52 protein-coding genes and 1 CRISPR repeat array (2 of these 53 only partly in view) are annotated in these 56,442 nt (G+C 64.3%); of the genes, 35 read left to right on the top strand and 17 right to left on the bottom strand.

The window, feature by feature from the left end; translation table 11 throughout:
- A protein-coding gene (gene pyc, locus RRU_RS11990; protein ID WP_011390070.1) for a pyruvate carboxylase crosses the window boundary here: on the bottom strand, positions 1–2,374 show its 5' portion. It extends 1,067 nt beyond the left edge of the window; the window shows 2,374 of its 3,441 coding nt (coding positions 1–2,374); the start codon lies at positions 2,372–2,374; the stop codon falls past the left edge of the window.
- Between the two features lie 299 nt (positions 2,375–2,673).
- On the opposite strand from pyc, the gene RRU_RS11985 reads away from it, so the two are divergent.
- A complete protein-coding gene (locus RRU_RS11985; RefSeq protein ID WP_011390069.1) occupies positions 2,674–4,098 on the top strand; it encodes a short-chain fatty acyl-CoA regulator family protein in 1,425 nt (474 codons plus the stop codon).
- 77 nt (positions 4,099–4,175) lie between these two features.
- On the opposite strand, the gene RRU_RS11980 is transcribed toward RRU_RS11985, so the two are convergent.
- The 4 genes from RRU_RS11980 to RRU_RS11965 form a co-directional block, all read right to left on the bottom strand.
- Positions 4,176–5,843 (bottom strand): PepSY-associated TM helix domain-containing protein, encoded by a 1,668-nt coding sequence (locus RRU_RS11980; RefSeq protein WP_011390068.1) that lies wholly within the window; start codon positions 5,841–5,843, stop codon positions 4,176–4,178.
- A gap of 19 nt (positions 5,844–5,862) precedes the next feature.
- A complete protein-coding gene (locus RRU_RS11975; RefSeq protein ID WP_011390067.1) occupies positions 5,863–6,153 on the bottom strand; it encodes a hypothetical protein in 291 nt (96 codons plus the stop codon).
- Positions 6,140–6,475 carry a hypothetical protein gene (locus RRU_RS11970; protein ID WP_011390066.1) on the bottom strand — a complete coding sequence of 112 codons (336 nt, stop codon included), beginning with the start codon at positions 6,473–6,475 and terminating at the stop codon, positions 6,140–6,142. Before RRU_RS11970 ends, RRU_RS11975 begins: the two co-directional genes overlap by 14 nt.
- Positions 6,476–6,588: 113 nt before the next feature.
- A complete protein-coding gene (locus RRU_RS11965; RefSeq protein WP_011390065.1) occupies positions 6,589–8,748 on the bottom strand; it encodes a TonB-dependent receptor in 2,160 nt (719 codons plus the stop codon).
- A 256-nt stretch (positions 8,749–9,004) separates the two neighbouring features.
- Between RRU_RS11965 and RRU_RS11960 the strand changes: the two genes are divergently transcribed.
- Complete coding sequence (locus RRU_RS11960; RefSeq protein WP_011390064.1) at positions 9,005–9,793, top strand: IclR family transcriptional regulator; 789 nt, start codon at positions 9,005–9,007, stop codon at positions 9,791–9,793.
- A gap of 48 nt (positions 9,794–9,841) precedes the next feature.
- On the opposite strand, the gene RRU_RS11955 is transcribed toward RRU_RS11960, so the two are convergent.
- On the bottom strand, positions 9,842–10,420 hold the full coding sequence (locus RRU_RS11955) for a Tll0287-like domain-containing protein (RefSeq protein WP_011390063.1): 579 nt from the start codon (positions 10,418–10,420) through the stop codon (positions 9,842–9,844).
- A gap of 85 nt (positions 10,421–10,505) precedes the next feature.
- The gene (locus RRU_RS11950) at positions 10,506–12,161 is read right to left on the bottom strand and encodes an FAD-dependent oxidoreductase (RefSeq protein WP_014626350.1); all 1,656 of its coding nucleotides are present in this window, start codon (positions 12,159–12,161) and stop codon (positions 10,506–10,508) included.
- A gap of 121 nt (positions 12,162–12,282) precedes the next feature.
- Between RRU_RS11950 and RRU_RS11945 the strand changes: the two genes are divergently transcribed.
- From RRU_RS11945 to RRU_RS11935, 3 genes are all read left to right on the top strand, one after another.
- Positions 12,283–12,615, top strand: coding sequence for an ArsR/SmtB family transcription factor (locus RRU_RS11945; protein WP_011390061.1), 333 nt, complete (start codon positions 12,283–12,285; stop codon positions 12,613–12,615).
- Positions 12,616–12,795: 180 nt separating this feature from the next.
- Entirely contained in the window at positions 12,796–14,133 is a 1,338-nt protein-coding gene (locus RRU_RS11940) for an NAD(P)/FAD-dependent oxidoreductase (RefSeq protein WP_162470620.1), read from the top strand.
- Positions 14,134–14,150: 17 nt separating this feature from the next.
- Positions 14,151–14,501 (top strand): DUF5368 domain-containing protein, encoded by a 351-nt coding sequence (locus RRU_RS11935; RefSeq protein ID WP_011390059.1) that lies wholly within the window; start codon positions 14,151–14,153, stop codon positions 14,499–14,501.
- Between the two features lie 204 nt (positions 14,502–14,705).
- Positions 14,706–16,250: direct repeats of the CRISPR family, unit length 37 nt; unit sequence GTTTCAGTCCCCTCGGTGGCGGGGCATAGGCTGCGAG.
- Between the two features lie 354 nt (positions 16,251–16,604).
- Here the strand turns inward: RRU_RS11935 and RRU_RS11930 are convergent.
- Positions 16,605–17,312 (bottom strand): HAD family hydrolase, encoded by a 708-nt coding sequence (locus RRU_RS11930; protein ID WP_014626347.1) that lies wholly within the window; start codon positions 17,310–17,312, stop codon positions 16,605–16,607.
- A gap of 170 nt (positions 17,313–17,482) precedes the next feature.
- The gene (locus RRU_RS11925) at positions 17,483–18,253 is read right to left on the bottom strand and encodes a DeoR family transcriptional regulator (RefSeq protein WP_201216352.1); all 771 of its coding nucleotides are present in this window, start codon (positions 18,251–18,253) and stop codon (positions 17,483–17,485) included.
- Between the two features lie 311 nt (positions 18,254–18,564).
- Here RRU_RS11925 and deoC point away from each other — a divergent pair, with 311 nt between their 5' ends.
- From deoC to rbsK, 7 genes are all read left to right on the top strand, one after another.
- Entirely contained in the window at positions 18,565–19,281 is a 717-nt protein-coding gene (deoC, locus tag RRU_RS11920) for a deoxyribose-phosphate aldolase (protein WP_011389958.1), read from the top strand.
- A 144-nt stretch (positions 19,282–19,425) separates the two neighbouring features.
- Positions 19,426–20,475, top strand: coding sequence for an autoinducer 2 ABC transporter substrate-binding protein (locus RRU_RS11915; protein WP_011389957.1), 1,050 nt, complete (start codon positions 19,426–19,428; stop codon positions 20,473–20,475).
- 116 nt (positions 20,476–20,591) lie between these two features.
- Entirely contained in the window at positions 20,592–22,088 is a 1,497-nt protein-coding gene (locus tag RRU_RS11910; protein ID WP_014626345.1) for a sugar ABC transporter ATP-binding protein, read from the top strand.
- A 12-nt stretch (positions 22,089–22,100) separates the two neighbouring features.
- Positions 22,101–23,078, top strand: a complete 978-nt coding sequence (locus RRU_RS11905) for an ABC transporter permease (RefSeq protein ID WP_011389955.1) — start codon at positions 22,101–22,103, stop codon at positions 23,076–23,078.
- Positions 23,079–23,092: 14 nt separating this feature from the next.
- Positions 23,093–24,100, top strand: a complete 1,008-nt coding sequence (locus RRU_RS11900) for an ABC transporter permease (protein WP_011389954.1) — start codon at positions 23,093–23,095, stop codon at positions 24,098–24,100.
- 29 nt (positions 24,101–24,129) lie between these two features.
- Positions 24,130–25,230 carry an aldose 1-epimerase family protein gene (locus RRU_RS11895; protein ID WP_011389953.1) on the top strand — a complete coding sequence of 367 codons (1,101 nt, stop codon included), beginning with the start codon at positions 24,130–24,132 and terminating at the stop codon, positions 25,228–25,230.
- Between the two features lie 3 nt (positions 25,231–25,233).
- A complete protein-coding gene (rbsK, locus tag RRU_RS11890; RefSeq protein WP_011389952.1) occupies positions 25,234–26,163 on the top strand; it encodes a ribokinase in 930 nt (309 codons plus the stop codon).
- A gap of 54 nt (positions 26,164–26,217) precedes the next feature.
- On the opposite strand, the gene RRU_RS11885 is transcribed toward rbsK, so the two are convergent.
- The 3 genes from RRU_RS11885 to RRU_RS11875 form a co-directional block, all read right to left on the bottom strand.
- Positions 26,218–26,763: a queuosine precursor transporter gene (locus RRU_RS11885; RefSeq protein ID WP_011389951.1), complete on the bottom strand. Its 546-nt coding sequence runs from the start codon at positions 26,761–26,763 to the stop codon at positions 26,218–26,220.
- A gap of 114 nt (positions 26,764–26,877) precedes the next feature.
- Positions 26,878–28,896: a malto-oligosyltrehalose trehalohydrolase gene (treZ, locus tag RRU_RS11880; protein ID WP_011389950.1), complete on the bottom strand. Its 2,019-nt coding sequence runs from the start codon at positions 28,894–28,896 to the stop codon at positions 26,878–26,880.
- A gap of 15 nt (positions 28,897–28,911) precedes the next feature.
- On the bottom strand, positions 28,912–30,540 hold the full coding sequence (locus tag RRU_RS11875) for an alpha-amylase family glycosyl hydrolase (protein WP_011389949.1): 1,629 nt from the start codon (positions 30,538–30,540) through the stop codon (positions 28,912–28,914).
- Positions 30,541–30,938: 398 nt separating this feature from the next.
- On the opposite strand from RRU_RS11875, the gene RRU_RS11870 reads away from it, so the two are divergent.
- Together RRU_RS11870 and RRU_RS11865 are read left to right on the top strand one after the other, a co-directional pair.
- Positions 30,939–31,592: a hypothetical protein gene (locus RRU_RS11870; RefSeq protein WP_011389948.1), complete on the top strand. Its 654-nt coding sequence runs from the start codon at positions 30,939–30,941 to the stop codon at positions 31,590–31,592.
- Positions 31,589–31,984: a hypothetical protein gene (locus RRU_RS11865; protein WP_011389947.1), complete on the top strand. Its 396-nt coding sequence runs from the start codon at positions 31,589–31,591 to the stop codon at positions 31,982–31,984. The genes RRU_RS11870 and RRU_RS11865 overlap by 4 nt, the downstream gene beginning before the upstream one ends.
- Before the next feature lie 25 nt (positions 31,985–32,009).
- On the opposite strand, the gene RRU_RS11860 is transcribed toward RRU_RS11865, so the two are convergent.
- The 3 genes from RRU_RS11860 to cysD form a co-directional block, all read right to left on the bottom strand.
- Complete coding sequence (locus RRU_RS11860) at positions 32,010–34,175, bottom strand: DNA/RNA non-specific endonuclease (protein ID WP_011389946.1); 2,166 nt, start codon at positions 34,173–34,175, stop codon at positions 32,010–32,012.
- Between the two features lie 124 nt (positions 34,176–34,299).
- Positions 34,300–36,225, bottom strand: coding sequence for a sulfate adenylyltransferase subunit CysN (gene cysN, locus RRU_RS11855; protein WP_011389945.1), 1,926 nt, complete (start codon positions 36,223–36,225; stop codon positions 34,300–34,302).
- Positions 36,225–37,115, bottom strand: a complete 891-nt coding sequence (cysD, locus tag RRU_RS11850) for a sulfate adenylyltransferase subunit CysD (protein WP_011389944.1) — start codon at positions 37,113–37,115, stop codon at positions 36,225–36,227. The genes cysN and cysD overlap by 1 nt, the downstream gene beginning before the upstream one ends.
- A gap of 308 nt (positions 37,116–37,423) precedes the next feature.
- On the opposite strand from cysD, the gene RRU_RS11845 reads away from it, so the two are divergent.
- The 11 genes from RRU_RS11845 (at position 37,424) to RRU_RS11795 (ending at position 45,343) form a co-directional block, all read left to right on the top strand.
- A complete protein-coding gene (locus RRU_RS11845) occupies positions 37,424–37,714 on the top strand; it encodes a nucleotidyltransferase family protein (RefSeq protein WP_011389943.1) in 291 nt (96 codons plus the stop codon).
- Positions 37,711–38,082: a HepT-like ribonuclease domain-containing protein gene (locus RRU_RS11840; RefSeq protein ID WP_014626344.1), complete on the top strand. Its 372-nt coding sequence runs from the start codon at positions 37,711–37,713 to the stop codon at positions 38,080–38,082. The genes RRU_RS11845 and RRU_RS11840 overlap by 4 nt, the downstream gene beginning before the upstream one ends.
- 219 nt (positions 38,083–38,301) lie before the next feature.
- The gene (gene nifE, locus RRU_RS11835; RefSeq protein WP_011389941.1) at positions 38,302–39,750 is read left to right on the top strand and encodes a nitrogenase iron-molybdenum cofactor biosynthesis protein NifE; all 1,449 of its coding nucleotides are present in this window, start codon (positions 38,302–38,304) and stop codon (positions 39,748–39,750) included.
- A complete protein-coding gene (gene nifN, locus RRU_RS11830; RefSeq protein ID WP_011389940.1) occupies positions 39,747–41,144 on the top strand; it encodes a nitrogenase iron-molybdenum cofactor biosynthesis protein NifN in 1,398 nt (465 codons plus the stop codon). The genes nifE and nifN overlap by 4 nt, the downstream gene beginning before the upstream one ends.
- A gap of 37 nt (positions 41,145–41,181) precedes the next feature.
- Positions 41,182–41,625, top strand: a complete 444-nt coding sequence (gene nifX / locus RRU_RS11825) for a nitrogen fixation protein NifX (protein ID WP_014626343.1) — start codon at positions 41,182–41,184, stop codon at positions 41,623–41,625.
- Positions 41,625–42,098, top strand: a complete 474-nt coding sequence (locus RRU_RS11820) for a NifX-associated nitrogen fixation protein (protein ID WP_011389938.1) — start codon at positions 41,625–41,627, stop codon at positions 42,096–42,098. Before nifX ends, RRU_RS11820 begins: the two co-directional genes overlap by 1 nt.
- 72 nt (positions 42,099–42,170) lie before the next feature.
- A complete protein-coding gene (gene fdxB, locus RRU_RS11815) occupies positions 42,171–42,476 on the top strand; it encodes a ferredoxin III, nif-specific (protein ID WP_011389937.1) in 306 nt (101 codons plus the stop codon).
- A 61-nt stretch (positions 42,477–42,537) separates the two neighbouring features.
- On the top strand, positions 42,538–43,206 hold the full coding sequence (locus RRU_RS11810) for a nitrogen fixation protein NifQ (RefSeq protein ID WP_011389936.1): 669 nt from the start codon (positions 42,538–42,540) through the stop codon (positions 43,204–43,206).
- A gap of 659 nt (positions 43,207–43,865) precedes the next feature.
- Entirely contained in the window at positions 43,866–44,093 is a 228-nt protein-coding gene (locus RRU_RS11805; protein ID WP_011389935.1) for a hypothetical protein, read from the top strand.
- A 63-nt stretch (positions 44,094–44,156) separates the two neighbouring features.
- Entirely contained in the window at positions 44,157–45,050 is an 894-nt protein-coding gene (locus tag RRU_RS11800; protein WP_042440139.1) for an ATP-binding protein, read from the top strand.
- Positions 45,044–45,343: an STAS-like domain-containing protein gene (locus tag RRU_RS11795; RefSeq protein WP_081467699.1), complete on the top strand. Its 300-nt coding sequence runs from the start codon at positions 45,044–45,046 to the stop codon at positions 45,341–45,343. The genes RRU_RS11800 and RRU_RS11795 overlap by 7 nt, the downstream gene beginning before the upstream one ends.
- Positions 45,344–45,379: 36 nt before the next feature.
- Here RRU_RS11795 and RRU_RS11790 read toward each other — a convergent pair whose 3' ends face one another.
- Entirely contained in the window at positions 45,380–46,729 is a 1,350-nt protein-coding gene (locus RRU_RS11790; RefSeq protein ID WP_011389933.1) for an IS66-like element ISRhru2 family transposase, read from the bottom strand.
- Between the two features lie 472 nt (positions 46,730–47,201).
- Here RRU_RS11790 and nikA point away from each other — a divergent pair, with 472 nt between their 5' ends.
- Genes nikA through nikE form a run of 5 tightly spaced genes read left to right on the top strand, consistent with a single transcriptional unit; the run spans position 47,202 to position 52,243 of the window.
- Positions 47,202–48,785 (top strand): nickel ABC transporter substrate-binding protein, encoded by a 1,584-nt coding sequence (gene nikA, locus RRU_RS11785; RefSeq protein ID WP_237703760.1) that lies wholly within the window; start codon positions 47,202–47,204, stop codon positions 48,783–48,785.
- A 5-nt stretch (positions 48,786–48,790) separates the two neighbouring features.
- Positions 48,791–49,735: a nickel ABC transporter permease subunit NikB gene (nikB, locus tag RRU_RS11780; protein WP_011389931.1), complete on the top strand. Its 945-nt coding sequence runs from the start codon at positions 48,791–48,793 to the stop codon at positions 49,733–49,735.
- Complete coding sequence (gene nikC, locus RRU_RS11775) at positions 49,732–50,631, top strand: nickel ABC transporter permease subunit NikC (protein ID WP_011389930.1); 900 nt, start codon at positions 49,732–49,734, stop codon at positions 50,629–50,631. Before nikB ends, nikC begins: the two co-directional genes overlap by 4 nt.
- Entirely contained in the window at positions 50,628–51,413 is a 786-nt protein-coding gene (locus RRU_RS11770; protein WP_011389929.1) for a nickel import ATP-binding protein NikD, read from the top strand. The genes nikC and RRU_RS11770 overlap by 4 nt, the downstream gene beginning before the upstream one ends.
- Complete coding sequence (nikE, locus tag RRU_RS11765) at positions 51,410–52,243, top strand: nickel import ATP-binding protein NikE (RefSeq protein WP_011389928.1); 834 nt, start codon at positions 51,410–51,412, stop codon at positions 52,241–52,243. The genes RRU_RS11770 and nikE overlap by 4 nt, the downstream gene beginning before the upstream one ends.
- A gap of 57 nt (positions 52,244–52,300) precedes the next feature.
- Here the strand turns inward: nikE and RRU_RS11760 are convergent, their stop codons facing one another.
- Positions 52,301–52,801 carry a TspO/MBR family protein gene (locus tag RRU_RS11760; RefSeq protein WP_014626340.1) on the bottom strand — a complete coding sequence of 167 codons (501 nt, stop codon included), beginning with the start codon at positions 52,799–52,801 and terminating at the stop codon, positions 52,301–52,303.
- A 577-nt stretch (positions 52,802–53,378) separates the two neighbouring features.
- Here RRU_RS11760 and RRU_RS11755 point away from each other — a divergent pair.
- The 5 genes from RRU_RS11755 to RRU_RS11735 all read left to right on the top strand — a co-directional run.
- Positions 53,379–53,711, top strand: coding sequence for a HesB/IscA family protein (locus RRU_RS11755; RefSeq protein ID WP_011389926.1), 333 nt, complete (start codon positions 53,379–53,381; stop codon positions 53,709–53,711).
- A gap of 48 nt (positions 53,712–53,759) precedes the next feature.
- Positions 53,760–54,059, top strand: coding sequence for a NifU family protein (locus RRU_RS11750; protein WP_011389925.1), 300 nt, complete (start codon positions 53,760–53,762; stop codon positions 54,057–54,059).
- 26 nt (positions 54,060–54,085) lie between these two features.
- Positions 54,086–55,264 carry a homocitrate synthase gene (gene nifV / locus RRU_RS11745; protein ID WP_011389924.1) on the top strand — a complete coding sequence of 393 codons (1,179 nt, stop codon included), beginning with the start codon at positions 54,086–54,088 and terminating at the stop codon, positions 55,262–55,264.
- A gap of 23 nt (positions 55,265–55,287) precedes the next feature.
- The gene (gene nifW, locus RRU_RS11740; RefSeq protein ID WP_011389923.1) at positions 55,288–55,650 is read left to right on the top strand and encodes a nitrogenase-stabilizing/protective protein NifW; all 363 of its coding nucleotides are present in this window, start codon (positions 55,288–55,290) and stop codon (positions 55,648–55,650) included.
- Between the two features lie 197 nt (positions 55,651–55,847).
- Positions 55,848–56,442, top strand: partial view of an electron transfer flavoprotein subunit beta/FixA family protein gene (locus tag RRU_RS11735; RefSeq protein ID WP_011389922.1) — the 5' portion only. The gene runs 257 nt beyond the window's last position; 595 of the gene's 852 nt are visible here — the first part of the coding sequence; its start codon is at positions 55,848–55,850; the stop codon falls past the right edge of the window.

The raw sequence follows: 56,442 nt of genomic DNA, 5'->3' as shown, positions 1-56,442 counted from the left end.
CGCTTTTGCCGATCGCCGCGACCACGGAGCCGAGACAGGGTTGGGAGGTGGTGCCCGACAGGGCGTCCATGGCCAGATCGACGGCGTCGACCCCGGCGTCGATGGCGGCGATGAGGGTCGCGGCGGCGGTGCCCGAGGTGTCGTGGGTATGGAGGTGAAGGGGGCGGTCGGTGACGTTGCGCAGAACCCTTACCAGGACTTTCGCCGCTTTCGGGCTCAAAAGCCCGGCCATATCCTTGATGGCGATCACATGGCAGCCGGCGGCATCGAGCTGCTGGGCGAGATCGACGTAATAGCGCAGCGAATATTTGGCCCGGTCGGGGTCGAGGATGTCGCCGGTATAGCAGATGGCGCCTTCGGCGATCTTGCCGGCCTCGCACACGGCGTCGATGGCGACGCGCATGTTGTCGATCCAGTTGAGGCAGTCGAAGATACGAAAAAGATCGATCCCCCCCTCCGCCGCCCGGGCGACGAAAAAGCGGACGACGTTATCGGGATAATTCGTGTAGCCCACGCCATTCGCGCCGCGCAGCAGCATCTGAAGCAGGATATTGGGCACGCGCTCCCGGATCGCCGCCAGCCGTTCCCAGGGATCTTCGGAAAGGAAGCGCAGGGCGACATCGAAGGTGGCGCCGCCCCAGCATTCCAGCGACAGCAAGTCGGGCAAGCCGGTGGCGTAAGCCTCGGCCGCCCGCACGATGTCGTAACTGCGCAAGCGGGTGGCCAGCAGAGACTGATGGGCGTCGCGCAGGGTGGTATCGGTGATGAGAACCCGATCCTGCGCGCGCATCCAGCGGGCGAAGCCGTCCGCTCCCAGCCGATCGAGGCCTTGTTTCGTCCCCTCCCGCCGCGTCGTTCCCAAACGGGGCGGTTCGGGGATCCGCGCCACGGCGCGGGGCGGCCGCCCGGCCATCTCCGGATGGCCATTGACCGTGATATCGGCGATATAGGTCAGAAGCTTGGTGGCGCGATCGCGGCGTCGCGGGCTGTTGAACAACGCCGGCGTTTCGTCGATGAAGCGCGTGGTGTAGCGCGTTGCCCGGAAGTCGGGATGGGCCAAGATCGCTTCCAGGAAGGGCAGATTGGTGGCGATGCCGCGAATGCGGTATTCCCGCAGAACCCGTTCCATCCGGGCGATGACCTCATCGGGCGTCGGGGCCCAGGCCGTCACCTTTTCCAGCATGGCGTCGTAGAACGGTGTGACCACGGCGCCCGAATAGGCCGTTCCGCCATCCACCCGGATGCCGAAGCCGGAGGCGCCGCGATAGGCGGAGATCCGGCCGTAGTCGGGAACGAAGCCACGCTCGGGATCTTCCGTGGTGATCCGGCATTGCATGGCGTGGCCATTGAGGCAAATCGCCTCTTGCGCCGGAATTCCCGTTTCGGCGGTTTGGCCGATATGCCCGCCCTCGGCGATGCGGATCTGGGCTTTCACCAGATCGAGGCCGGTCACGACCTCGGTCACGGTATGCTCGACCTGAATGCGGGGATTGACCTCGATGAAGAAGAAGTCGTTGGTCGCCACGTCCATCAGGAACTCGACGGTTCCGGCCCCGACATAGCCGGTGGCGCGGCCGATCTTTAACGCCGCGTCGGTCAGCCGCCTCCGGGTCTCGCTATCCAGATAGGGGGCGGGGGCGCGCTCGATGACCTTCTGATGGCGGCGTTGGATGGAACAGTCGCGTTCAAACAGGTGAACAAGCGTGCCATGGCTGTCGCCGAGCAGTTGCACCTCGACATGGCGGGCGGCGCGGACGAGCTTTTCAAGATAGACCTCATCCTTTCCGAAGGCCGCCGCCGCCTCGCGCCGGGATGTGGTGACCGCGTCAAGCAGGTGCTCCTCGCTGTCGATCGGGCGCATGCCCCGGCCGCCACCGCCCCAGGAGGCCTTCAGCATCACCGGATAGCCGATATCCTTGGCGAGACGGTGGATCACCCCCGGATCCGTGGGCAGGGGACCCGTCGCCGGCATCACCGGCACGCCGAGCGATCGGGCCAAATTGCGGGCCGCGACCTTGTTGCCGAGTTGGCGCAGGGTTTCGGGCGTCGGGCCGATGAACCGAATGCCCGCCGCGGCGCAGGCTTCGGCGAAGGCCGGGTCTTCCGACAAAAAACCGTATCCGGGATGGATGGCGTCGATCTTTTCGCGCGTGGCGATGTCGATGATGTCATCGATCGCCAGATAAGCCTGAAGCGGCCCTTTGCCGGCCCCCACGCGGTAAGCCTCGTCCGCCTTGAAACGGTGCAGCGACAGCCGGTCCTCTTCGGCATAGAGGGCGACGGTTCGGATCCCGAGTTCCGCCGCCGCCCGAAAAACGCGGATCGCGATCTCCGAACGATTGGCGACCATCAGCCGCTTGATCTTTTGCCCCATTTTTTCCCGCCGCCTCAGTTTGAACAATCCGACCGGCACTATCGGCGGCGCCCCGGGCAGGGGAAATGGCTGAACGTGCAAAGGTTTGCGGAGGCTTTGCGGTGAAGTCGCGAAGGGTATGGAGAGCGGGACGGAGAAGGGGGGCGGGGTGAGCCGGACTCCGCCCGCCTTTTCCGGGCTTGCCGTCTCTGGTTGTAATTTGCAAATATGCTCAGGGCAGCCTTTATCTTAACGCAATGAATATGTTGAGTTTTGTGAAGGCTTAATAGGTATTTTGCGAAGTTTGCGAAGGAGGGGGCATGCGGAAGGCGTTTATGGGGATGCGGTTGCAGCGCCTGCGCGAGGAGCGCGGTCTCACTCAGGCGGCCCTGGCCAGGACGCTTGAGATTTCCCCCAGTTATCTCAATCAGATGGAGCGCAACCAACGGCCCCTCACCGTGCCGGTGCTGCTGCGGATCAACGCCGCCTTCGGCGTCGATGTGCAGTTGTTCTCGGAAGACGAGGAAGCGCGCCTGATCGCCGATCTGCGCGAGACCCTAAGCGAGTCGGGAACGGGCGATACCATTACGCTGTCTGAAATCAAGGGCTTGGCCGCCGATATGCCGATGATCGGCCATGCCTTGATAACCCTGCATCGGCGGGCCCGGGGCGCCACCGAGCGCCTGGAGGCCATGGCCGCCAGCTTGGGGGTTCCCGCCGAGAGTCTGGGGGTGGCGCCGCCCCCCATGCCCTATGAGGAGGTCCGCGACTTCTTTTACGACCGCCATAACCACGTGGCCGAACTCGACGAGGCCGCCGAGCGGCTTTTTCTCGATGCCGACCTCGGTATCGGCGCCATGGACATCAGCCTGGAACGTCTTTTGCGCGATCGTCACGGCATCCGCGTCGTCATCCAGGGCCGCGATGACATGGCGGGCAACGAGCATCGTCGCTTTGATGGCGATCAACGGGTGCTCTATCTGTCGCGCGCCTTGGAAGCCGGCCAAAGGGCGTTTCAGATGGCGACCCAACTGGCCTTTCTCGATCACTCCGCCCTATTGGACGCCCTGGTCGGCTCGCCCCGTCTGGCCAGCGCCGAGGCCCGCGCCCTGGCGCGGATCGGTCTTGCCAATTACTACGCGGGCGCCCTGATCTTGCCCTATGGCGAATTCCTGAGCGCCGCCGAACGCTTGCGCTATGACGTCGATTTGTTGGGCGAAATGTTCGGGGTCGGCGTCGAGACCATCTGCCACCGGCTCTCGACCCTGCAACGCTCCGGGGCGCGCGGCGTCCCGTTCTTCTTTATCCGCGTCGACCGGGCCGGCAATATCTCCAAGCGGCAATCGGCCACGGATTTTCATTTCTCCCGCGTCGGGGGAACCTGCCCCTTGTGGAATGTCTACGCCGCCTTCGCCAGCCCCGGCCGCGTCTTGACCCAGATCGCCCAGATGCCCGACGGGCGCACCTATCTGTGGGTGGCGCGCACCGTCTGCCACAATCGGGGCGGCTTTGGCGTTCCGGGCAAGACCTTCGCCATCGGCTTGGGGTGCGATCTCCGCCACGCCGATCGGCTGGTCTATGCCCGAGGGTTGAATCTCAGCGACGCCAGCACCGCCACGCCGATCGGCGCCGGCTGCAAGGTCTGCGAACGTCCGGCTTGCCCGCAAAGAGCCTTCCCGCCGCTGGGGAAAGGCCTGATCGTCGATGAGCGGCGAAGCCTGTTCGAGCCCTATCGGGCGACTTAGGCAAAGTGCTTTGATCTCAAGACTCTCCGGCGGCGAGCGGAGAACCGATCGCCGGGCTCTCCGCGTCCTCCCGGATGTTACGGCCGCAAGGGCTTGATCGGGCTTGCGGTCCCGCCGCTCTCGCCGTCTTGGATCACCCATAGGCTGTCGGCTTGGCCCGACCGCAGGCGCCGGCTTGTGGCGCGCGCCATCAGGGCGAAGCAGAGGGCGCCCAGGCCGGCCGTCGCGTCCACGCCTAAACTGGCGGCGCTCGTATGGCCCCAAAGCGGCAAGGGGGGGATCAGCCAGGACAGTCCGCTCGTCAACGGAATGGCCGCCGTCGCCAGGGTCGCCAGCCAGAGCAGATCGACGGAGGCCCTGGCCGCTCCGCGCAAGAAAGCCCAGCCGATGCTGGCGAAGAAGACGGCGTAATAGACGAGTTGGTGCCAAGTGGTGAGATCGCTGACCACCCCATGAAGCCATTTTCCGGCGACGATGGTCAGCGACAGGCCCGAGAGGCAGCCCAGGCACACGCCAACGCTGAGCGCCGCCATCACCGTGGTGTCGCGGCGCTGCCGGGGCGGGGTGGCCTCTCCCCGCCGCTGGGTCTTGCGACGGCTTTCGATCCACAGCAGGTTGCCGCTGTAGAACAGCCAGGCGCCGGCAAGCCCCAGCAGAAAATACATCCATTTCACCGGAAGGCCGCCATAGGTGGCGAAATGCAGGGCGAAAAAGCTGCCGATGGTGGTCAGGGCCGGGCTTTGGTGGCCGGGCAGATAGTCGGCATTGACGATCCGGCCGCTATAGGGATCGATCGCGACGAACCCGCCGGCCGGCCGCGACACCAGGGCCGTGGCGTCCTGACCCCAGACGCGCACCATGGCGCGCGGGCCGGTCGCCTGGGTGTAGTGCAGGCGGATCGGCGTGAAGGTCGGCGAGAGGGCGCGGACGCGGGCCAGCAGATCGGCCGGGGGCAGCAGGGCGCCCGGATCGCGCGCCTCCCCCGGCTGCGGCGGAGCGGGGGAGGGCGCTTGCCAGACGGAGGCCAACCGCCCGTCGTGGATCACGGTGTCTTGCAGGCTGTAAAGATCGTCATGGAAGGCGAAAACGGTCGCGGTCAGGGCCATGACAAGGTGAAAGGGCAGGCTGAAAAGCCCGACGACGTTATGGGCGTCGCGCCACAGGCGCTTCAGATTGCGCCCCGGACGCAGGGCGAAAAGATCTTTGACCAGGGTCGGCACCAGCAAAACCACCCCCGACACCAGGGCCAGGGCATAGAGGCAGGCGATCACGCCCATGATCCAGCGGGCGGTATCGCTATCGAAGGGCAGTCCGACCACCCGGTGCAGAACATCGATGAATTCCGCCAGCTTCGAGGGGGCGACCGCCTCGATCCGCGCCGCGCCGTCCTCCCCCGGATGGGCGACGAAATGCTCCATCCCCAGGGTATCGTGGCGGTGACTCTCTGCCCCCTCGGCCGGGCTTTGCCACTCCAACCGCCCCGGCAGGTGCTCGGCCTCTCTCAGATGCAGCGAAAACTCCCGGGCCGCTTCCGGCGAGGCCCGCAAGGTGCTGATAATCAAAGGAAGCGCGTCGTCCAGGGACGGGGCGACGGGCGTCGTCATCGGCGGGGAAGCCCAGCGGGCGAGCGGTTCCTTGAAGACCGTGATCGCGCCGGCATAAAAGGCGATGAACAACGCCATGCCCGTCAGGATGCCGGTCCAGGTGTGAACGGTCTTGTAGATGCGCAGGATGTCGGGGGGCATCAGGCAATATCCTTGTCGATCACGAAAGGCGGGCCACGACCAGCAGGTCAAGAACCAGGGCGGTGGCCCCGCCCAGCCACAGCCAGGCGCGCCGGCCGTCGCGGAAGGCGAAGCAGCCGCTGAGCACTCCCAGCCACAGCGGCATGACCACCCACATGGCCAATTGGGCTTTGACGGGCAGGGGAAGCTGGGGCAGCGCCAGCACCAGCAGGCCGCTGCATCCCAGCGCCAGGGTGAATCCAAGAAGCGTGCCCGCCAGGATTTTCGACAGCCAGTCGCGCCGGATGGGGGGATGCTTAGGCGATGTCATGGCGCAGCTCCGTGTCAGCCTTGTCACCCTCACCCGGGCTCCGGTCCGCAGCCGGCCGGGGGGAGGAGGCGACGAGCAGGCCGAGGTAGGGCAGCGCCACGAAGCACAGCATGATCCAACTGCCCAGGGTGAAGACGGCCGCCACCATCTGCATGGTCTGCCCAAGAACGATCAGGCCAAGGCCCAGCAGCAGGCCGCCGGCCGCCCGCAGGGGCCGGGCGGGACAGGGGCGCGCGGTCAAGCGTTGGTGGGGGGATGTCAGATAAAGGCTTAAACACCCCGCCAGAGCGAGCGTCAAACCAAGCGCCATCGTCACGGCCATGGTGGTGGGTCCTTGCGACTGGAGTAAATCTTCGGCGCCACCGGTCGCGCCGGCCTGGGGCCGACGGCGACCGGTTTTGGCCTCGGCGCGATGGCCAAGGGCTTGGCGAGGGCTTAGAAGGTGCCCTTGACGCCGATGCCGACCGTGCGGGGCTCGATCATATTGGCGACGATGCCGCCGGCGGAGCGGTCATCATAAAGATAGGCCGGCGCCCGCTTGTCGAAGATGTTGTTGGCGAAAACATACACCTCCAGGTATTCCCGGGGCGCGTAGCCGATACGGGCATTGGCGACCGTGTAGTTTTCGACCGCATAGGCGGAGATGTTCTCGTCGGTGGAATAATAGCCATCGGTGTGTTTGACCTCGCCAGACAGCCGGACTTTGGGCGTGATATCCCAGTCCATGCCCAGGCTTAGCGTGTAGCTTGGGGCGCGGCCGAATTCATTTCCCTCATAGCTGGTTCCCTCGGCATTGGAGAAAGAGCCGATCCGGGTTTTCAGCAAGCCCGCCCCGGCCCGGACCCGCAGATCGTCGCGCATCTTGTAATCGACGGCGAGTTCCAGACCATAGGATTGGGCCTTGTCGGCATTGACCACGACGCTGCCGTATTGCACGCCATTGAGATAATCGGGAAGCAGCCGCTGGGAGTCCGAATGCCGGCTGTAAAACAGGTTGCCCGTCAGGATCAGGCGATCGTCGAGCAGCTTGGCCCGGCTGAACACTTCGTAATTCCACACCGTCTCGGGCTCGAAGGTGACGTATTTGGAACTCGCGAAGCTGAGATTGACGCCGCCCGGATTATAGCCGCGGTTGACCAGGGCGCCGACCGTGACCTCGGGGGTTACGTCATAGGCGAGCGAGACCTTGGGCAGCCAGGCATCGAAGCTCTCGTCGTAATCAAGCGCGGTGCGGGCGTAGCTCGAGGTGCCGCTGCGCAGGATGTGATCGCGCTGGTAGCGCAGGCCGCCCGTCAGCGTCCAGCGATCGGTCAGCCGATAGGCCATCTCGGAAAACAGCCCGGCATGTTGTTTTTCGTCGTCGAAGCGGGACAGGCCGCGAATGTGCAAGGTGTCTTTCGAACGGGTACGGGCCAGATAAAGCCCGGTCATGCCGCTAAGGGTGGACTCGGTGTCGCCCAGGGTCAGGCGCAGTTCGTTCGACACGGTGTTCTGGTCGATGACGGCCGAACCATTGTTGGCGGGTTCGGTCACCCGGTCGACGTGGGTGTCGGAATACTGGGTCTGGTTGAACAGCGTGATATCATTGGCGAAAGCATAGGACAGGTCGGCGATGCCGGTATGGGTCCGCTGTTCCCAACTCGGCATGGAGAGCGTCGCGTTGTCGAGCTCGTCATAGGGCCTGGAGGCGCTTTCCCAGGTGGGACGGTTGGCCGATCCGAAGGCATAGGTCAGCTTGGCCGTCAGATCGGGCAGCGCCTCGGGCTCCCACAACAGCTTGCCCCGCGCGGTCAGCGAGCGAAAATCGAGGTCGGCGTCGCCTGTGTCGAAGTTCGAATTGACATACTCGACGAAGGTGTCGCGCCCCGAATAATCGATCGCCATGCGCGCGGCCAATTGATCCGCGATGATCGGCCCCGACAGCGCCAGGGCGGTTCGCCGCCGGGAATAGGAGCCGATTTCCGCCAGATAGGAGGCTTCGGGCTCGAAAGTCGGATCCTTGGTATTGACGATGATGGCGCCGGCGATGGCGTTGGCGCCCTGCGAGGTGGTCTGCGGGCCCCGGAAGACCTCGACGCTTTCGACATCCCAGATCGATGTCGTTCCGAAAACATATTCGTAATAATTCTGATAATGGCCGTCGAGATTGACGGTGGCGCGCGGGATGGTGCCGCCGAAAAAGGCGGTGGAGCCGAAGTTGGGACCTTGGGTGTCCTGGCCCCGGATGATGGGGGCGCCCACGGTTCCGGTATAAAGAACGTTGGGCACGTCGGCGATGGCGTCGGCCACGCTCGCGGCGCCGCTTTTGTCTTCCAGATCCTCGGCCGGGAGGATGGCGACGGAACTCGCCGTATCCTCCAACGGGCGTTCGATCTTTTCCCCGCTCACCACCATTTGCGGAAGAACAATCGACCTCTGCGTCGGATCGGCCGCGCCCTGCGCCAGGGTCGCGCCCGGCGCCAGGGTTGCGTCCTGCGCCAGGGCCGCGTCCGGCGCCAAGGCCGCACCCTGCGCCAGGGCTGAGGTTGCGATGGCGGTGGACAGCGATGCCAGACCCGCGCCGAAAAACCGTCCCAAAACCCTGTCTGCCCGCATGGATTGCCGACTCCCTTGCAAATAAGAACTGATCGCATAATCCGTATCGAAATGTGGAAGTCATCCCGTATTATGGAATTGGCGCAAATTTCGTGGGGGTTGTGATATTTCGGCAACGAGACGGCGGGGCCGGGGGAGGGCGGGCTTCGCCCTGGGGGGAATACCGGAGTGGATTGACAGCGCTGCCCGGGCGATATAGGGCCGGGTCCTCCGGCTTTCCGGCAATCGGGATCGTTAGGCGAAGGGTTCGTTTTCCATGTCCAATTCCCCTCCCGACGGTGAAGGGTCTTCCGACGGGAAGCGCTCGGCGACCATCCAATCGGTCTCGATCGCCGCGCGTTTTCTGACCATTTTGGCCAATGCCGAGGAGCCGCTCGCCCTTGGCACCCTGGCGCGGCGCGCCGGAACCGGCGGCTCCACCGCCCATCGCTATGTGCAAAGTCTGGTTAAGGAGGGCTTGGCCAAGCAAGACAGCGTTAGCGGCTTTTATGATCTGGGACCGCTGGCGCTGAGTGTCGGGATCGCCGCCCTTAAGCGGACCGACGCCGTCGAGATCGCCGCCCGGCATATGAAAGCTTTGGCCAACCGCATCGCCGCCAGCGCCGGGGTCGCCATCTGGACCGAACGCGGGCCGACGCTGGTACGCTGGTATCGCAGCGCCTATTTCTCGATCAGTTCTTTAGCCCTGGGGGATATTCTGCCGCTTGACAACACCGCCTGCGGGCTGGTGTTTCAGGCCTTCCTGACGCCCAACCATATCGACGTGGCCCGGCGTCTTCAGCCCGATTACTTTCGCGGCACCCCGCCGTCTTCGGAAACCCTGGCGCGGATCCGGCAAACCCGGGGCGCCGAGTTGACCGGCCATCTTCTGCCGGAAATCACCGGTCAGGCCGTGCCGGTTTTCGACGCCCAGCAAGAACTCGTCTGCGTGATGACGACGGTGACCAATCTGGGACGGACCGGGGATCGGGCCGACCGCGAGGCCTTGTTCGAGACCGCCCGGGCGGTGGCGCGCGAAACCGGCGGCGACGCCTCGTTCGCCTGACCCCGGCGGGCCCGCCGCTTTCCCGCCGCCGCGCTCCTCCGGGGGCCGTTACATCGGTCGGCTGAGGGAGAAGATGCCGCGTAAGTCGCCGGGCTTGAAGCCCACGGCCTGATCCTCGGGGTAAAGGTCGTGAAGTTTCGCCGTGACCTCGGGCGTCAGGGCCACGCCGTGGCAGGTCGTGCAGGCTTGGCCAAGCGGAATGGCCTTGGCGAAGCGAAAGGTCTCGCGGCCATCGGGGCCTTTGACGATCGCCGTCCGCGTCAGATCGGCGATGGCCTCGCCCTTGCCCAGGCGATCTTCGAAGGCGGCCAGCGTCTCGCGCTCGAAGGCGTCGGGGGCCGAGGCGGGGTTGCGAAGCTTCAGGCTGGTTCGTTTGATCGACCAGCCGCTGTGGGCGGCGAGGTCGGCGGCGATCGGTCCGGCCTGGGTGTGGCAGGCCTCGATCGCCAGCACTGGGCCGCCACTATCCAGGGCGTCTTGCAAGGCGGTCAGCAAGGTTGTGGAATAGGTTTTCACCAGCCCGGCCGCCTCGGTTTTCAGCGAAGCGGCCGGGTCCTCGGCGCGGGCGGGCGGGTGAACCAGCGCCACGCCCATCAAGGCCAGACAAGGCAGGGCGAAACGAGCCATCGGCGATCTCCATCGGCGGGACGGTTCGATGGAACCGTCCCTTACAGAACAGTCGGCTAGGCGGTTTTCCCGGAACCGCCCGCCCTCAGGCGCCGGGCAACTTGCCCGGGGTGCGCGGATCGACATTGGCCTTGAGGCCGCCGCTGAAACTTTTCACCGTGAAGCCATGCTGGCTAAGGACCCGGGCGGCGAAATAGCTCATCTTGCCAAAGGCGCAGAGGGTCACCACCGGCCGTGTCTTGTCCAGGGTGTCGAGGTGGGCGCGCAGGGTCGGGAAGGGAATGTTGATCGTCGTCCCCGGCGCCGGATAGGCCTCGGCAAGCGGCTTGCCCCGCACGTCGATCACCTGCACCTGCGGGTCCGTCGGCAGCTCGGTGGTGTGGGAGACCAGTCCGTCGCGGCGGTTGCAGGCGGCGAAGCCGGCGAGATTGACCAGATCCTTGGCCGAACCGAAGGGCGGCGCATAGGCCAGTTCAAGGTGGCACAGATCCTCGACGGTCATGCCGGCGATGATCGCCGTCGACAAGATGTCGAGCCGTTTGTCGACCCCCTCGCTGCCGCTGACCTGGGCGCCAAGCAGGCGGCCGCTGTCGGGCTCCCAGAGGATTTTCAGGGTCATCGGCTTGGCGCCGGGGTAATAGGAGGCGTGATGGCTGTCGTTGACCGTCACCGTTTCATAAGGGTGGCCGGCGGCGGCAAGGCGCTTCTCGCTCCAGCCGGTGATGCCGACCACCGCGTCGAAGGCGCGGACGATCCCCGTTCCGACCGAACCGGGATAGGGGCGGGCCTTGTCGGCGAGGAAGATATGATCGGCGGCCACCCGTCCCTGGCGATTGGCCGGGCCGCCCATCGGCACCGCGGTTTTGCCCCCCAAGATCCGGTCGACCGTTTCCACCCCGTCGCCGGCGGCATAGATGTCGGGGTCGGAGGTGCGCTGGAAGGAATCGACGACGATATGGCCCTTGGCGCCAAGCTCCAGACCGGCGGCGCGGGCGAGATCGCTTTCGGGTTTGACGCCGATCGACAAGATGACGATGTCGGCATCCAAGGTCTTGTCGGAGGCGAGATGGCAGCGCAGTCGGGCGCCCAGGCTTTCGAAGCGGGCGATGGCGTCGCCCAGATGCAGCCCGATGTCATGGCGCCGCAGTTCGCTTTCGACCAGGGCGGCCATCGGCGGGTCGAGGGGCGGCAGGACTTGGCTTTGCAGTTCGACGAGATCGACGCCAAGCCCCTTGCGGTGCAACTGCTCGGCCATCTCCAGCCCGATGAACCCGGCGCCGATGACCACGGCGCGCTGGCCCGGGGCGGTGGCGGCGATGATGCGGTCCATGTCTTGCAAATTGCGCAAGGTGAAGATGCGGGGATCGTCGATGCCGGGCAGGGGCGGGCGCAGGGGCGAGGCGCCGGGGGCCAGCATCAGCTTATCGTAAGGCAGCCAGGCGCTTTGTCCGCTGGCGAGGTCGCGCACCTCGACCCGCTTGCCCTTGGGATCGATCGCCACCGCTTCGGTCTGGACGCGGACGTCGAGATTGAGCAGACCCTTCAGCGAGGCGGCCGATTGCACCGCCAGCGCGCCGCGATCGGGGATTTCGCCGCCGATGTGATAGGGGAGGCCGCAATTGGCGAACGACACGTCCGGGCCGCGTTCAAGGACGGTGATCCGCGCCGTTTCCGACAGGCGCCGGGCCCGCGCGGCAAAGGACGCGCCGGCGGCCACGCCGCCAATGACGAGAATGCTCATCTGCTCCACAGGCAATGCTCCGCTTTGAAGGGGCGATCGGCGGTCACGACGACGACCGTGGCACCGACCCTATTGCGGTAAGTTATATTAGTCAATATAATGATGATATATCGGAGGTCGCATGGTTGCGGAAAATTCCACCCTTAGTGTCGATGCCATGCGAACGGCCGCCGCGGAAGCGACGGCGACCTTGTTCGCCCTGGCCAATCAGAACCGGCTGTTGCTGCTTTGTCAGTTGTGCAATGGCGAGATGTCGGTAAGCGCCCTGGAAGAGGCGCTGGGGATTCATCAGCCGACGCTGTCCCAACAGCTTGGCGTTTTGCGCTCCGAAGGATTGATCGCCAGCCGGCGCGAGGGGAAGCGGATTTATTACTCGGTCGCCAACCCCAAAGTCCTGGTGCTGATCAACACCCTGGTCGATCTGTATTGTCCGCAGAAAAGGGACCTCCCATGACCTTTGACGCCGTCCCCCGTTACGCCGCCCCCCGTCAGGCCGCTTGCGGCGGCCGCGCCCCAAGCGCGGCGCGGGGGAGCGTCATGGGCTGGAGTCGCGCGGGGAGGGTGAGCATCAGCGGTCCGTAATCTCAGAAAAAACAAAGGCCGCCAAAGCAGCGGCATGATCCCGGGAGGTACGATGAGTGACACCGATGACAGGCGAGACGTCAGCCGACGGCGCTTTCTAGGCGGGCTTGGCGGAACCACGGTCGTGGCCCTGGGGGGGCTGGGAGCGGCGCCCGCCGCCCGGGCGAGTCCGAAGCTTCCGACAAAAGCGCGGATCGTCATCGCCGGCGCCGGGGCGGCGGGGTTGGCGAGCGCGGCGCGGCTGTCGCAGATGCTGGAGGGGGCCTCCATCACCCTGGTCGATCGCCGCAAGGTCCACTGTTACCAACCGGGCTTCACCCTGGTGGCCGGCGGCATCAAATCGGCCGATTACGTGACCTCGACCACCGCCGAGTATCTGCCGGCGGGCTGCGACTGGATCGAGGAGCGGGTGGCCGAGTTCGTTCCCGACGCCAACAAGGTGATCACCGATAGCGGGCGGACCATCGCCTATGATTATCTGATCGTCGCCACCGGCCTGCATCTGGATTACGCGGCGATCGCCGGCATGGAGGTCGAGCGCATCGGCCAGGACGGGCTGGGCAGCCTTTATGCCGGTCCCGAAGCGGCGACCGCCACCTGGAAGGCGATGGCCGCCTTTGTCGACGAGGGCGGCGTCGGGCTGTTCGGCCGGCCGATCACCGAAATGAAATGCGCCGGCGCCCCCCTGAAATACACCTTCATCACCGAGGACCGGCTGCGGCGCCGGGGCACGCGGGGAAAGGCCGAGTTGATCTACGCCGCCCAGAACAAGGGGCTGTTTAGCGTTCCCATCGTTTCGGAAAAGGTGCGGATGCTGTTTCGCGAGCGCGACGTCGCGGTTCGCTATGACCATGTGATGACGGGCATCGATCTTGGGCGGAAAGTGGCCTCTTACGCCACGCCGGGCGGGTCGGCCGAGATCGCCTATGATTTCATCAACGTGATCCCGCCGATGCGGGCCGCGCCCTCGGTTCGCAACAGCCCCTTGCCCTGGCAAAGCGGCATTTTCGCCGCCGATGGCTGGATGGAGGTCGACAAGGCCAGCCTGCGGCATCGGCGCTATCCCAATATCTTTGGCGTCGGTGATGTGGCCGGCGTTCCCAAGGGCAAGACCGCCGCCAGCATCAAATGGCAGGTGCCGGTGATGGCCGACCATCTGGCGGCCGACATCCAGGGCAAGACCTCGACCAGCGTCTATAATGGCTATACCTCCTGCCCGCTGATCACCAAGTTGGGGCGAGCGATGCTGGTGGAATTCGATTACGACGACAATCTCGCCCCGTCTTTCCCCGGTCTGGTCGCTCCTTTGGAGGAGTTGTGGATCACCTGGGTGATGAAGACCATGGCTTTGAAGCCGACCTATCTAACCATGCTGCGCGGCCACTTCTAAGGGTGAGGACCCGACCCATGGAAAAATTCGATCCCATCGTGTTTTTTCAGGTTTTCCAGGAAATGCTGGGACCTGTGTTGTGGATCCTGCTGGCCCTCGCCCTGCTTGGGCTGGGCGGCGCCTTGTTCGTTTTTCTCAAGGAGGGAAAGATCAACAGCCGCCGGCTGGTCCGCTCGGAACTCATCGGCCTTGCCGGGGGCGTCCTGGCCCTGGTCCTGGCCGCCCGGGTTACCGTATCGGGCTTCTCCGATGCCGGGGGGCCGGTGGATTGGTTGCTGGTCGGGCTGATTTGGGGCATCGGTCTGGCGGGCTCCACCATCCTCGCCTATGCCACCCTCGGTCTGGTCAGCCTGCGCCGAAGCGCCTGACCGGCCGCGCTTCCCCCGGGCGCCAAGATCTGCGGGGATTATCTTGCGATCCCTCAAGGCGTTGCGCCCCGGCGCAACGCCTTTCTGATCGGTCGCGGTGCCTAAGGGGATAAAAGAGGATAAAAGAAAAAGGATAAAAGGGGTCAGACCCCTTTTTAGCGCGAGTCGCGGCGCGAGCCGTGAGCCCGAAGGAGGCGAAGAGTAGTTTCAGTCCCCTCGATGGCGGGGCATGGGCTGCGAGAACCACCACCCGCGCCCTTTGCTTCGAGTTGCCCGCCGAGTTTCAGTCCCCTCGATGGCGGGGCATGGGCTGCGAGGATGCGCCACCTCGCTTTTCAGTACGGTGGGCTCTCCCTCGTTTCAGTCCCCTCGATGGCGGGGCATGGGCTGCGAGATTCCGACCGGCAATGATCAGCGCATGGTCGCCGACACCGTTTCAGTCCCCTCGATGGCGGGGCATGGGCTGCGAGGCGCGGATCCTGGAATACTAAGACCGCGACACCCCCCGGGGTTTCAGTCCCCTCGATGGCGGGGCATGGGCTGCGAGCCGCCCGCGCCAAAGCCGCCCTGGTGGCGGCTTGGGAGGTTTCAGTCCCCTCGATGGCGGGGCATGGGCTGCGAGCCGAAGACGACGGCGCCGACAATGGCGTTACCTCCGAGTTTCAGTCCCCTCGATGGCGGGGCATGGGCTGCGAGTTGTTGGATAATAAACGTTCAATACATTCATTAGCCATGTTTCAGTCCCCTCGATGGCGGGGCATGGGCTGCGAGGTGGGAGTAGTTACCATGGCTGATACCGTTTCTGTTGGTTTCAGTCCCCTCGATGGCGGGGCATGGGCTGCGAGAAGGCCACGCACAGCCGCTATGAATTCCTCACCACCCTGTTTCAGTCCCCTCGATGGCGGGGCATGGGCTGCGAGAAGACAAACAAACCCTCGGATGAAGACAAGAACAAGTTTCAGTCCCCTCGGTGGCGGGGCATAGGCTGCGAGTGGAAAAATCCCCCATCCAAGAGGGCCAATTCCCGCCGCTCGAGTTTCAGTCCCCTCGGTGGCGGGGCATAGGCTGCGAGATGAGACCCCCTCGCAATGGGTTGTCTTCTTCCAGGACGGGTTTCAGTCCCCTCGGTGGCGGGGCATAGGCTGCGAGGCGGCCAATCCGCTGGCGCGCAAGGTTCACGCCATGTGGTTTCAGTCCCCTCGGTGGCGGGGCATAGGCTGCGAGCCGGACTGGATTGAAGGATCGGATCCGTGCGATCGAAGCGTTTCAGTCCCCTCGGTGGCGGGGCATAGGCTGCGAGATTGCCGCCGTAACCCCAGTGAACCTTACGAAAGTGCTTGTTTCAGTCCCCTCGGTGGCGGGGCATAGGCTGCGAGGTGCCGTCCTCGGCGCCCTGCCGACAGACAACGCTTGTTTCAGTCCCCTCGGTGGCGGGGCATAGGCTGCGAGTTCAACTCGTTCGGCGCTTTGGATATGGGATCCCTCGAGTTTCAGTCCCCTCGGTGGCGGGGCATAGGCTGCGAGGGGGTGCCCCGGTCGAGGATGAGGACTTCGATGAGGACGTTTCAGTCCCCTCGGTGGCGGGGCATAGGCTGCGAGTCGGAGCTCTCGGACCACGCACCGTATAGTGCCAGCGTGTTTCAGTCCCCTCGGTGGCGGGGCATAGGCTGCGAGAGGAGCGCCGATTGCACCGGCGCCAACTTCACCGGCGCGTTTCAGTCCCCTCGGTGGCGGGGCATAGGCTGCGAGAGCCGGTTCTAAAAGGCTTTATTATTCAAGTGGTTACAAGGTGGTTTGTCGTAACCTCGGCGGGCGGGGTGTTTTTTGGGGGCGAAATGACCCTTCTTAAGCAGAAGGTTTTCACATTTTCTAAACGATTTCAAACAGTTGGCTTGAGTCGTAACCTAGGGGGTTTTTGGGTGGTTTTTGAGGTTACGACTCACGCGGTAGGGGCAGTTTAAACGAGGATCGACGGTTCGGGAACCGGCTTTTCACCGGGAGCACGCCGGGACATGAAGGAAAAAGAAGAAGGAAAAGGGGGCGGACCCCTTTTAAAATCCCTTTTCCCTGGGCGGCCGCCGCGCGGGTGGGGGATCGGGGGGGCTAGCGGCGGTTCTCGCCGTTTTCCAGGAAGGCCGGCAGCTCGCGGAGCGAGTTCAAGGTGGCGAAGGCTTTCGGCGCGTCCGCTGGCAGCTCGACCATTTCGTGCTTCCAGGTCACCTCATAGGGAATGAGGATGGCCCGGCCGCCGATCGCCAGCACGGGGTGGATATCCGAGCGCAGCGAATTGCCGACCATGACGAAGTGGCCGGGGTCGATCGCCTCGCGCCCCAGGATCGAACGATAGGTGTCGGGGTCTTTCTCAAGAACGACATAGACCGTGTCGAAGAAAGACCGCAGCTTGGATTTGGCCAGTTTTTCCTGTTGTTCGATCTCGTCACCCTTGGTGATTAGGATCAGCCGATGGTTATGGCGCAGGCGCGTCAAGGTTTCGACCGCGCCATCAAGGATATGGATGTCGCCGTCCAGAAAGCGGTGGACCATGGCGATGATGCGGGCGATCTCGGCGCCGGAAACCCGCTGATCGGTCAACTCCAGGGCGGTTTCGATCATCGACAGGGCGAACCCCTTGGCTCCATAGCCATATTTTTTCAGGTTGCGCCGTTCCACCGCCATCAGAGGGTCGTCGATCGGGGTGGTTTCGCCGGTATGGCCGCTGATGATGGCGGCCAAGGCGCGCTGCATCTCCTGGAAATGGGTTTCGTTATGCCAAAGCGTGTCGTCCGCGTCGAAGCCGATGACTGTGGTCATGGTTCTTGTCCAGCGGTGGCGGCGAGAGCGGGATTTGTCCATCCGTAAGCCGAAAAGGGGGCCATCATGACCTCTTCCTCGCAGTGGTTCGTCGGGCATTATATTCGGGGCTGGCCTTCCCCAGACAGGGGAGATCGCGCCCGGCGCCCCGGTTCTCCGCGCCCCGCCCCTCAGGGCGCGGGCATCAGCAGGCGGACGCCGGGGGGAAGGGTTTCGCGCCAGGGGGCGGGGACGGCGGCGTCGCTGACCACGGTGTCGAAATCGTCGATCTGGCCGATGAAGGCCGGTTTGACCCGGCCGAATTTGGTTGAATCGAGAACGACGATGCGGCGCACGGCGTTTTGCATGGCGGCGCGCTTGATCGGCACCTCGTGGAAGTTCGAGCAACTGACCCCGCGGTCGGCATGCAGCCCGCCGGCCGAGATGAAGGCCTTGTTGATGCCGATATTGGCCAGGGTGCCCAGGGCCTCCTCGCTGGAAAAGGTGGCGCTGGAGGGGTGGTAGATGCCGCCCAGCAGCACAACTTTCAAATTGGGCTTCTTGCACAGGATCTCGGCGACATTGATGGCGTAGCAGACCACCGTCAGGCGCAGGTCGGTGGGAATGCGGCTGGCCAGATGGGGCATGGTGGTGCCGCAGTCGAGAAACACCGTGTCGCCCGGTTCGATCAGCGAGGCGGCAAGGGTGCAGGCGTCGCGCTTCTTTTCGGTATGGGAGGCCAGTTCGGTGGCGAAAAGATAGCCCATCCCCCCCGGCGTCTCCTGGCCGGCGACGATATAGCCGCCCAGATAGGTCAGGCTGCCATCCCCGGTGGCGATATCGCGGCGCACGGTCATTTCCGAAACGCCCAGCATCTTCGCGGCTTCCTTCAGGCGTAAAGAGCCGCCGGCCTCCAGGGCCGTTGCCAGCATCGCCAGACGTTCCACCCGTCGATAACTCATGGTTCGCATCGCCTTCCGTGCCAGATCACCCTTGGTGGATCTAGACTCATAAGAGGAGAGCGGCGAAATCGCCAAAAACCGCAATCATCGATTTTGGCCGCGCTCTCTGCTTTGTGCATCGCACTATAACATCCCGCAGTGCAGCGTTGTTTGGTTCCTGGGAAGAAAAGGGAATTGGTTGGTCTTTAAGGTGAGAGCCAATGATTTCACCTTGACGCCGGAAGCGTCAACATGAAACACTTCGAACACGCGATGTTATGATATTAACATGATCGTGCAATTTGTGCGGCGATCGTGCAGGAGATGCAGGGATGACCGAACCGACCAACACGCTACCGAACCTGGGAGCGGCGGAACTTGCGGCTTATATCGACCACACCCTGCTGCGTCCCGACGCCGGGGCGGCCGAGATCGCCGCTTGGTGCGACGAGGCGGTGACCCATGGTTTCAAGTCGGTTTGCGTCAATCCCATCCAGATCCCCCTGGTCGCGGCCAAGCTGGCCGGAACCGGCGTTGGCGTTTGCTCGGTGATCGGCTTTCCCTTCGGCGCCAGTCCCACCGCCGTGAAGGTTGCGGAAGCCGCCTGGGTGGTGGCCCATGGGGCGACCGAGGTGGATATGGTCATCGATATCGGCGCCCTGAAGGACGGGCGGGCCGAGGCGGTGCGGGACGATATCGCCGCGGTCAAGGCCGCTTGCGGCAAGGCCCTGCTCAAGGTCATCATCGAGGCCTGTTTGCTCGACGATGAGCAAAAGGCTCTGGCTTGCCGGCTCAGCGCCGAGGCCGGGGCCGATTTCGTCAAGACCTCGACCGGCTTCGCCGGTGGCGGGGCCACGGCGAAGGATGTGGCCCTGATGCGCCGGACCGTCGGCTCGGCGCTGGGGGTGAAGGCCTCGGGTGGCGTGCGCACGCGCGATGACGCGCTGCGCATGATCGCCGCCGGGGCATCGAGGATCGGAGCCAGCGCCAGCATCGCCATCGTGGCCGAAGCCGACGCGGCGTCGACCGGCGCGAAGGGGGGCTACTAACCCCCGGCCCCTCCGATCGGGTCGCGCTTTCCGGGGACCGGCAAGCGCGACACGGCGGATCGGGGGGCTGGGTCGCGTGGCGCCCTTCGCCAAAAAAACAAAAAAACGAAGGCGTTTCCCGAAAGACTGTTCAGGAGGTCCAAGATGAAGAAGTTCCTATCGTCCCTGGTGCTCGCGGCGTCGCTTGTCGCCGGTCCGGCCCTGGCCGCCGATGCGCCGGTCGATGTCTCGCAGGTGCCCAAGGGCTTTTCCGCCAAAGACGTTGGCAAAAGCTATTCCATCGCCACCGTGGTCAAGGTCGATGGCATCGCCTGGTTTGACCGCATGCGCGAAGGCGCCAAGCAGTTCGGCGCCGATACCGGCCATGACACCTGGATGGTCGGGCCCAGTCAGGCCGACGCCGCCGCCCAGGTGCAACTGGTCGAGAACCTGATCGCCCAGGGCGTCGACGCCATCTGCGTCGTGCCCTTCTCGGTCGAGGCCCTGGAGCCCGTGCTCAAGAAGGCGCGCGATCGCGGCATCGTCGTCATCGCCCACGAGGCCTCGAACATCACCAACGCGGATTTCGTGCTCGAAGCCTTCGACAACCTCGCCTATGGCGCCAAGCTGATGGAAGTGCTGGGCACCTATATGAAGGGCGAAGGCAAGTATGTGACGACGGTCGGCAGCCTGACCTCGAAGTCTCAGAACGAATGGATCGACGGCGCCATCGCCTATCAGAAGGCCCATTTCCCCAAGATGGAGCAGGCGACCGGCCGGCTCGAGACCTATGACGACGCCAATACCGACTACAACAAGCTCAAGGAAGTGCTGACCACCTATCCCGATATCAAGGGCATCCTTGGTGGTCCGATGCCGACCTCGGCCGGCGCCGGTCGCCTGATTTCGGAACGCGGCCTGAAGGACAAGCTGTTCTTCGCTGGCACCGGTCTGGTTTCGGTCGCGGGCGAATATTTGTCCAAGGGCGATATCCAGTACATCCAGTTCTGGGATCCGGCGGTGGCCGCCTATGCGATGAACATCGTCGCGGTGATGGCCCTTGACGGCAAGGCCGATCAGATCAAGGCCGGCCTCAATCTGGGCCTGCCCGGCTACACCAGCCTGACCGCCCCGGTGGCGGGCAAGGACAAGCTGCTCTATGGCGCGGGCTGGGTCGGCGTGACCAAGGACAACATGGAAGACTACAACTTCTAAGTCCGCAGCCCCTGCTCCTTCGCTTTCGGCCCCGGGGCGGGAGCGCTTTGCCATCGGCAAGGCTCTCGCCCCGGCTTTCCTCCCCCGCCGGATGTCGTCAGACAGAGTGGTCCCAGATGCCCGAAGCCTTTATCGAACTGCGCGCCATCACCAAGCGGTTTTCCGGGGTGTGCGCGCTTGACGCCTTGTCCTTGACCATCAACAAGGGCGAGATTCATTGTCTGGCCGGCGAGAACGGCTCGGGAAAATCCACCGTCATCAAGGTGATGGCCGGGGTTTACCAGCCCGACGGCGGCGAGATCCTGATCAACGGCGCGCCGGTGCGGGCGCTGACCCCGATCGAGGCGGTCCGCCGCAATATCCAGGTCATCTACCAGGACTTTTCGCTGTTTGGCAATCTGACGGTCGCCGAGAATCTGGCGCTGTGCGGCGAGCTTCAGCAAAAGCGCAAGCTGGCCGACTGGAAGCGCATCCGCGCCATCGGCCGTCAGGCCCTCGACCGGCTGGGCGTCGATATCGACCTGGAGGTCGATGTCGAACGGCTACCGACCTCGAGCCGCCAGATCGTCGCCATCGCCCGCGCCCTGATGTCGGACGCCAAGCTGCTGATCATGGACGAACCGACGACGGCCCTGACTGGCCGCGAGGTCGACGCCCTGTTCCGCATCGTCAAGGATATCCAGGCCCAGGGCATCGCCGTGCTGTTCGTCAGCCACAAGATGCGCGAGATGCTGGAAATCAGCGAGCGGTTGACCGTCATCCGTAATGGCCGCACCGTCATCGACGGCCCGACCAGCGCCTTTGATGAAAGCGCCGTCACCCGCCATATGACCGGCCTTGATATTCTCAGCGAGGGCTACGCCTGGGCCGGATCGCCCGAGGCTGTGCCCCGGCTGGAGGTGCGCGGCCTTAGTCTCCCCGGCGCTTTTGAAGACCTGTCCCTGGCCATCCGCCCGGGCGAGATCGTCGGGCTGTCGGGGCTGCTTGGCTCGGGACGGACGGAATTCGCGCTCAGCCTGTTTGGCATGATGCCGCCGGCCGCCGGGCAAGTCCTGGTCGATGGCGCCCAGATCGCCCCGCGCTCGGTGCAAGACGCCATCGCCGAGGGTATCACCTATGTGCCCGAGGATCGGCTGACCGAAGGCCTGTTCCTGACCCAGTCGATCGACCGCAATATCCTGGCCACGTCTTATGAACGCCTCGCCCCCAGGGGGGTGATCGACCGCGCCAAGGCGGCGATGCAAAGTGCGGGCATGATCAAGGCGATGCAGATCGCCACGCCGACGGGCGAGAAACCCGTGGGCCAACTGTCGGGCGGCAATGCCCAACGCGTCGTGTTGGCGCGCTGGCTGCTGACCGATGCCAAGGTTCTGATCCTCAACGGGCCGACGGTCGGCGTCGATGTCGGCTCGAAGGCCGAGATCCACCGCAAGATCCGCGAGCTGGCCAGCGCCCATGGTCTGGCGGTGTTGATGATCTCCGATGACGTTTTGGAACTGGTGCAAAACACCAACCGCATCGTCCTTATGCACCGCGGTCGCTTCGTCGACGACCTGCCGACCGCCACGGTCAGCGAGCAGTCGATCAACGACTTGCTCAAAAGCTTCACCTGAGGGGAGGGGACGATGGCCATCTTCCAAAGATCCGAGGTCGTCATCGGCGCCATCCTGCTTGGTGCGATGGTGCTGATCGGCTTCATCAATCCGGCGTTCTGGCATCTTGATAACCTGTTCAGCCTGCTGCGCTCGAATGTGATCATCGGCATCATGGCCCTGGGCGTGCTGCTGGTGATGATCTCGGGCGGCATCGACGTGTCGTTCCCGGCCTTCGCCGTGGCCGCCATGTATTTGACGATCAAGGGCATGATTTTGCTCGGCTATGACGGTGTCGTCCTGCCGCTGATCGTCGCCACGCTGATGGGGGCGGCCTTTGGCGCGGTGAACGCCTTCTTCGTTCACAAGATCCGCATGATCCCGCTGATCGTCACCCTGGGCACCGGTAGCATGGTGCGCGGCTTCCTGCTCGGCGTCGTTGGCACCAGCATGATCAATATCGACAAGATGCCGCGCGCGCTGATCGATTTCGCCAAGCAAGACGCCATCAGCATGCGCAACGCCGATGGCACCACCTATGGCCTGACCGCCATGGTGCTGGTTTACATCGGTCTGGCCATCCTGATCGGCTGGATCTTGCGCCATACCATGATCGGGCGCGGCATCTATGCCTATGGCGGCGACAAGGAAGCCGCCAGCCGGGCCGGGTTCAACACCGGGGCCATCGTCTTTTTCGTGTACTGCACGGCCGGCGCCCTGGCCGGTTTCGCCGGCTTGCTGCATGGCGGCATGATCTGGCTGGCCAATCCCCGCGACTTCGTTGGTCTGGAGCTTGATGTGATCGCCGCCGTGGTTCTGGGCGGGGCCAGCATCTTCGGCGGCCGCGGCGGGGTGGTCGGCACCATGCTGGGCGTCTTCATGCTGGTGATGATCAAGAACAGCCTGATCATCCTCAAGGTCGATACCACCTGGCAAAGGGTGGTGGTCGGGATCGTCATCGTCATCGCCACGGCGATCACCGCTTGGCGCGACCGCCGCCGCGGCGCCTGAGGGAGAGCAAAGCCATGAAGACCGAACCCAAAGCCGGCCTCGATCTGCGCTCCCTGGTCAATCGGGACAACAACATCGTTCAATTGCTGATCATGACGGTGCTGATCTTCGTGATCATGACCGCGCTCAGCCCCGATAAGTTCCTGCGCTACTACAACTTCGAATCCATCACCTATCTGTTTCCCGAGCTCGGCATCTTATCGATCGCCATGATGGTGGCGATGCTGACGGGCGGCATCGATCTGTCGGTGGTTGGCATCGCCAATCTGTCGGGGATCCTGGCCGGCATCGTCTTCCACCGCCTGCTCGACCAGTCGGGCGGGGTGGCCGGAGCCGGTTTGCCGACCGTGGCCCTGGGGATCACCCTGGCGCTTGGCGTCGGCGCCCTGGCCGGAGCGCTCAACGGCCTGTTGATCACCCGCTTGCGCATCACGCCGATCCTGGCGACGCTGGGCACGGGGCAGGTCTTCACCGGCATCGCCCTGGTGCTGACCGGCGGCCCGGCGATCGTCGGCTTTCCCGACGCTTGGTCTTTCATCGGCAATGGCAAGGTGCTGGGGATCGCCACGCCGCTGTTCGTCTTCCTGGGCGTGGCGGTGCTGATCTCGTTCATGCTGGTGCGCACCACTTTGGGCGTGAACCTGATGCTGATCGGCACCAATCCCAAGGCGGCGGTCTTTGCCGGTTTGCGTACGGCGCGCATGGTGTTTTACAGCTATGTGCTGACCGGCATGCTGTCGAGCGTCGCCGGGATCATCCTGTCGGGGCGGACCAATGCCGCCAAATCCGACTATGGCAATTCCTATCTGCTGCAAGCCGTGCTGATCGCCGTGCTCGGCGGGACCAATCCCGCCGGCGGCAAGGGCTCGGTGCTGGGCGTCGGCATCGCCGTCGTCGCCTTGATGCTGCTGTCGAGCGGTTTCCAGATCCTGCGCTTTTCCAATCATCTGATCGATTTCATCTGGGGCGCCTTCCTGCTTCTGGTGATCGCCATCAATGCGTTGCGCAACCGCTCCCGCTGATCGGTTTTTCGGGAAAAAGGCCTTCCGTCATGTCCGTAACCGCCCTTACGCTGCGTTCTTGCTTTTTCGGGGAAAAGGAGCGCCCGGTCGTCTCCTTCGCCGGAATGACCGCCAGCCTGTTCCGCTATGACAGCGGCATCGAGGCGATCCGCCTGACCAATGCGCGCGGTCATCTGGTCGTGCTGCCGTTCTTTGGCCAGATGATCTGGGATGCCGTGTTCGACGGCGTCGATCTGACCATGACCAATATGTTCGCCCAACCGCGCCCAGCCGGGGAAATCGTTGGCACCTATGGCTGCTTCGCCTTCCATTCCGGGCTGTTGCGCAACGGCTGTCCCTCGCCCGACGATACCCATCCCCTGCACGGCGAAATGCCCTGCGCGCCGATGGACGAGGCCGGGTTGGAAACCGGCGTCGATGAAAGCGGTCCCTATCTGGCGGTGACCGGCATGCGCGAATACGTCATGGGCTTTGGCGCCCATTACCGGGCCCGCCCCCGGGTGGTGCTGCGCCCTACGGAGACGCTGTTCACCATCGCCATGACGGTGGACAATCTGGCGGGCGATCCCATGGACCTGATGTACATGTGCCATGTGAACTTCGCTTTCCAGGAAGGGGCCCGCATCGTTCAGCCCGCCCCCTTCACGCCCGAACGCACGGTGGTGCGCACCGCCATCCCCGGCCATGTGGTGCCGACCGAGGATTACCGCGCCCTGCTCGCCGCCCTGGCCGTCGATCCTTCGGGGATGGAGGTGCTGGACGAGCCGGCGCGCTATGCCCCTGAACAGGTGTTTTATATCCGCGACCCCTTGAGCGACGCCCAGGGCCGCACCGCCCAGATGATGCGCTTGCCCCAAGGCGGCGCCTTCCATATCGCCTATGACGGGGCGCTGTTTCCCAAATGCGTGCGCTGGGTGCTGGTCAACGACGATCAGAAGGTTTGCGCCTTCGCCCTGCCGTCGACCTGCGAACCCGAGGGCTATCTGGCCGAAAAGGCCAAGGGCAATGTCCGCAGCTTGGCGCCGGGCCAAAGGGCGGCCTTCGCCGTGACTTTGGGCTATCTCGATGAACCGGCGGCCGAGGCCGCCGAACGGGCGATCAAGGCCCTGTCTTTTGGTAAGGGAGCTTAGAGGATGTCGGGCAGGATCGCCGTTGTCGGCAGCAATATGGTTGACCTGATTACCTATGTCACCCGCATGCCCGACAAGGGCGAGACCATCGAGGCGCCGAACTTCGCCCTGGGCTGCGGCGGCAAGGGGGCCAATCAGGCGATCGCCGCCGCCCGCTTGGGCGCCGATGTGCTGATGGTCACCCGGGTTGGCGATGACATCTTCGCCGACAATACCATCGCCAATTTCAAGGCCAATGGCATCGATACCCGCTTTGTGCGCAAGGTTCCGGGCACGCCGAGCGGCGTCGCGCCGATCTTCGTCGAACAAAACGGCGAAAACTCGATCCTGATCGTCAAGGGCGCCAATGCCCATCTATCGCCGGCCGATGTCGAGGAGGCCGGCGAGGCGCTGAAAGGCTGCGCCCTGATCCTGATGCAGCTCGAAGTGCCCCTGGAAACCATCTATGCCACGGTGGCCTTTGGCGCGGCGCACGGCATTCCGACCTTGCTCAATCCCGCCCCGGCGGTGCCCGAGCTCGATGTCGAGCGCCTGCGCACGCTCTCCTTCCTGACCCCCAATGAAACCGAACTGGCGATCTTGTCGGGGATGCCGGTGGCGAGCGAAACCGAGGTCGAGGCCGCCGCCCGCAGCCTGATCGCCAAGGGCGTGCGCACGGTGATCGTCACCATGGGCGCGCGCGGCGCCTTGCTGGTCGAGGAAAAGGGCGCCACCCGCATCGCGCCGGTCCGCGTGACCCCCAAGGACACCACCGGGGCGGGCGACGCCTTCATCGGCAGCTTCGCCCATTACTATACGCAAAACGGCGATATCGCCGCCGCCCTGCGCAAGGCGGTGCGCTATGCCGCCGATTCGATCACCCGCAACGGCACCCAAAGCTCCTATGCCACCCTGGCCGAGTTCGAGGCCTTCTGCGCGACGATCGACGCCTAGGGAAAGGCACGGTCTGGCGGAAAAGCGGTCGTCCCTTTTCCGCCAGGGTCTGGGTTAGCGGGCTCCCATCACGTCGCGGTCGCGCAGGGCGCCCCGGGTGAAGGCATAGGCGATGGCGATGCGGAAGGGGGCGACGAGCAGCAGGCCCATCGTCAGCTTGACGCTGAGATCGCCGATCGCCCAGGTGATCCAGGGCAGGCCGGTGGCGGCGAAGGCCATCGAAAAGAAGATGGCGGTATCGAGCATGGAGCCCAGGGTCGAAGAAACCAGGGGCGGCAGCCACCAGACGCGCCGACGCAGGCGATTGAAAACGAACACGTCAAGCAACTGGCCGACCAGGAAGGCCGAGCCCGAGGCGGCGGCGATGCGCGGGTCGGCCAGGAACAGGCTCAGGCCGACGGCCAGGGCGAAGCCGACATAAACCACTTGGCGGGCCCGCACCGGACCCAGCAGGCGGTTGGTGATTTCGGTCACCAGAAAAGCCACCGGATAGGTGAAGGCGCCCCAGGTCAGCCAGTCGTTCAGCGGAAACTGGACGAGGTAATTCGACGAGACGACGACCACGGCCATCGCCGCGATCGGAAGAACCAACGTCCGCATGGGTGTTATCCGTTCCTCTAGGGGGGTCAGGCAAGCCCTTTGCCTAACCCGCCCGCCCGGCAGGCGCAAGGAAAAGCGTCAAGGCCTTGGCTGCCGCCGCCGTTAAGCCCAGGCTCAGCCCGATGTTCTGGGCGCGATGAAGGGCTTTTTCTCGCCCGGACCAAGAACCACGGTCGTGCGGGCGGGGATCTCCCACAGCGGCGTTCGCTCGACCGCCGTCAGCCCGGCGCCGCCATAGCGTTGATCGCTGCTCGCCCACAGGGTGGTCCAGGCCTTGCCCATCGGTGGCGCCAGCAGCGGTTCGGCCATCGGCGTCAGGGTGATCTGCGGGCCGAGGTTGACCAGCATCAGGCGATCGCTCAGGCGCTCTTCGGCGAAAAACCGCAAAACGAACGTCTGGGGGCCGAGCACCGCGCCCTCCATCCGCCGGCAATCCTGGGCGGCGAAGGCCGGAGTCTCGCGGCGCAGGGTCAGCAGGTCGCGGTGCAGGGCGACCCATTCGGCATGGCTTTGCCATTCCCGGTGATCAAGCTTGCAGCGTTCGAAGGTCGCCTCGGCCGCCGGGTCGGGCAGATCCTCGCTCCGCCAGCCCTGATCGATGCTGGGAAACTGGGTCAGGAAATCAGCCCGTCCGTCTTTGACCATCGCCGCCAGCTTGGGCCCATGGTCGGCGAAATAGTAAAACGGCGCGCTCGAACGGAACTCCTGGCCCTGAAACAGCATCGGCGTGGCCGGAATAAGCAGCAGATAGGCGGTCAGGGCGCGGAACTGGGCCTCGTCGCTGAGTTTGTCGAGCCGTAGACCGCGCGCCGAATTGGCGACCTGATCGTGATTTTGCAAAAAGGCGACCATCGCCCGCCCGGGAATGGCGAAGCTGGTGGTGCCCCGGCCATTGCGTTGCCAGCTGTAATACTGGCCAGCATAAAGGAACCCCCATTTAGCCGCCGAAATAAGCTCCTGGGGTGATCCAAGATAATCCAGGTAATAGGCTTCGCGGCGACCGGTCAGGGCGACCATGGCGGCATGGTGCAGATCGTCGTTCCACAGGGCGTCGAGTCCGTAGCCCTGCGCCGTCTCGTCCTCGATCAGGCGGACCTCCTGGGGTTCGTTCTCGGCGACGACGAAGGTGTTGCGGCCCTTGGCGGCGGCGCGAACCTCGCGGGCGATTTCGGCGAGGATCGAGGGCTCGGAGCGGTCGTAGATCTGCTGGGTGGCGTCAAGGCGCAAGCCGTCCAGGTGGAATTCCTCGATCCAATAGCCGGCGTTGGCCAGATAGAAGGCGCGCACGCCCGCACTGCCGGGGCCATCGAAGTTGATGGCGACGCCCCAATCGTTCTTATAGCGGTCGGTGAAATAATCATTGGTGAAATGGCCCAGGTAATTGCCATCGGGGCCAAGGTGGTTATAGACGACATCGAGAATGACGGCCAAACCAAGGGCGTGGGCGCGATCGACGAAGCGGCGCATGTCGTCGGGCTGGCCATAAAGCCGGGTCGGGGCGAATAGATTGACGCCGTCATAACCCCAGCCGAAGCGGCCGGAAAACTCGGCGATCGGCATGATTTCCAGGCAGGTGACGCCCAGATCGCGCAAGCGCTCCAGATGGGCCATCGCCGCCGCCCAGGTTCCTTCCGGGGTGAAGGTGCCGATATGCATCTCGTAAAGCACCATGCCCTGGTGGCTGACCCCGGCCCAGGCCTGATCGCTCCAGACGAAGCCGGCGGGATCGACCACCAGCGACGGACCATGGGGGCCCTCGGGCTGGAAGCGCGCCAGCGGATCGGGGCAAAGCGCCTCAACTCCCTCCAGACGGTAGCGATAGGCGGTGCCGGCGCCCGCCTCCGCGACCAGAGCGGCGAAAGAGCCGTCGTCCTCGGCCGTCATGGCGATCGCCGCGCCGTTTTCCAGGCACAGCGTCACCGCCTGGCGTCCGGGCGCCCAAACCCGGAAATGCACGCCGCCGCCCGGCTGAACCTCGGCGCCCTGGGGCAGGCGGCGGACAGGCGGGGCGGGGGGAGGAGCGGCCGCGACCGATCGCGCGCTTGGCGGATCTTCGGCGGGGGGCGCCGCGACGAGGGAGGAAAGGGGGGGGCGTGGCGCCGGCGCCACGGGCGGGGTCAGGGGGCTCTCCATTGTTTTTTCCTCCCATTACGCCGCCGGGGACGGGGGGGCCGTTTCCCGGTCGGCCAGCAAAACGACGATGCCCTCGCCCCCGCCAAGGGTGAAGGCCGGGGCCAGATCGCCCAGCGGGCGCTCCGGGTCGGTGGACAGCAGGGTGGTGGCTTGGCGGCTGTCGCCGGGCAGGCTCAGGCTTTGGGCGCTTTCCCCCAGATTGAGGGCGATGAGCAGGCGGCGCCCGGGAACGCGGCGCAGGAACATCACCACCCGCTCGGGAGCGTCGAGCGCCCCATAATCGCCGATAGTTAGGGCCGCTTCGGCTTTGCGCAGGGCGATCAGGCGGTGGACGAGGGTCAGCATCGAGGCCGGCGCCGCGCGTTGGGCGGCGACATTGACCGTTGAGGCATCGGCGGCGATCGGCAACCAGGATCGGGAAGCGCGGGTGAAGCCGGCCTGGGGAGCGTCCTCCCATTGCATCGGCGTGCGCTGGGGGTCGCGCCCCAGACCCAGGCCGGGCACGTTCTTTTCGTAAGGATCGCAGACCCGGTCGGGGGGGATCGGCACGTCGCGCATGGCGATCTCGTCGCCATAGTAAAGGGTGGGGGTGCCGCGCAGGGTGAGCAGCAGCAGCATGGCCAGCCGGGCCTGCCGGGGGCCCAGGCGGCTGGCGATGCGGCCCTTGTCGTGATTGCCCATCACCCAATTGGGCCAGCCGCCCCGGGGCAGGGCCTTTTCGTAGTCGCCGACGATCTCTTTGATGACGCCGGCGTCCCAGGCGGCGCCGATCAATTGGAAATTAAAGGGCAGATGGGCACCGCGCAGATCATGGCCGTAATAGGTGACCAGGCGATCGGTGGGCAGCCAGATCTCGCCGATCAGCACGCGTTCGGGATAGGCGTCGACCACGGCGCGCATCTCGCGCACGATGTCGTGCACTTCGGGGCGATCGGCGGTGTAGAGCGGGATCAGGGCATTGGCCGGACCGGCATTGGGCGGGCGGGCCGGATTGGGCGGATTGTCGCGGAACTGGTCGTCCTTGATCAGATGCCACATCACATCGACGCGGAAGCCATCCACCCCGCGCTCGAGCCAAAAGCGCATGGCGTCATACATCGCCGCGCGGACTTCTGGATTGCGCCAATTGAGGTCGGGCTGCTCCTTGAGGAAGGCGTGGTAGTAATACTGGCCGCTGGCTTCGTCGTATTCCCAGGCGCTGCCGCCGAATTCGGCCAGCCAGTTGGTCGGCGGGCCGCCATCGGCGGCCGGGTCGCGCCAGATGTACCAGTCGCGCTTGGCGCTGGCGGGCGATTGGCGGGATTCGAGAAACCACGGATGCCGATCAGAGGTGTGGTTGGGAACGAAATCCAAGATCAGCTTCAGCCCCAGCGCGCGGGCCCGCGCCGCCAGGGCGTCGAAATCGGCCAGGGTGCCGAAGATCGGATCGACATCGCGGTAGTCTTGAATGTCGTAGCCGAAATCCTTCATCGGCGAGGTATAGAAGGGCGAGATCCAGATCGCGTCCACCCCCAGCCACGACAGGTAATCCAGGCGTTGGGCGATGCCGGCCAAATCGCCGATGCCATCGCCATCGGCATCCTGGAAACTGCGCGGATAGATTTGATAGATAACGGCCCGTTTCCACCATTCCTGACCCGACATCGGGGTGGTTCTCCTTCAACGCCGTCTTTGAGTGACCAAACAACGCCGAGGTGGATTTTTCCCGTTGTCTTGGGAAATTACTCGGGTGCGGGAGGCAACGGCGGTCGGCGCGAATTGTTCCGTTGGGGCTTGCCAAGCCGCGCGGCGGGGCGGGCCGATCCTCGCGGCCGGTTCGCGGTTTTGGCGATTTCTTAACCAGCCTAGTGCATCCTCAGGGCTGTAAGGATGCGCCAATGGTCAGGGTATCGGACCGGCGCCAGAGCAGACGGCGTTAAGGGCGGTTCCTTTGACGCGGAGGATCCGCTCTCGAGTCACCAAGTTAGAGCGGCGATGGCGCGGAAGGGCGGTGCCGGGTTTTCCGCTTGCCGTGCCCCGTCGCAGGCCCGAGGATTACGACGATGACACCGATTCTTCTTCTTGTCGGCACCCTGCTTTCGGCGGCTTTCGTGGGTCTGGTGGCCGTTCTCGGTCAAACCCTCGACGGCCCCGCCCTGACCGCCGCCGTCGCCCTGGTCGGCCTGCCGCTGGTCGGGCATCGCGTTTGGCGCCAGACCGCGCCCCATCCCGTCACCGCGCCGGTTCCCAATCAGATTCGCAGGATGTCCCGCGCGCCGGGGGCGGAGCGGGCGCGGATCAATACGGGCGAGATCATTGAGGCTTTCGAGGCTTTGGATGTGGCCCTGCTGGGGCGTGGCGAGCGGCCTTTCGCCTTCGAGACCCTGGCCGAAGCCCGCCGCACCGCCCGGCGCCATCTTGACAGCTATGGCGTGATCACCTGCGATGGCCTGCATTTCCTGACCACGGCGCGCATCGAGGACCGCGAACTGGCGCGGGCTTATATCCGCAATGTCTATGCCCTCGACAACGACGCGCCGGGCCGGCCGGTCATCCATGTCGCCGGGCGGGCGCCCTGCGCCCCCTTGCGGGTGCCTTCGGTGCCGCCGCTGCCCGCGCGCATGGTCGATACCCGCAAGGCGATGCGCATGGCCAACGCCCTGGAGCGCCTGCGCTCCACCGCGTCCTCGCCCTCGGGAAGCCGCGAGGCGGCATGACGGTGGACGCTCACGGCAAAGACGACTGGCAAACCGCTCTGCGGGTGATGGCCGCCGCCGGAACCTGGGAGGAAATGCGTGGCGATCTGGAGCGCCTGGGCGTGCTCGGCCGCCTGGATGGCCCCCAACGCCTGGATCTGGCCCGGCTCTGGGAACGTCGCGGCGTCGAGGCCCTGGATGATCGCGGACTGGCCGAGGATTTGCGCCATTGGGCCGCCGGCCTCGGCCCGGCCGACCACCCCTTGGGCTTCCTGGCCCCGCGCCCGGCGGCTTTGGCGGCGGAGGCGGCGCGGCGCGGCTGGTTCCAACGCCCCTTGCCCGGCGGCCGCACCCTGATCAACCCCCCCGACGGCAAACCCGTCCTCCTCCCCCCCGGCCCCGAGGGCGGGTGAGGGGGCGGCTGTGGTGATCGCTCTTTCAAAAAACGATATCGGCCTCGCGGGTTAGGATGATGGAGCGGGGGGGCGACAGGGTTTCCTTGGAAACTCCGTCGCTGCCCGCCGCCAAGGGATCCCATTGGGCGAGGGCGCCGAAGTCGAGGCCGGTCAGGGCGCCGAGGGTGGCGACGGGGATCTGGACTGGGGTGAAGGCGGCGAGTTCCGCGGGGGCGAAGGCCTCGGCGGGTAGGTCGGCGATCTGGGCGGCCTGACTGAGGCGGAAGGCCAGGGCGCGCGGGCGGCTCTGGCCATCGATCAGGGCGATCAGCTTCCAGAAGGCGCCGGGCACGAAGAAATCCTGGCGATAGGGGCGGTCGTCCTCGGTAAACAACGGGCCGTTATAAACGCACAGCCGGCCGTTGGTGGCCTTGGCCAGATCGACCACGGCGTTTTCCAGATTGCCCCACAGCAACAAGCCCTTGCCTGACGCCTTGGCCGATTGGTTGAACACCTCGTGCTGGGGCGAGCAATTGGTCCAATGGAAGGTGTCGTCATTGGCCAATTGGGCCTCGGCCTGGGTATAGCCCCAGGCGGCATCGTCGCGGCGCACCAGATGGCCACGATCAAGGGGATTGGCGGCGTAATAATCGCCCCCGGCTTGCAGGCGCTTGGGCAGGCGGGGATCGAAGAACCAGCGGTCGGTGCCGCGCTGCACGTCGAAGGGGGCGCGGTGGTCGATATTGACCGCCGCCACATAGGCCAAACGCCGCCGGGCGTTCATCAGCACGCTGTAATGATGGTAGCGCAACTCGCTTACGCCCTCGCCAAAGGTGGCGAGCGGTCCCCGGCTGTCATCGACCAAGCGCGGCAAAGGGGTGGGCAAGCCCAGGAAATCGCTGCGAAAGCCCGGGCGGCGGGCATAGGCCGGATCGGCGGGATCAGGGGCGATCGCCGCGCCGCGTTCTTCAGCCAGGGGAATAATCGCCGGGGCGGCCGGCGGCGGATCGGCAAGGGCGGCGGGGGGGTGGACGATGGTCTCCGCCTCGGCCGCCGTCCGCGCCCAGCCCGGTCGTCCGGCGTCGGTCCACAGGGCGATCAGGGCATCGCGGACCGAGGCCATCGCCGGGTCGGCGAAGGTGAAGGTAAAGACATACTGATACAAACGCGAGATGCGGATCCCCTCGTTGCCGATCCAGACGATGCGCTCGGGCTGGCTGTCGGGAACGACGCGGCCATCGGCGTCGATCATGGCGCCGCTGGCGTCGGTCTTGGGAACGCCGGTGTGGTGGAGGGCCACCACCTCCCACTGGTCGTTGAAAACCGGCGAGCCCGAGGAGCCTTTTTCCGTATCGGTCTCGTAGTGGAAAACCGCATCGGGGTTGAGGGCGTCGGCCTCGTTCGACGGCGGCAGATCAAGCAGCCGGTTGTTGCGCAGGGCCGCCTGTTTGACCCGGCCGCCCGGGTGCTGAATGATATTGAGCGGCTCGCCCACGGCGATCTTGCCCTCGGCGGCGATCAGCGGCAGGAAGCCATAGTCCGACAGCGCCTGACCGCCATCCGAGGTGGGGCGCACGCGTACCAGCGTGAAATCCAGGGGGGCATCGGTCAGGAAAAAGCCATCGGGATCAAGCTCGAAGCTTTGCACCTCCTTGCGCGGACCGTGGCGATTGGTCTCGAAATCCATCTCCAGGGCGCTGGCGCGCGCGGTGCGAACGTCGGGAAGAACGTGGTTGTTGGTCAGCACCACATCGGGGGCGACCAGGAAGCCCGTGCCATTGGGGGCGCCCCGGGTGGTGATCAGGCCAACGGCCCGCGCCGCCGCCACGCCGATTTCCAGGAATTCGACCGACAGCAGATCACTGGTCTCGCCAATGATCCGTTCGGCGGCCAGGGCGCGCAGGGACAGGGCCGGGGCCACCATGTCGATCTCCCGGGTATCAGCGGCGCCGCCGGTCGGGGGCGGGGCGGCGGGAAGGCCGAGGATCGCCGCCGGGGGCAGGGCGCGGATGGCCGCGGCCCATTGCTGCAGGCGGCCGGCGCGCTTGGCCAGACGATCGACCGAATCGACGGGGGTGAAGTGCCCCGCCGGCTGGTGGTCCAGGGTTTTGCGGGTCTGCTCGCGTTCCGCAGCCCGTTTGCGCCAGCGGGCGGCGGCGGCGCGGGCGATGGCCAGATCGGGGCCCATGGCGGGGATTTCGGCGCACATCGCAGACCTCGCAAAGCTTAAAGGGATCCCCTTTTAACGCCTTGCGAGTATACCGCGTCCTTAGAAGCGAAAAAAGTCTTCCACTCGTCTTTTTGGTTTTCTCTCTTCGGCTTGGGGCCGGGGATCAGATCCCCGAGCCCTCGCTTTCGGCCGACAGATAGCCCTTGGCGCGCAGCCAAGCCATCAGCACCTCGACCGCGGCTTCGGGGGTGAGCACGGCGGTATCGATCAGCAGATCGGGCGTCACCGGTTCCTCATAGGGGGCGTCGATGCCGGTGAAATTGCGGATCTCGCCGGCCATGGCCTTGCGATACAGACCCTTGGGATCGCGCGCCGCGCAATCGGCGACGCTGGCTTTGACATAGACCTCGACGAAGCGCTCTTCGCCGATGCGGGCGCGCGCCGCCAACCGTTCCTCGCGGTAGGGCGAGATGAAGGAGACCAGGGTGATCAAGCCGGCGTCGGCCATCAGCTTGGCGACCTCGGCGACGCGGCGGATGTTCTCCACCCGGTCTTGCTCGGTGAAGCCAAGATCGCGGTTCAGCCCGTGGCGGACGTTGTCGCCGTCAAGCATGGTGGTGTGGTGGGCCTCGGCGTAAAGCCGCTTGTCGAGCAGATTGGCGATCGTCGATTTGCCCGATCCCGACAGCCCGGTCAGCCAGATGACGCAGGGCTTCTGGCCTTTCTGGGCGGCGCGCTGGGCGGCGCCCACCTCGATGTGTTGCCAGACCAGATTGGTCGAGCGCCACAGCGAAAAGCGGATCATGCCGGCGCCGACGGTGGCGTTGGTCAGGCGATCGATCAGAATGAACGATCCAGTATCGCGGTTCTGGTCGTAAGGGTCGAAGGGCACGGCGCGATCGACCTGAAGATTGACCGAGCCGACGTCGTTAAGCTCCAGGGTCGGCGCCGGACGCTCCTCCATGGTGTTGACGTCGATCTTGTGCTTGATCGCGGTGATCTGGCCGCGCATCTGCAGCGGCCCCATGCGCACCAGATAATCACGCCCGGGCATCAAGGCCTTGGCGTCCATCCACAGCAGATGGGCGGCGAAATGATCGGCCTGGGCCGGCTGGTCGCCGGTGGGAACCAGCAGATCGCCCCGGCTGATGTCGATCTCGTCGGCCAGGGTCAGGGTGATCGCCTGACCGGCGACGGCGCGCGGCAAATCGCCGTCCTTGGTGACGATGCGCTTCACCCGTGAGGTCTGGCCGCCGGGCAGCACGCTGACGCCGTCGCCAACGCTGACCGCCCCGGAAACCAGCGTGCCGGAAAAGCCGCGGAAGTCCAGATTGGGCCGGTTGACCCATTGGACGGGGAAGCGCATCGGCAAAAGCTCGCGGTCGGTGGTGACATCGACCTCTTCCAGATAGGGCAGCAGCGCCGGGCCGGTGTACCAGGGCATGGCCGGGCTGCGGACGATCATGTTTTGGCCTTCCAGCGCCGATAGCGGGATGGCGGTCACCGCCTCGATCCCCAGCTTGGCGGCGAAGGCGCGATAATCGGCGACGATGCGGTCGAAGGTCGCCTGCTCATAGCCGACCAGATCCATCTTGTTGACCGCCAGCACCAGCTTGCGCACCCCCATCATGGCGCAAACGGCCGTATGGCGCCGGGTCTGGGTGATCACCCCCTTGCGGGCGTCGATCAGCAAGATCGCCAGTTCGGCGGTCGAGGCGGCGGTCGCCATATTGCGGGTGTATTGTTCATGGCCGGGGGCGTCGGCGACGATGAACTTGCGCTTGTCGGTGGCGAAATAGCGATAGGCGATATCGATGGTGATGCCCTGCTCGCGCTCGGCCTGCAGGCCATCAAGCAGTAGGGCGAAATCCAGCTTGCCCGGCCCGGTGGTGCCCGAGGTCTTGCTGTCGCGCTCCAGCGCCCCCATCAGATCATCGAAGATCAGCTTGCAATCGTGGAGCAGCCGGCCGATCAGGGTCGATTTGCCGTCGTCGACGCTGCCGCAGGTGAGCAGGCGCAACAACCCCTTGTCCTCGTGGTGGGCCAGATAGTTTTCGACCTGGCGGGCCGCGTCGCTGACGCCGTCCATCAGAAGTATCCTTCCTGCTTTTTCATTTCCATCGATGCGGCCTGATCCTGGTCGATCAGCCGCCCCTGGCGTTCGGAGGTGCGGGCCACCAGCATTTCGGCGATGATCTCGGGCAGCGAGGCCGCTCGGCTTTCGATCGCCCCGGTCAGCGGGTAACAGCCGAGCGTGCGGAAGCGGACCCAGCGGGTTTGCGGCGTTTCGCCCGGTTCAAGGGGCAGGCGGTTGTCATCGACCATGATCAGGGCGCCGTCGCGTTCGACCACCGGCCGGGGCTTCGCCAGATAAAGCGGCACCACCGGGATCGATTCGCGCAGGATATACAGCCAGATATCAAGCTCGGTCCAATTCGACAGCGGGAAGACCCGCACGCTTTCGCCCTTGCCGACCCGGCCGTTATAGGTGTTCCACAATTCGGGACGCTGGTTCTTGGGGTCCCAGCGGTGATGGGCGTCGCGGAAGCTGAAGACCCGCTCCTTGGCCCGGGATTTCTCCTCGTCGCGCCGCGCCCCGCCGATGACGCCATCGAAGCCGCCCTGGGTCAGCGCCTCGCGCAGGGCCTGGGTCTTCATGATGTCGGTATAGGCCGCGCCATGGGTGAAGGGGCTGACCCCGGCTTCGACCCCGGCGCGGTTGGTGTGGACGATCAGATCCACCCCCTCCTCGGCGACGCGCTTGTCGCGAAAGGCGATCATCTCGTGGAATTTCCACGTGGTGTCGATGTGCAGAAAGGGAAAGGGCGGGCGCGAGGGATAGAACGCCTTGCGCGCCAGATGCAGCAGAACCGAGCTGTCCTTGCCGATCGAATACATCAAGACCGGCTTGCGGAACTGGGCGGCCGTTTCGCGCAGGATGTGGATGCTTTCGGCTTCCAGGGAGTCCAGGTGCTTCACGACAAAAGATCCTATTCACGTATTTAAATTGTTAAACTTAAAATTAAAGTCCAAACGAAGTGTGGAATAGTGTCGTACATCAATCCCCCGCCCGCCACCACAGTTTTTTGGTGTGACGCGGATCCCGCGCCGAGTCTGGCCCAGGGCAGGGGCCCTGTCCATGCCGGGGTGGAAATCGGCATGATGTCCGACGGGGCGCTCTCCCAACAAAGGCGTTGGCGTCCCATGTACAGAGAGGAAAAGCGGTCTGGTGTTTTTGTGGCAATCGTGGTCCGCTAATTTGACTCAGGATTTGAGGGAGGCCCGCCTTGAAGCCGTCTGTCGCCCTTGAGCTTAAGCGCGTCGCCGTTCGCGAATGCGTTGGACGCTCCCGGGCAAGCAATCCCCGCGTCTTCGGCTCGGTTCTTCACGGCACTGACCGCGAGGGGAGTGACCTGGATCTGCTGGTGGATGCGCTTCCCGGGACGACGCTGTTCGATTTGGGGGGGTTACAGGCCGATCTGGAAGATCTGCTGGGTATTCCGGTCGATTTGCGCACACCGGCCGACCTGTCGGGAAAGTTCCGCTCGCACGTTCTGGCGGAAGCGCAACCCCTGTGAGTCTGATTTCGCTGAGTGATTCCATCGACCACATGCGGCAGGCGGCTTTGGACGCCTGCGATTTCACCCATGGCTATAGCAAAGAGGACTTTCTCAAGGATAAACGAACCCAACAAGCCGTGATCATGAGCCTGATCATCGTTGGAGAAGCCGCTACGAAAGTGATGGATCGCCACCCGGAATTCGTCAACCGGCATCCCGAGGTGCCATGGCGTAGTATTCGCGGGATGCGCAACCGGATCGCTCATGGATATTTTGATACTGATTTGAACGTGGTCTGGGAAACCGTTCAGACGGCCTTGCCGGCGCTGCTGAAGCAGTTGTTTGATATTGCGCAAGAGCTAAACCGTCGCGTCGATAAGGACTGACATGTCCGGCTTGCGCCATCGTCCTTATTTCCCGGCGGTGGCCCTGTCGTAAACCCGACATTGTCGGGGTTCAACGGCCCGACGCCTCCGTCTTTTCACCTCCCCCTCTGTCTAAAGATAAACGAAAGCAAGACATTAGCTGTCTGGCATTGGTTTTGCTTACCCCTGTCCCCGAGGCCCTCTCGTCCCGTTTTCCCCGTCCAGCCTCGGAGGATCGCCATGATCAGCGAAAAGATCGCCAGCGTCTTCAACGAGCCCGATTGCGAGAAGAACCGCGGCAAGACGGCTGGCGAGCGCAAAAAGGGGTGTGGCACCAAGGGGCTGACCCCCGGGGCGGCGGCCGGGGGCTGCGCCTTCGATGGTGCCAAGATCGCCCTGCAGCCGGTGACCGATGTCGTCCATCTGGTGCACGGGCCGATCGCCTGCGAGGGTAATTCCTGGGATACGCGCAATGTTGGCACCTCGGGGCCGCTGATCTACCGCTGGGGCTTCACCACCGATCTGTCCGAGATGGATGTGATCCACGGCGGGGAAAAGAAGCTGTACCGGGCGATCAAGGAGGCGGTGGCCAAATACGCGCCGCCGGCGATCTTCGTTTATCAGACCTGCGTTCCCGCCCTGATCGGCGATGATATCGATCAGGTGTGCAAGGTCGCCTCCGAGCGTCTGGGGCTGCCGGTGGTGCCGGTCAACGCCCCGGGCTTCGTCGGCTCGAAGAACCTGGGCAACAAACTGGGCGCCGAAGCCCTGCTCGCCCATGTCATCGGCACGATCGAGCCTTCGGACGCCGGTCCGACCGATATCAACATCATCGGCGAATACAATGTGGCCGGCGAATTTGCCCTGGTGAAGCCGCTGTTTGACGAATTGGGCATCCGCATCCGCGCCTGTATCACCGGCAATTCCCGCTATCGCGACTTGGCCGGCGCCCATACGGCGCGGGTCAATATGATGGTCTGCTCGCAGGCGATGATCAACCTGGGGCGGGGCATGCGCGAGCGCTGGGGGATTCCCTACTTCGAGGGATCGTTCTACGGCATCGGCGATACCTCGCAGACCCTGCGCACCATCGCCACGCTGTTGGTCGAACGCGGCGCCACGGCCGATCTGATCGCCCGCACCGAGGCCCTGATCGCCCGCGAGGAGGCCAAGGCCTGGGCGGCGATGGCCGCCTATCGGCCGAGGCTGGCGGGCAAGCGCGTGCTGCTTTACACCGGCGGGGTCAAAAGCTGGTCGGTCGTCCACGCCTTGCAGGAAATGGGCATGGAGGTGGTCGGCACCTCGGTGCGCAAATCGACCGAGGACGACAAGGCCCGCGCCCGCGCCGCCCTTGATCAGAACACCGGCAAGGTTGGCGAGCTGTTTGGCGCCATTGCCAACCCGGAAATGTACCGGATGTTCCGCGACGGCGAGGCCGATATCATGCTCTCGGGTGGGCGCTCGCAATTCGTCGCCCTGAAGGCGCGCACCGCCTGGATGGACATCAATCAGGAACGCCACCACGGCTATGCCGGCTATGACGGCATGCTGGAACTGGTGCGCCAGATGGATATCGAGATCAACAATCCGGTCTGGGCCCAGGTCCGCGCCCCGGCGCCCTGGGATCCGCCGGCGGCCAGCCCCGGCGTCACGCCGCTGATCCCCGCCGGTCGGAGGGCCGCGCCATGACCTTGTCCCCCCCCGCCACCCTGGTGCGCTCGCGCAAGGCGCTGACCGTCAGCCCGCTCAAGACCAGCGCCCCCTTGGGGGCCGCCATGGCTTTCATGGGGATCGACGGCTGTCTGCCGCTGTTCCACGGCGCCCAGGGCTGCACCGCTTTTTCGCTGGTGATGATGGTTCGCCATTTCCGCGAGGCCATTCCCCTGCAGACCACGGCGATGAACGAGGTCACCACCATCTTGGGTGGCCTGGAGAACATCGAGCAGGCGCTGCTGAACATCACCAAGCGCACCCATCCCAAGGTGATCGGTCTGATCACCACCGGGCTGACCGAAACCCGGGGCGAGGACATGGTTGGCGATCTCAAGACCATTCGCCAGCGCAACCCCGTGCTTGACGACACCGTCGTGGTGCTGACTTCGACGCCCGACTTCTCCGGCGGGCTGGAAACCGGCTGGGGCAAGGCGGTCAGCGCGATGATCGCCACCCTGGTGCCCGCCGGCCCGCAGCCGCGCGATGCCGAGCGGGTGACCGTTCTGGCCGGCTGTCACCTGACCCCGGGCGATATCGAGGAACTGCGCGACATCATCGAAGCCTTTGGCCTGCGCCCGACCATCCTGCCCGATCTGTCGGGCTCGCTTGATGGCCATCTGCCCGAAACCTGGGTGCCGACGACCTTGGGCGGCACACCGCTTGAGGAGATCCAGACCCTGGGGCGGGCGGCGCGGACCATCGCCATTGGCGAGCACATGCGGATTTCCGGCGCCTTGCTCGAAGAACGCACCGGCGTGCCGACCGCCTTCCTGGATCGGGTGACTGGGCTCGAGGCGGTGGACACCCTGATGAGCCTGCTTGCCGAGATTTCGGGGCGGCCGGTGCCGATGCGGCTGCGCCGTCAGCGCAGCCAGTTGATCGACGCCCTGATGGACAGCCACTTTTCCTTTGGCGGCACCCGTCTGGCCCTGGCCGGCGAGCCCGATCTGGTGTGGACGCTGGGCACATTGGTCAGCGGGCTTGGCGCCCGTCTGCAGGCGGTGGTGACCAGCGTCGACGCCCCCTTTTTGGCCGGGCTGGACACCGAGGAGGTGGTGGTCGGCGATCTGGAGGATCTGGCCGAACGGGCAGGGGGCTGTGATCTGATGATCGCCAACGCCAATGCCCGGCTGCCGGCCGAACGGGCGGGGGTGGCGCTGTTTCGCGCCGGCTTCCCGATCCTTGACCGGCTGGGGGTGGCCCACCGGGTGGCGCTAGGCTATCGCGGCACCCGCGACACGGTTTTCGCCCTGGGCAACGCCCTGATCGAAGCCGCCCAGACCGCTCACGCCCCCACCGCCCATCCGGCCAACACCAATCGGGCAGAGGAGGGCGCTGATCATGGCCGCTCGCCGCTTGCGCTTGGTTGAGGCCGGTCCCGATCGGGGTTCCGTTACAGGAGGACGCATGAAAGTCGCGCTCGCTACCCAGGACATGAAGACCGTCAACGCCCATTTCAACGGCGCCCGCCACATGGCGATCTATGAGGTCGGTCCCGATGGCTACAGCTTCGTCGAGGTCATCCAGTTCGACGCGGTCAGCGACGAGGATGGCAAGCATTCCGACGATGGCGAGGACCGGGTCCGCGCCAAGGTCAAGGCGCTTGACGGCATCGCCTTGCTGTTCGTCAAGGCCATCGGCGGCCCGGCGGCGGCGCGGGTGGTGCAGTCGCGCATCCATCCGATGAAGATCCCCAACGACGAGCCGATCGTCGATGTGCTGGACCGCGTGCAGACGATGCTCAAGGGCAATCCGCCGCCCTGGCTGCGCAAGATCATGACCCGCGACGGCGCCGGGGAAAACCGCCTGGATTTCCTCGATGACGAGGATATGGCCGAGGAGAGCCTGTGATGAACGAGGCCGCCCTGCTTGACGACGCCGATCGCGCCGCCCTGGAAACCCCCTTCGTGCGTCAATTGGTCCGCCAGATCCGCGCCGAGGATACCTATGGCGCCTGGGACGGCAAGCCCGACGCCGAGGTTCTGGGGCCCTTCATCGTCACCGCCGAACAGCGCCGCGAGATCCCGATCATCGGCGATCCCGATCCCGATATCTTGTGGCGGCTGGAGATTTTCTATGCCGCCGTCGGCCTGACCATTGAAAAGGCCACCGGCCGCGTCGCCTCGCCGATCATGAAGATGAGCCACGAGGGGTTTGGTCGCATGCTGCTGACCACCGGCAAGCTGGTGGTGATCAACGCCTATCTGCGCGACATCCACCGCTTCGGCTTCCCCTCGCTCAGCAAGCTGGCCGAAAAGGGCGCCAAGCTGGTGGCCGAGGGTCTGGCGGCCATCGAAGCCTTTCCCGACGCCGCCTCGGCCTGAGCGTCGTCGCATCGATCCCCCGACGCCTTTCCTTCAAACCTTCCGAGCCACCCTTTTGAGGACGAGACGACCATGGGCCCTCTGACGTTCACCACCCGCGACGGCTCCCCTTGGGTGCCCCAGTACATCACCGCCATCGACGAGGCGCTGTGCATCGGCTGTGGCCGCTGCTTCAAGGTTTGCGGTCACGATGTTTTGGAGATGAAGGGCATCAACGACGAGGGCGCGCTGTGCGACCCCTATGACGAGGATGAGGAGATCGTTCGCAAGGTGATGGTCGTCTCCCACGGCGGCAAATGCATCGGCTGCGAGGCCTGCGGCACGGTCTGCGGCACCAAGGCGCAAACCCACGCCCCGGCCGAACCGGCCCTGGCCTGAGCCAAAGGCGGCGGCTCGTGCCCCCGGTGATCGGCTTTCCGTCCGGCTTTGGAGAGATGCCATGATCCATGCTCCCGTTCATGCCGCGCGGCCGGCCGTCCCTTTGGCCGCCTTGGCGATCCCGGACGAGGGCCCCGACGAGGGCCCCGACGAGGGAGACGCCTTTGATCATCACGTTCTGGCCTGCATGGTGGCGATCGCCGGCAGCGAAGGATCGCTGACGGCGGGGCTTGGCCTATCGGCCGCCGAGGTGACGCGGCTGATCGAAACCAGGGTGCCCGAGGCCCGTGGTCTGCTGGTCGGTTTGAGCGACGACGAGGGACCGGGCGAGGAGGCCTTGGAGGAAGAGGACCTGCGCGCCCTGTTGATCGAGCATGGAGCGAGTGGATCAAACAGGCATGGAGCGAGGGGATCAGACCGGCAGGGAGCGAGCGAGATCGAGCTTTGGTTGGCCACCATCCTCGCCCGCCGCTCGCTGCGGCCCAACCATCTGTGGCAGGACCTGGGGCTGACGGCGCGCAGCGATCTGTCGGGCCTGCTGGTCCGCCATTTCCCCGGGCTGGCGGCGCGCAATGTGCAAAACATGAAGTGGAAGAAGTTCTTTTACCGCGAACTCTGCCGCCGCGAGGGCGTGGTGGTGTGCAAGGCGCCGCACTGCGCCGCCTGCGACGATCACGCCCACTGCTTCGGCGGTGAAGACGGCCCAGCCCTGCTCGCCCTGCGGCGGTAAGCAGGGCGGTTCAACGCTGATTAGATGCGTCTTGCATGCGAGGATGTGATCGAGGCTAAGCGCGCCCTTCCATCGAGTCTAAGTTCTGTGCCGCGCCGACGCGGTTTTACGCCTCTCCGTCCCCCACAAGCATCGGAGGCATCCACCTGTAGGAAAAAGTGGGCTCCGCTCGAGGCCCTATCCAATACCCGTGCCAGTGCACTCACCGCAGAAGTGGCCCAGGAGAGCCATGGGGTCGAGGCTCGCTGGCCTACGCCTGGGCCCGCCGCAGCACCTCGCCTGCGGCTTGCCCAACGTCCCATCCCCGAGTGCTCGCCCCAGGAAACAGCCGTGCCCCGCGAAGGGTCGCTTTGTCGAGCGGGCTTCCGTCTTCGCGGCCGCAGGGCCGGATGATCAATTCAATGGACGAGAGGACCGCGCACACGTCGCGCAACGCGCCTTTCTCCCAGACGCAGGCGGAATGTCTCCGCGAGACTCAAAGGGACTGGGACGGTTAAGGTATGATTGTCCATGCGCGCCTCTCCTGTAGGTGCGTTGTGGATAGGCCCCGGCTTGGTGTTGCAGAACCAGCAGGGGCGAGTTGCATCCTGAATCAGATCAGTGATACGACAGCTTCATGGGAATGAGTTCCGTAACACAAATCGTATCGGTGATTCGACATGTTGCCTGTTCATCTCGAAATGGCCCTTGCCACTCTGGGGTGGGAAACACGTGATTTATCAAAGAAGGCCAGCGTTTCGCTGGGCACTATCGGTAAGTTTAAGCGAGGCGAGACCTTGAAACCAACCACGATTGATGCCTTGCGCGCCGCGCTTGAGGGTGCTGAGATCGAGTTTATTCCCGAGAATGGCGGTGGGCGGGGGGTGAGGATGCTGCTGGATACTTGAAGCGTTTCAGGCTGTGGTCTGAACCTTCAGTGTCGCAGCTTCTCGATTCATTGAGGTCTATTAATGGCTCAGGTTCCGATAATTCCGCTTCCGCGAAATTTTTACGGCGATACCATGCCACAAGTTATCCATCAATTGATTTCGTCTTGCGACAGAAAACTACCAAAAGAATTATGGATTGATTTTTCAACGCTCGATTTTACACGCCCATCCGGGGTTGTTTTTATTAGTAATCTTATTCAATGGCTTGATGCAAAAGGCACCAAAGTAGTTCTTGAGGGGCTCTCCCCCCACAGACAGTCAAATAAATTCTTGGATGATGCGCTTTTTTTTGAGCAACATTTAGGAACAAAGCTAAGGCCGTATAGTTCACCCAGGCCAACGACCATTCCCTTAAAAAAAGTTACACAAGCCGAGAGTCATGGGTGGCTTGAAATGGATTTGACTCCTTGGTTATCCAACCATTTTTCTGTTCCAGAATCCTCTCTGAGAGAATTCCGAGTCTGCCTATCTGAGTTGTTTAATAATATTGCAGATCACACATGCTGCGAAATAGGAAGTATATTCTGCCAATATTACCCGAATGAAGGGAGAATTCTTATTTCAGTTGCGGATTTTGGGGCGGGCATTCCTTCTGTTGTTCGGCGTTTTTCCCCAAAAATTTCATCTATAGACGCAATACTGAAGGCCACTGAAGACGGTTTTACCACCAAAACTAGCCCGCGAAATCGAGGGGCGGGCCTCCACTATCTTCTTCAGAATGTCGTGTTGCGCAACGGGGGAAGCGTGACGATCTACTCCCACAATGGTATCGTCTCGTTTAAGAAGGAAGGCGAGCGGATCTGTCCGCATCCGCGCGTCGTTAGTGGCTTCAGTCCGGGAACGCTGTTCGACATTGAATTCCGAAAGGATACGATTGAGGTTTTGGATGACGAAGAGGAGGATTTCGAATGGTAATTCGCGTGATTGATCTAGTATCAGGTGGCAATACCAACGACCAAGGTGACATAGTGAGGCAAGCCTTATTGCGTGCTCTCGCTGATTCACCACAGCCTGTTATCGTCTCCTTTTCCGGCTTTACCTCTGTTACGTCCTCTTTCGTAAATAGCGCTTTTGTTGAGCTTCTGGACTGCATGAGCTTGGATCAAATTAAAGCAAAAATCCGGTTTGTGAACTCAAATAGGCAAATCAACGATATGATTCGGACAAGGCTTACTCGCGAAGCGACCGGAGCCTTTCTTGCAGCGTAAGCGCTTGGTAATTGCTCACGGGGGTGGCGTCCTGGCTCAGGCGATGGCGAATTGGCCATCGACGAGGGCGCGAACAGCGGCGAAGGCCGTCTGGCCTTTCAGGCGGGCGGTGCCGGTGACGGATCGGTATCCGGCATGGATTTGGGCGCCCCAGTCGGAGCGGAATCCGTTGGTGACCTTGCGGAAGACGACGGAGGGCCTGATTTCCCGTTCGGAGACGTTGTTGGTGGGCGGCACGCCTCGGTCGGTCAGGAAGACGAAGAACTTGGCGCGCCACGCCTTGATTTGCCGCTGCAAAAGCCGTCCGGCGGGGTGAGCGGTGGGGTGGCCGACCAGGGCGTCGAGGCGTCGTTCGGCCTTCGCCGCATAGGCGGCCAGCGTGCTGTTCTTCAAGTCGGATCGTCGCTTGCCGACCCGGATGGCCCATCGCAGGTGGTCGCGGATTTTTGGCGCGACCACCGTATCGCCGCTGTCGATGGCGTATTGCACGTCGCGCAAAACATGGGCGAGACAGACTTGATGGACGCGGGCCAGATCCTGTTGCCCCGCATAGCGATCCGAAACCCAGATTTCGGGCCGGTGACCGTTCAGCACGGTTTCGGCGACGCTCTTGGCCCGGCGCGGGGCGATTTCATGCAGAACCGCCTGATCCGAGATGAACACCCATTGCCACTGGGTCACACCATCGACGCGGGTGGTGGTTTCGTCCGAGGCGATGATTCGGGCGGTCAGCAGCTTGGCTTTGATCGCCGCCCGGGCTTGGTCCAAACCGGCTTGGCTCCGCCGAAAGGCATTGGCGATGGCGCCTTCTGAGATGGCCAAGCCGAACAATTCCTGGAGCATTCGCGACAGTCGCTCGAAGCCGACAGGGTGGCTGTGATGGAGATAGAGCAGCAGCGAGCGGATGCCCGGCCCGAATGGCGTCCCCGGCTCCATGCCGGCGGGAGCCTCGGCCCGATAGCGCTTGCCGCAGCCGCACCGGCCGCCGAACAGTTCGACCCGCGTCACCACCGGGCGGATCGGCGGAAGGTCGATATGGTCATAGCGATGGCGGCAACGCTGCCCCGCCTCGGGCGTGGTTTTTCCGCAATGCAGGCAGATATCAGCCATCCGGCGCTCGGTCTTGTCCGGGGTTTCGGTCAACGGGCGCGACACGCCAGGACGCGATGGCCGCTGCTTCCGAGGGGGCTGGGGCTTCCGGTTTTCTCGGCCCGGGCCATCTTTTGACGGTGGGATATGCGAATTGGACGAGGTCTTCTTCGGCTTGCCGACTGACGCCTCAAGCTCGGCAATCCGTGCCGCCATGCGCTCGATCAGCGCCGCCTGCTCCGTCAGCAGGGCGTCTTTCTCGGCGTTACTCAGGAGATAGCGCAGCAACAGTTTCATCCATACGTTGATTCATGTTTGGAGCCCCCGCGCAACCAATTTTGCCAGCTACGTGAGCAATTACTGCGCGGCAGCTTCGACTTCTTTCTCAACCGCAAAGCCGCGCCCGAAGCTTTGCCCTCAACATCCTGCGAAAGAAAAAACGGCTTCGCCGAAGTCGTACGAATCCTCTGGGCCGGGACGGCAATCAACCTCGATCTCATCTTCTCCTAGAGGGTCACATGATCACCGTTAAACAGCCCTGGGGCAGGCGGTTTTTCATGACAAAAACAATGACCCATCGTCATTATTTGAAACGCTTTGGCGCCTGTTGGTTGCGGCCTTGAAACACGCAAAAAACGCTCACGAATTCCCACACTCCCGACATTGACATTATGCGACTGGGTCATCCAGTATGCCGGCCGTCGGCTTGTGTTCGGAGGTCCGGGCAGGTTGGGACGGGGGGGCCGTCGTCAGGGGAAGGGGAAAGACCGTGAGATCGTTTCATGCTTTGGTGGGGGCGCTTGGCATCGCGTTATGCGCGCTGTCGCCCTTTGGCGCCGCCCGCGCCGGCGAAACCTTGAATTTTTCCTGGCCGCAGAACGTCGGCCCGCTCAATCCCCATCTCTATTCTCCCAATCAGATGTTCGCCCAGGCGATGGTCTATGAGCCGCTGGTGCGCTATCGGGCCGATGGCGCCGTGGTGCCCTGGTTGGCGCGCTCGTGGGAGATTTCGGCCGATGGCCGGGTCTATACCTTCTCCCTGCGTCCCGATGTGCTCTTTGCCAATGGCGAGGCCTTTGACGCCAAGGCGGTGGTCGCCAATTTCGACGCGGTTCTGGCCAACCGCGCCCGCCACCAATGGCTGGAACTGGCCAATCAGATCGAGAGGGTCGAGGTCGTCGACGACCTGGCGTTTCGCCTGACCTTGAAAGAGGCCTATTACCCGATCCTTCAGGAACTCGCCCTGCCGCGGCCTTTCCGCTTCATCGCGCCTTCGCGCTTTGGCAAGGCCGGCGGCACCAAGGACGGCATTGTGGAGCCGGTCGGCACCGGACCTTGGAAATTGGTGGCCAGCGGCTTGGGCGAATACGATCTGTTCGAGCGCAACGACGCCTATTGGGGCGAGAAGCCGGCCTATGACAAGATCATGGTCAAGGTCATCCCCGATCCGACGACCCGGGCCATCGCCTTTGAAACCGGCGATATCGATCTGATCTACGGTGTGGATGGTCCGGTCTATCCCGATACCTTCGACCGCCTGCGCGCCATGGGCCTCTATACGGCCGCCCTGTCGGCTCCGGTGGAAACCCGGGTGCTGGCGCTCAATTCCAACCGCGCGCCGACCAATGAGCTGGCGGTGCGGCAGGCGCTCAATCACGCCATCGACAAGGACACGATGATCGCCTCGGTCTTCTATGGCACCCAGACCCGCGCCGACACCTTGTTTTCGACCAATGTGCCCTATGCCGATATCGCTCTGAAGCCCTATGCCTATGATCGGGCGCGGGCGGCCGCCTTGCTCGAGGCGGCGAACTGGCGTTTCGAGGCGGGAAGCGACCTGCGCAGCAAGGACGGCAAGCCGCTGCTCATCGATCTCGTCTTCGTCGGCACCGACGCGGTCGCCAAATCGATGGCGGAAATCGTCCAGGGGGATCTGCGCAAGATCGGTGTCGGGGCCGTTCTTGTCGGCGAGGAGGAAAGCAGCGTCTTTTCGCGCCAGCATGATGGTCGCTTCGGCATGATCTTCAATTCCACCTGGGGCGCCCCCTTCGATCCCCATGCCTTCGTCAGTTCGATGCGCGTGCCCTCCCATGCCGATTATCAGGCCCAACGTGGCCTGCCCGACAAGGCCGAGATCGACGCGACGATCTCGCGGGTTCTGGTCACCACCGACGAGACGGAGCGTCAGGCGCTGTACACCAAGATCCTGACCCGCCTGCATGATCAGGCGGTCTATCTGCCGCTGACCCATGTCACGGCGATCGCCCTGGCCAAGAAGGCGGTGGGGCCCTTGTCGTTCGGGGCGATGTCGAGCGAGATCCCCTTCGAAAACCTCGTTCCCCTGGCGCCGTGATCGTTATGGTCTCTTTCGTTCTCAAGCGCTTGGCGCTGCTCGTTCCCATGTTGCTCGGCGCCTCGCTGGTCATCTTCCTGATGCTGCGCCTGGGGCCCAGCGATCCGGCGATGGATTACCTGCGGCTATCGCGCATTCCGCCGACCGTCCAGGCCCTGGCCGAGACCCGCCAGAGGCTGGGGCTCGATCAGCCGCTGGCGGTTCAGTATTGGGTTTGGCTGAACAAGGCCCTGCATCTGGATTTCGGCGTGTCCTACGCCACCGGGCGGCCGGTTCTGCCCGATCTTTTGCATTATCTGCCCGCCACCTTGCACTTGGCCGGGGTGGCCCTGGCGCTGACCCTGGGCCTGTCGATCCCTTTGGGGATGTGGGCGGCGCGGCGGCGCGACGCCTTACCCGACCAGATCGTTCGCGGCGTCGCCTTTCTCGGCGTCTCGATGCCCAATTTCTGGCTGGGCTTCCTGCTGGTGCTGGTGTTTTCGGTCGAGCTTGGCTGGCTGCCGGCGATGGGGCGGGGCGGGGCGGAGCATATGATCATGCCCGCCGTCGCCATCGCCTTCATGTCGCTATCGATCAACGCCCGGCTGCTGCGCGCCAGCATGCTCGAGGTGTCCGGGCAGCGTCACGTCTATTACGCCCGCCTGCGCGGCCTGTCGGCGGCCAAGGTGGAACGCGCCCATATCCTGCGCAACGCCCTGCTGCCGATCATCACGGCGACGGGCATGCACGTTGGCGAACTGATCGGCGGCACCCTGGTCATTGAAAGCATTTTCGGCTGGCCGGGGGTTGGCCGCTTTGCGGTCTCCGCCATCTTCAACCGCGATTATCCGGTCATCCAGTGTTTCACGCTGCTGATGGTGCTGATCTTCGTTCTTTGCAATCTGATCGTCGATATCGTCTATGCCTGGGCCGATCCGCGCATCCGGCTGGCGGCGGAGGGGGCCCAATGACCATGCCTGATTGCCAGCAGGGGCATCGCCCGCCAGACGCCGCCCCGCTCCGGGGGTGGCTCGCCCGCCTGCCCATCGGCCGAAGCTGGAGCCTGCGCTTGGCCCTTCTGGTGCTGGTCGCCCTGATCGCCAGCGCCATCGTCGGCCAATCTCTGCTTCCCGGCGATGCCAATGCCATCGACCTCGCGGCGCGCTTGCGGCCGCCGTCTTGGGAGCATTGGCTGGGCACCGATCACCTGGGCCGCGACATCTTTTTGCGGCTGCTCGCCGGGGCCGGCGTCTCGCTGGGCTCGGTCGCCCTGTGCCTCGCCCTGGTGCTGGCGATGGGGATCGCCGTGGGCGGCGCCGCCGGGGTCCTGGGCGGGCGCGCCGATCAGGCGATCATGCGCGTCACCGATGTCTTCCTGACCTTTCCCACCCTGGTGCTGTCGTTGTTCATGGTTGGCGTGCTGGGCAGCGGGCTGACCAATGTCATCATCGCCATCGCCTTGTCCCATTGGGCTTGGTACGCCCGCATCGTGCGCGGCATCGTTTTGTCGCTGCGCGAGCGCGATTTCATCCTGGCGGCGCGGCTGTCGGGGGCGGGGCGGGTCTCGATCTTCGTCGAGCATCTGCTGCCCGCCACCGCCTCGCAGCTTCTGGTGCTGGCCAGTCTCGATATCGGCCACATGATGCTCCATGTCGCCGGCCTGTCGTTCCTGGGATTGGGGGTCGCCCCGCCGATGGCCGAATGGGGGGTGATGATCAACGACGCCCGCCAGTTCGTCTGGACCCAGCCGATGCTGATGGTCTGGCCCGGAGTGGCGCTTTTCGTCAGCGTCATGACCTTCAACCTGCTTGGGGACGCCCTGCGCGATCGTCTTGATCCGCACCTCTGCGCGGAGCATGGACATTGAGAAACGATGGTCTGAGGATCGAGGGTCTGACGATCGCCACCCTCGGCGCCCATCCCCTGATGCTGGTGGAGGGGGTCGGCCTCGAGGTGCGGCGCGGTCGGATCCTCGCCCTGGTCGGGGCCAGCGGCTCGGGCAAATCGCTGACCTGCGCCGGGGCGCTCGACGTGTTGCCGGCCGGTGTGCGCCGCCTGTCGGGCAGGGTGCTGCTTGATGGCGAGGAGCAGGCTTTGGCCGGCCTCAAGGGCCGCCATGTGGCCTCGATCATGCAAAACCCGCGCAGCGCCTTCAATCCGGTGCGGACCATGCGCGCTCACGGCGTTGAAACCCTGAAGGCGCTGGGACGCCATGACCGGCGCTCCGAGGCGGTTCTTCTTCAAGCGCTTGAGGGGGTTGGCCTGGAAGATCCCGGGCGGGTTCTTGGGCTGCACGCCTTCGAGATGAGCGGCGGCATGCTTCAGCGCATGATGATCGCCCTGGCTTTGCTGACCGAGGCGCCGTTTCTGTTCGCCGACGAGCCGACCACCGATCTTGATCTGGTCGTGCAGGCCCGGGTGCTGTCCTTGCTCGAAGGGGTGGTCGCCGAGCGCGGCCTTGGCCTGCTGATCGTCACCCACGACATGGGCGTCGTCGCCCGGCTGGCCGATGATGTGGCGGTGATGGCCCAGGGACGCATCGTCGAGAGCGGGCCGGTCGGCGAGATCTTCCACCGGCCCCGTCACGACGCCACCCGGGCCCTGGTCGCGGCCCATCTGTCGCTTTATGGCCTGGAGGGCGTAGCGTGAGTCCTTTGTTGACGGCCAGGGCGGCCAGCAAAAGCTATCGGACGGTCTCGTTGGTTGGTCGATCGCCGGCGAAGACGGTGCTGAGCGAGGCGACGGTAACCCTGTCGGAGGGCGAGACCGTGGCCCTGCTCGGGCGCAGCGGTTCGGGGAAAAGCACCCTGGCCCGTCTGCTGCTTGGCCTGGAAAAGCCCGATCACGGCACGATCGCCTTTCGCGGCCGGCCGCTTGGCGGCTTTTCGCGCGCCGAGTGGCGGGCCTTTCGCGGCGCGGTTCAAATGGTGTTTCAAGATAGCCTGGGGGCGGTCAATCCCCGCCACCGGGTGGGGCGGATCATCGGCGAGCCGTTGCGCCATTTAACGACGCTTGATGACGCCGGGCGCGCCGCCCGCCGGGACGCCTTATTGCGTCAGGTCGGTCTGACGCCCGAGGATGCCGATAAACTGCCGCAGCAGATGAGCGGTGGCCAGTTGCAAAGGGTTTGCATCGCCCGGGCCCTGGCGCCCGGACCCCGCTTGCTGGTGCTCGACGAGGCGGTCTCGAACCTTGATCTGATGCTGCAGATCCAGATGATCGATTTGCTCAAGGATCTCCAGCGCCAAACCGGGATGGCTTATCTGTTCGTCACCCACGACCTGCGGCTGGTCGAACGCTTTTGCCAGCGGGTGATCGTGCTTGACGAGGGGAAGATCGTTGAGGAGGCCCCGGTGACCGGGGCTCAGCGCTTTGAGCATCCGGCCTCGCGGGCGCTTCAGCGGGCTATTTTGCCGGCCCGTCCGGCGGCCGCCTCAGTGGGCGATGACGAGGGGGGACGGCGCTCGGCGACCCGGTGAGGCGAGGGGCGGGGAGGGGGGCTAGGTGGCGCCCCCCTTCCTGTTAGGCGCGGCGCGTCAGACGGCGGGTTCGGCGACCGGCGTCGGCTTGCGGTTCAAGCGGTAGATGACGAGGTTGAGGAAGGCGGCGAAGCTGACCCACAGCGCATAGGGGATCAGCAGATAGCCCGCCAGAGGATGGATCGGCAGGAAGGCCAGGATCAGTTCGATCACCGAGATCCACAGGAAGCTGACCTCCAGCAGGGCGAGATCGATGCGCTTGGCGCCGAAGAACAGCCCCGACCACAGGAAGTTCATGACCAACTGCACGCCGAAGATGGTCATCGGCAGGATCATGGTCTCGCTGAAGGGCGCCGTCATCCACACCAGCCAGCCGGCGACGGCGATCATGATGTAGAGAATGCCCCAAACCGGCCCGAAAACCTTGTCGGGCGGGTTCCACGAGGGTTTGCGGATGGTCTGATACCACTTTCCGGGGCGGAAGAAGGCGCCGGACAGCGCGGTGAGCATGCAAATACCGATGAAGACGGCGAGGGTGATGGCGGAATTCTGATCCATGGTTCGTTTCCGTTTGGTTGGCGCCTGATGGACGGTGGGGCAACCGCCCGAAGTTTGGCCCATCATAACGGCTTTTCCACAGAAGAGATGCGGTCTTTACACTTTTCGCGGGCGGAAATCCGACGAACAGGTCAAAGACCGTGTGCCAGACCGTCCTCAACGCGGATGTTTTGGCCGGTGATATGGGCCGCCCCTTCGGAGCGCGGGAAGGCGACGGTCTGGGCGATCTCGTCGGTCCGGTCCTAGCGGCCAAGCGGTATCTGGGGACGAATCGAGTCGTCTTCGGGGACGGCCGCCGAGGTTGGAAACAACGGATCGCGATCGACGGCGCCATAGCCGGAGAGCGTGTGACAACCGCCCCGCTGCCCCGCCGATCGGTGCGGGAAAAGCCCTGGGGCCGACCCTGTCGGCTTTCCGACAAAGTACGGCGCCTGCCCGGGATGTCACGCAAATGTCGGAAAGGCGCCAGGGGAGGAAATTGGGATATCAAAGCTAAATCAAAGCTTTAAATAAATGGCACGGTGATTGCTTAAGGAAAGGCACCCTTGATCTTCTCCCGGAAAGGAGGGTGCTGCCGATGATGACATGGACCGAGAGTGCCGCCGCCGCCGTGCGTAAGGTGGTTGGCCGATCCCCCGAAGCCGCCACGGGCCTTCGCCTGATGGTCTCGACCGGCGGCTGCGCCGGCGTCGTCTACCGCATGGGTCTGGAGGCCCGGGCCCAGGACGACGACGCCGTGATCGATCTGGGCGAGGCCAAGGTCTTCGTCGATCCGCAAAGCTTGCCTTTGCTGGATGGCGCCCGGGTCGATTTCGTCGACAGCGGCACCGCGTCGGGCTTCGTCTTCGACAACCCCAATGCGCTCAACACCTGCAGCTGCGGCAAGTCGTTTTCCGCCGCGACCTGTTGAGCGGCCTCCGGGCTTTTCCCCCGTCTTTATTTTTTTAGGAGTGATGCCATGTCCCAGCAGGCGTTTGAAGCCAAGGTGGCCGAAGTCCTGGAAACGGTGATCCGGCCGCGTCTGCGCCGCGATAATGGCGATATCGAGTTGGTGCGCATCGAAGATCACAAGATCTTCGTCACGCTGACCGGCGCCTGTGTCGGCTGCCAGCTTTCCAGCATCACGCTGTCGGGGATCCAGCAAAAGCTGATGGAGGCCGTGGGCCGCCCGGTGCGGGTCATCCCCGCCCATGCCGTGCCCTGGGCCGGTCAGCCCCCGGTCAAAGCCGCCGCTGCCGCCACCGCGGCCTTGGCCTGAGGCGGACGGGCGGGGAGGATCGGAAGATGGATTGGTCATCGGTCATCGTCAACGATACCACGCTGCGCGACGGCGAGCAGACCGCCGGGGTGATCTTCACCCTGGGCGAAAAGGTGGCGATCGCCAAGGCCCTGGAGCGCGCCGGCGTGCCCGAGATGGAAGTCGGCATCCCGGCCATGGGGCCCGAGGAGCAGGAGTCGATCCGCGCCGTCGTCGCCCAATGCGAGGCCAGCCGGCCGATCGCCTGGTGCCGCATGCATATGACCGACCTTGACGCGGCGGCGGCCTGCGGCGTCGATATGGTCAATCTGTCGATCCCGGTTTCCGACCAGCAGATCAAGGGCAAGCTGGGCCGCGATCGCGGCTGGGTGCTCGCCCATCTGGAGACCATGATCAAGACCGCCCTGGAAAAGGGGCTGGAGGTCGCCCTGGGCGGCGAGGATTCCAGCCGCGCCGATCCCGAGTTCCTGCTTCGGGTGATCGAACGCGCCGAAGCCAGCGGCGCCCGGCGCTTCCGCTTCGCCGATACCCTGGGGATCATGGATCCCTTCACCACCTTGCAGATGTTCAAGCGCCTGCGCGCCGCCAGCGGCCTGGAACTGGAAATCCATGCCCACGATGATCTGGGGCTGGCGACGGCGAATTCCCTGGGCGCCGTGCTTGGCGGGGCCACCCATGTTTCGACCACCGTCAATGGCCTGGGCGAGCGGGCCGGCAACGCCCCCCTTGAAGAGGTGGTGATGGCCTGCCGCAATCTGTATGGCCGCCATACCGGCATCGCGCCGATGGCCCTGGCGGCGGTCTCCAAACTGGTGGCCGAGGCCTCGGGGCGGCCGGTTCCGGCGAACAAGCCGATCGTCGGCGAGGCGATCTTCACCCATGAATCGGGGATCCATGTCAGCGGCCTGCTGCGCGATCCCAAGAATTACGAGGCGTTGTCCCCCGCCGATCTCGGGCGTTGCCATCGTCTGGTTCTGGGCAAGCATTCGGGCGTCGCCAGCATCGTTCACGCCTGCAACGCCCTGGGGCTGGCCCCCGGAGAGGCCCAGGCGCGGGCCATGCTGGCGCGCGTCCGCCTCCATGCCGGGGCGACCAAGCGCCCGCCGACGGACGCCGATCTGCGCCGCTTCTTCGACGAAACCCGCTCGGTGGCCGAGGCCATCGAAACCCTTGATTTCAGCCGCCCGCCCCAGGCGGCGAGCTGACCCGCGCAAAGGGACGCCCCGTGATGAGCCGCTTTCTCGAAGATCTGCGGAGTCTGTCGAGCGCCGAGGAGTTTTTCAGCTTCCTCGGAGTCGAATTTAACCCGAAGGTTGTTCAGGTGAACCGTTTACACATCCTGAAGAAGTATCAGACCTACTTGAAGGCGTGCGACGCCGAGGAAAACGGCGAAAGCGTGTCGCGCGAGACCCACAAACGCTGCCTGGAACGGGCTTACGCCGACTTCCTGACCTCGGACGCCCGCTCGGAAAAGCTGTTCAAGGTCTTCCAGAGCGAGGCCGGCAAGGCCTTCGTCGGCCTCGATGCCATCCTGCCGCTGGCGGCGGCGGAGCGTTCTGAGTCGAAAGTTAATTCCAGCGCCGAGGCTTAGACACGTTCTTAGAGCGGGTCTGGATTGCTGCAGTTTATTAGAGAAATTTGCTGCATCGCAAAAACCAAATATAGTATGATTCTTCCGTTATGTGTCCGTCCCTCGAAAGATTAGGACGCCAAAAACGGAAGTTCGGCGGGATAACCCGCAGAGGACTTTTCCGCTCCCCCACCGGGAGCCCCGCGACGGAGGAAACCATGCATATCGTTGTCTGCATCAAGCAGGTTCCCGACAGCGCGCAAATCCGGGTGCATCCGGTGACCAACACCATCATGCGCCAGGGCGTGCCGACCATCATCAACCCCTATGATCTTTTCGCCCTTGAAGAGGCCCTGCGGCTTCGTGACAAAATGGGTGGCAAGGTGACCGTTCTGACCATGGGTCCGCCCATGGCCGATGAAAGCTTGCGCAAGGCCTTAGGGCTAGGCGCCGATGCCGCCGTGCTGTTGACCGACCGTTTCTTCGCCGGGTCCGATACCCTGGCCACCTCCTATGCCCTGGCCGCCGGGATCCGCAAGATCGGCGAGGAGGAGCCCGTCGATATCGTCTTCACCGGCAAGCAGACGATCGACGGCGATACCGCCCAGGTCGGGCCGGGGATCGCCAAGCGGCTGGGTCTTAACCAGTTGACCTATGTGGCGGCCATCCGCTCGCTCGATCTGGAAAACCGCTCGATCGTCGTCGAACGCCGGGCCGAGGGCGGCGTGCAGGTGCTAAGCACCGGGCTGCCTTGCCTGATCACCATGCTTGAAGGCACGAACACCCTGCGCCGCGGCGCCATGGACGACATGT

Source organism: Rhodospirillum rubrum ATCC 11170 (assembly GCF_000013085.1).
In the GTDB taxonomy this organism is placed as follows: domain Bacteria; phylum Pseudomonadota; class Alphaproteobacteria; order Rhodospirillales; family Rhodospirillaceae; genus Rhodospirillum; species Rhodospirillum rubrum.
Note: the sequence above shows the minus strand (reverse complement) of the source record. Positions and strands in the feature narration are given on the sequence as shown.

Excerpts from the sequence above, each read along its gene's own strand:
- RRU_RS11985 (WP_011390069.1), top strand. The coding sequence starts at position 2,674 with ATGCGGAAGGCGTTTATGGGGATGCGGTTGCAGCGCCTGCGCGAGGAG.
- RRU_RS11980 (WP_011390068.1), bottom strand. The coding sequence starts at position 5,843 with ATGCCCCCCGACATCCTGCGCATCTACAAGACCGTTCACACCTGGACC.
- RRU_RS11975 (WP_011390067.1), bottom strand. The coding sequence starts at position 6,153 with ATGACATCGCCTAAGCATCCCCCCATCCGGCGCGACTGGCTGTCGAAA.
- RRU_RS11970 (WP_011390066.1), bottom strand. The coding sequence starts at position 6,475 with ATGGCCGTGACGATGGCGCTTGGTTTGACGCTCGCTCTGGCGGGGTGT.
- RRU_RS11965 (WP_011390065.1), bottom strand. The coding sequence starts at position 8,748 with ATGCGGGCAGACAGGGTTTTGGGACGGTTTTTCGGCGCGGGTCTGGCA.
- RRU_RS11960 (WP_011390064.1), top strand. The coding sequence starts at position 9,005 with ATGTCCAATTCCCCTCCCGACGGTGAAGGGTCTTCCGACGGGAAGCGC.
- RRU_RS11955 (WP_011390063.1), bottom strand. The coding sequence starts at position 10,420 with ATGGCTCGTTTCGCCCTGCCTTGTCTGGCCTTGATGGGCGTGGCGCTG.
- RRU_RS11950 (WP_014626350.1), bottom strand. The coding sequence starts at position 12,161 with ATGAGCATTCTCGTCATTGGCGGCGTGGCCGCCGGCGCGTCCTTTGCC.
- RRU_RS11945 (WP_011390061.1), top strand. The coding sequence starts at position 12,283 with ATGGTTGCGGAAAATTCCACCCTTAGTGTCGATGCCATGCGAACGGCC.
- RRU_RS11940 (WP_162470620.1), top strand. The coding sequence starts at position 12,796 with ATGAGTGACACCGATGACAGGCGAGACGTCAGCCGACGGCGCTTTCTA.
- RRU_RS11935 (WP_011390059.1), top strand. The coding sequence starts at position 14,151 with ATGGAAAAATTCGATCCCATCGTGTTTTTTCAGGTTTTCCAGGAAATG.
- RRU_RS11930 (WP_014626347.1), bottom strand. The coding sequence starts at position 17,312 with ATGACCACAGTCATCGGCTTCGACGCGGACGACACGCTTTGGCATAAC.
- RRU_RS11925 (WP_201216352.1), bottom strand. The coding sequence starts at position 18,253 with ATGAGTTATCGACGGGTGGAACGTCTGGCGATGCTGGCAACGGCCCTG.
- deoC (WP_011389958.1), top strand. The coding sequence starts at position 18,565 with ATGACCGAACCGACCAACACGCTACCGAACCTGGGAGCGGCGGAACTT.
- RRU_RS11915 (WP_011389957.1), top strand. The coding sequence starts at position 19,426 with ATGAAGAAGTTCCTATCGTCCCTGGTGCTCGCGGCGTCGCTTGTCGCC.
- RRU_RS11910 (WP_014626345.1), top strand. The coding sequence starts at position 20,592 with ATGCCCGAAGCCTTTATCGAACTGCGCGCCATCACCAAGCGGTTTTCC.
- RRU_RS11905 (WP_011389955.1), top strand. The coding sequence starts at position 22,101 with ATGGCCATCTTCCAAAGATCCGAGGTCGTCATCGGCGCCATCCTGCTT.
- RRU_RS11900 (WP_011389954.1), top strand. The coding sequence starts at position 23,093 with ATGAAGACCGAACCCAAAGCCGGCCTCGATCTGCGCTCCCTGGTCAAT.
- RRU_RS11895 (WP_011389953.1), top strand. The coding sequence starts at position 24,130 with ATGTCCGTAACCGCCCTTACGCTGCGTTCTTGCTTTTTCGGGGAAAAG.
- rbsK (WP_011389952.1), top strand. The coding sequence starts at position 25,234 with ATGTCGGGCAGGATCGCCGTTGTCGGCAGCAATATGGTTGACCTGATT.
- RRU_RS11885 (WP_011389951.1), bottom strand. The coding sequence starts at position 26,763 with ATGCGGACGTTGGTTCTTCCGATCGCGGCGATGGCCGTGGTCGTCGTC.
- treZ (WP_011389950.1), bottom strand. The coding sequence starts at position 28,896 with ATGGAGAGCCCCCTGACCCCGCCCGTGGCGCCGGCGCCACGCCCCCCC.
- RRU_RS11875 (WP_011389949.1), bottom strand. The coding sequence starts at position 30,540 with ATGTCGGGTCAGGAATGGTGGAAACGGGCCGTTATCTATCAAATCTAT.
- RRU_RS11870 (WP_011389948.1), top strand. The coding sequence starts at position 30,939 with ATGACACCGATTCTTCTTCTTGTCGGCACCCTGCTTTCGGCGGCTTTC.
- RRU_RS11865 (WP_011389947.1), top strand. The coding sequence starts at position 31,589 with ATGACGGTGGACGCTCACGGCAAAGACGACTGGCAAACCGCTCTGCGG.
- RRU_RS11860 (WP_011389946.1), bottom strand. The coding sequence starts at position 34,175 with ATGTGCGCCGAAATCCCCGCCATGGGCCCCGATCTGGCCATCGCCCGC.
- cysN (WP_011389945.1), bottom strand. The coding sequence starts at position 36,225 with ATGGACGGCGTCAGCGACGCGGCCCGCCAGGTCGAAAACTATCTGGCC.
- nifE (WP_011389941.1), top strand. The coding sequence starts at position 38,302 with ATGATCAGCGAAAAGATCGCCAGCGTCTTCAACGAGCCCGATTGCGAG.
- nifN (WP_011389940.1), top strand. The coding sequence starts at position 39,747 with ATGACCTTGTCCCCCCCCGCCACCCTGGTGCGCTCGCGCAAGGCGCTG.
- nifX (WP_014626343.1), top strand. The coding sequence starts at position 41,182 with ATGAAAGTCGCGCTCGCTACCCAGGACATGAAGACCGTCAACGCCCAT.
- RRU_RS11820 (WP_011389938.1), top strand. The coding sequence starts at position 41,625 with ATGAACGAGGCCGCCCTGCTTGACGACGCCGATCGCGCCGCCCTGGAA.
- fdxB (WP_011389937.1), top strand. The coding sequence starts at position 42,171 with ATGGGCCCTCTGACGTTCACCACCCGCGACGGCTCCCCTTGGGTGCCC.
- RRU_RS11810 (WP_011389936.1), top strand. The coding sequence starts at position 42,538 with ATGATCCATGCTCCCGTTCATGCCGCGCGGCCGGCCGTCCCTTTGGCC.
- RRU_RS11805 (WP_011389935.1), top strand. The coding sequence starts at position 43,866 with ATGTTGCCTGTTCATCTCGAAATGGCCCTTGCCACTCTGGGGTGGGAA.
- RRU_RS11800 (WP_042440139.1), top strand. The coding sequence starts at position 44,157 with ATGGCTCAGGTTCCGATAATTCCGCTTCCGCGAAATTTTTACGGCGAT.
- RRU_RS11795 (WP_081467699.1), top strand. The coding sequence starts at position 45,044 with ATGGTAATTCGCGTGATTGATCTAGTATCAGGTGGCAATACCAACGAC.
- RRU_RS11790 (WP_011389933.1), bottom strand. The coding sequence starts at position 46,729 with ATGAAACTGTTGCTGCGCTATCTCCTGAGTAACGCCGAGAAAGACGCC.
- nikB (WP_011389931.1), top strand. The coding sequence starts at position 48,791 with ATGGTCTCTTTCGTTCTCAAGCGCTTGGCGCTGCTCGTTCCCATGTTG.
- nikC (WP_011389930.1), top strand. The coding sequence starts at position 49,732 with ATGACCATGCCTGATTGCCAGCAGGGGCATCGCCCGCCAGACGCCGCC.
- RRU_RS11760 (WP_014626340.1), bottom strand. The coding sequence starts at position 52,801 with ATGGATCAGAATTCCGCCATCACCCTCGCCGTCTTCATCGGTATTTGC.
- RRU_RS11755 (WP_011389926.1), top strand. The coding sequence starts at position 53,379 with ATGATGACATGGACCGAGAGTGCCGCCGCCGCCGTGCGTAAGGTGGTT.
- RRU_RS11750 (WP_011389925.1), top strand. The coding sequence starts at position 53,760 with ATGTCCCAGCAGGCGTTTGAAGCCAAGGTGGCCGAAGTCCTGGAAACG.
- nifV (WP_011389924.1), top strand. The coding sequence starts at position 54,086 with ATGGATTGGTCATCGGTCATCGTCAACGATACCACGCTGCGCGACGGC.
- nifW (WP_011389923.1), top strand. The coding sequence starts at position 55,288 with ATGAGCCGCTTTCTCGAAGATCTGCGGAGTCTGTCGAGCGCCGAGGAG.